Raw genomic sequence first — 42,551 nt, forward strand, 5'->3', positions numbered from 1 at the left:
GGGCATTGGGCATTGGGCATGGGGCATTGGGCATGGGGCGGAGCGAAGCGGAGGGATTGGGCGGAGCGAAGCGGAGGGATTGGGCGGAGCGAAGCGGAGGGATTGGGTATACCTCACAACGCGATCGAACCGCTATCTGTAGATCCGCGCTGCGCCTGAAATGCGGGTAGATTTGCAAAGGTCTTGTCTAGGGGAAGTATGCTTTTTGGCTGACTCCCGATTTTGTAAAGTAATGTTAAGCTGCATGGGGATGCAATCAACCTTTATAGCCTCGCACCTGTGTTTTAGCCCATGTCTTCCGATCGCACATTGCTGATTTCGCGCTGTTTCCTGGCTGGTTTGGGAACGCAGATGTTTTTGCACCACCAGCACCGGATTCCCCGAGATAGTCCCGTGCTGGTGGTGAGCAATCACCGCAGTTTCTTAGATCCTGTGCTGCTGACGGCGGCTTTGAGTCGATCGATCCGGTTTGCTTGTCATCACTACATGGGTCAAGTTCCGGTGATTCGGGAAGTTGTCACGACTTTTGGGGCTTTTCCCTTGGAAGCACCGGAGCAGCGACAGCAGCATTTTTTCTCTCAAGCGACGTCGCTGCTGCAAAGTGGGGAGATGGTGGGGGTATTTCCAGAGGGTGCAGAACCGATGGTGAAGTGTACTCAACCGAATACTGTGGGGAAGTTTCAGCGGGGATTTGCTCATTTGGCTTTGCGGGCTCCGCTGCGCGATTTGGCGGTATTGCCGGTGGCGATTGGTTCGATCGAGGAAAAGTCGGTGCGCTCTGGTGTACCGCTCAAGTTGTTGAGTTTGTTCGATCCTTCCGAACCGCTGTTCGATCGCGCCGGGTGGCATCCTGTGATAGTTTATCAGCGAGTTAATGTTTTAATCGGTCGGCCTTACTGGATTACTGTCGATCGACAGCAGCAATATCGAGGCAAAAAAGCCAAAGCTGTTGTTGCTGAACTCACAGAGCACTGTCAGGGGGAAATTGCACAATTGCTCCAACGAGGGTGTTTGTAACGAAGGAAGTTCGGCAACTCGCAATGTACGGGATGTAACGGATGTAACGGATGTAAGTCCGATGTCCGTCGGAAGAAGGAAGAGGGAAGAAGGAAGAGAGAATAAATTTGTGATTTTTGCTCGCATTTTCCTTGTGTCGCCGTCCTCGGCTGATTCTTAGTCGCTTCCTGGTTTAAGATTCCCGATTCGTCTGATGTCTTAATTGATGATTTTTCTTGCTCTGTGATTATCCCCCTATTTTTGACAGCAATCCCCGACTGATAGAGTTCATACAATTTAATTTCTGATTTTAATCATGCCAAATGCTAGTAACCAGGTTCGTTTTCTAACCCCCAAACCCCCGAAAGCCGATCGCCCTTTATTTATATTTCTACCCGGTATGGATGGTAGCGGTTTGCTGCTGCGGCCGCAAATTTCTAAATTGGCGAATCATTTCGACATTCGCTGCTTAACTTTACCTCCTGATGATATGGCTAGTTGGGAGGTACTTGTCAGCGAAACAATTGCCTTAATCGAAGCAGAAAAGCAAACCGGAAAGCAGCAGCGGCAGGTTTATCTGTGCGGGGAGTCATTTGGGGGCTGTTTAGCGATGAAAATTGTTTTAGAAGCTCCCCAATTGTGCGATCGACTAATTTTAGTGAATCCTGCTTCTTCATTCCGACAACAGCCTTGGGTGCAGTGGGGTTCGCATCTAACTCAGTGGTTGCCGGCGAATCTTTATCCGCTGTCGGTAATCGGTTTGTTGCCGATATTAGCATCTTTAGGAAAGATTGGGCGCGACGACCGGCGGGCTTTGCTAGAAGCGATGCAAGCCGTACCGCAACACACGTCTGTGTGGAGATTGGCGTTAGTGCGATCGTTTGATGTTGATGAAAATCAGTTGCGCGGCATCAAACAGCAGACGTTAGTAATTGCTAGCGGTGCCGATCGGCTGCTACCTTCAATAGCAGAAGCGCAGCTTTTAGTCAAAGTAATTCCCAATGCTGAAATGGTGATGCTGGCTAACAGCGGTCATGCTTGTTTGTTAGAAACAGATGTTGACCTTTTCGCGATTATGCAAGCTCGCAATTTTTCAACAGGTAAGTCATTAGTTAGGAGTCATTAGTTTGGAGTCATTAGTCAGTAGTCATTAGTCATTAGTTTGGAGTCATTAGTCAGTAGTCATTAGTCATTAGTTTGGAGTCAGTAGTCATTAGTCATTAGTCAGTAGTCATTAGTCATTAGTTTGGAGTCATTAGTCATTAGTCGGTAGTCAGCAGTCATTAGTCAATAGTCCTCAGTCATTAGTTGCTTGTCTCCAGGCACTTTTTAGTGACGGTCTGGTTAATTTGGATACGAACTTTATCGATCGCTCAATCTGTAATTTTGCTTCTAGTGACCAATAAATGACAAGTCATAGCTAATGACTAATGACTGTTGAATGTTGACTGTTGACTGTTAGCTGTTAGTTGTTATTGGGAATTGAGAATGGGAAATTGGGAATTCGTAGCAAGTAACCAATAACCAATAACTAATAACCAATTCCCAACAACTACTGACTACTGACTACTGACTACTGACTACCGACTACTGATTACTGACTACTGACTAATTAAGATTCAGCCATTTTTGAGCGTTAAGCCGCTGGACTACGCCAAACACCATGAGGTCGAGAGTAATCTTGCGCTCGTCTATCAAAAAAGGCTCTAAAGTGCTGGTATGGGTATTATTTTCAGCACAGGAAAACGCCCTTTGACTTTGAATATTTTCTTGAGGAAAATACAGGTTAAATTGGCGCTGACCTTCTTGGAATTTACCAATTACCTGCCAGCAATCTCCAGCGGTACTCATACCGGCAATGGGGAGTTTTTGCTTGGTAAAACGCACCTCTAAGTCCTTAACGCCCTGCTTGGTCAAAGCAGTTTGCAAGGCGGGCAAATAATCTTGTTGAATAAATTCCGCAAAGGGCTTGTCTTCAACAGCAGGTGCTTTTTCTTTTTTAGCTTTAGCTGGGGACTTGTCGCCGTCAGCGGCTTTAGCTGGGGGCTTTTTAGCTTTAGCTGCGGGCTTGTCAGTGCTGGGTAAGTCGGTTGTCTCGGGTGCGTCGGAACTTGGGGCGTTCTCGATCGCAGCACTGGGAGTTTCTGATTCGCCAGCGGTAGGGTTTTGCGGTTCTTCTGGCATTAAGGCTTCCTTGTAAAATTGATTGGTAGGAGTTTTGAGTTGAGATCCGGGCGATCGACTCGATCGATCGCACAGATATTTTATCGAAAACCAAGCTTAAAGAATTGTCAGTCAAAAAACTTTGAGATCGAAACACTCGCTGCCGGGTTTTCCTCTTGACAAATTGCAACTCCTGTGCTGAGTCTAAATTTCAGCGACAGCTCGTTCAATCAAACGGCGGGCGAGAGTTTGAACGCCGGTGTGTTCGTAGTAATTGGTAGTCATGTCGAGGAATGCGCCCACATAGTCCACCTTATCGGCAGAAATTTCGACAAAATTCTGCAAGTGGCCGAGTACGTTTTGAGGTGTCAAACCTCGATCGCTGACAAAAGAGCCCATCCAACCGGAAACCGAGTTAAAGCTTTCGCCGATAAAGCCGAGCTGGCCTGCGGGAGAGCCGCCTGGAATCATGCCGCCGATCGACTTAAACACTACATTATCTTGCAAATCTTGCGGGGAGAGGCGTTGAATCCAAGACTGAGTAGCCATAATAAAGTCTGGGCCCAGGGGAATCAAACCGTCGAAACAAACCAAAGCAGCCATCCGCATCAGGGATTCGCCGCCGTAGTCGCCCAGAGCTCCGGCAAAATCGCCGATGCTGTCGCCTGGAATCCCGTTGATTTGGCAAAAAGCGAGCAACTCAGTGACTAACTTCAAAGAAAGGTCGATCGTCTGAGCTTTTTCTGGCTTCGGGGTGAGATTGCCGAGGAAGCCCAAAAACGGGACATTTTCGGATACTTTGTTGGCCATAGCAGCCGCGCCTAGGGCACCGGAGGCACTGTCGATGGTTTGGTAGAGCCAAAGAGCGCGCTGGTAGCCTTGGGACTTATCGTTGTAGAGATAGATGGCCCGATCGCCAATTTGCTGAATCAAATCTTCATCAGTTTCGCCAGTAACAGTGCGAATGGTATTTTCAAAGCCCACTAAATTGTTCCACTCGCCGGGAACCACAAAGTCAAGCGCTCGCAGGGCTTTGACAGTCATGTTGTCTTTGGGCAATTGATCGACTAATTCAAAGACTGTTTTGCTCACAAAAAACTCCTTATAGCTGAACAAGAATCAAAGATATTACTTTTGGCAGATGGCAAGAACTTCACAATTTTGTCTGGGCAGACTTAATTTTGATTGCGCCTGACTAAAGTCGGGCGGGAAGTTCTATCGGAGAGATTGCTATTTAACGCTAGCGAGGCCGGCGAGGTTAAATTTTGACAGCCAAGCTTCGCGATCGCTAGCAGTAAAAGATGGATCGCGGGATTGAACTTTCACCTGATAGCGATTTGCCACCAAAACAGCAGTGATATTAGCACCCTGATTGACAGCAGGATAGCCGCTAATTTGCTTGGTACTTTGCTGGAATTTTGTACCAGCGGAGGGGTTGCCGGCGATATCGTTAATCGAGAGTACCGCGACATTTTTACCGTCTTTGTTGAGCTTAGCTTCAGCAAAACCAGATTTTTCTTGAGCGAAGACGCGATCGAATCCGCCGCCTGAAGAGGGGAAGTATTTATTTAACTTGCCGCCTGCGACTGCGTTCTTGGGAAGGTTTTGACTTTGAGCTATGGATTTGTCAGTAGCCTGCTTGGTATTAGCCGCGGGTTTTTGGGTACTTTCCTTCTGGGCTTGATCCCAGCGCGAAGGGGTTTGGGTTTGACCGCAGGAAGTCACCAGCAGCAGTACCGAGATCAGGAATGGAGCTAAGATTTTGCGCGCGGAGAGAAATTGCATCGCTGTCTCCTGATGAGTAGGTTTCCATAACAATTGTGGCTCAGAATTTGGAAATTTGTCTTTGGCGATCGGGTGATTTGTGCCTGCGGGAAAAAAATATTTGTAAAAAAATCCTCTGCCCGCATGACAGAGGATTTTTTGCAATGGCGAATTCAGATGGAAGAAGACAGAAAGATTGCTCCACACAGTCGAGTCTGGGGGTTGGGGTAAAGAAAGCAAATTTCCTAATTACCAGCAATCTCAAAACAATTTTTTCGGATTTTCCCTAGACTTATGAGAGAGGTTTCAGAGCACTTGTCTGTCAGTCTTCCAACTGAGGTGTTGCTTTGTGGGAAAAGCTCAGGCGTCGCTTTCGATGTGAATAAACAACAAACCCATTACCACAACTGGCATCAGCCAGCAAACAACGGGAATCAAAATCCAAGGCAAGAAAGAGGCAGCGTAGGTACCTGTCATGTCAAATTCTCCAAACTAAAGTTAGCGTGTTTCAACAGGGATATCGAGCAGCGGAGTCTAATTGTTGACTAAACCCCGGAAAATGGCATCAACGCCATTAAAGTTTTCCAGCAAGAAGTAGGCAGCAAAGACGCCGCTCATGCCGCCAATGAAGAAACCAGCGGTCAACTGACTCCATCCTTCAGCATTTCTGAGGGAATCGGGAGTCATGGGATTAGCACTGGGGTAGCTGGTGTTGTCTTGCTTGAAAGAGACCAAACCGTAGGCAGACATACCTAGTGTGCCTAGTAGAACTATGACGAGGGCTGTAATTAGTCCGCCAAGATTAGCTGCTTCAGGATAATCCCGCAGGGGTCCGAAGACGATTTCTGGGCCGACGAGGAAATAGCCGTGTGCCAAACCGATTTCTAGACCTCGAACTAGGGGCGAGAGTCCTTTGCGGTAGGCTGGCAAGTTCCCGATGAATGCTTTGGTGAAATCAGAAGCACTGATGGGAGTTGCTAGATGACCCGTGAAGGGGTCGCCGTTAAAGGGTTTAATAAGCTCTGCATCTCTGGGATCGGCCATATTCTCTTTTTCCTCGCTGTGCGTAAATTTTGAGGCGTTCAAGTCATATTTTACGCAGGGACGGGCTTCCTATTTGCATAAATGCTACCGAGCTTTAGAAAAGTTCACTATTCTTTAGTTTTCAGAAGAATTTTTCTTTTGTCCTCTATACCAGAAAGCGAGTCGATCGGGCGACACTCCCAGGAAATAAGCGATAATTACTATTTGATTGATGGCAGTGGTTTTGAGTACCCCAAGCTGCTGCCAGCGGCGGTCGGAGGTCAGCACGGGCTGGGGTAATAGGGCAATGCGGCCTTGTTTTTTCAACCGGCACACGAATTCAAAGTCTTCCATCAGGGGTAAGTCGGGAAAACCGCCGATTTTGTCAAAGGTAGCTGAATACAGAAAAATGGCTTGATCGCCGTAGGGCATTTGGAAAAAGTTCGATCGACAGTTTACCCCTGTTTCTACCAGCCGCAGACAGAGCCTGCGCCCATCAATTTTGAGTGGAAATGCCCCCCCTAGTATGGACGGTTTAGCTAATGCCATGCGCGCGTCAGAGTCGTAGCCTGGGGGTAAAAGAGTGTCGGCGTGGAGGAACAGCAGGATATCTCCAGTAGCGGAGGCGGCACCTGTATTCATTTGAGTAGCGCGGCCTGGGGCGGTAGAGATAACTCGCACGCCCAAAGATTGGGCTATATCTGCGGTGCCATCGCTGCTGCCGCCGTCGGCGACAATGATTTCAACATTTTTAGCATTTCGGGCGGTGGAGATGACTGGGGCGATCGTAGGTGCTTCGTTTAAGGCTGGAATAATAATAGAAATTTTGAGATTATGATTTTCTGATGGCATACAGAATTAAGCAGCCCGTGACATAGAGGGCGGGTTGTACAAAGCTTATCTGTTATTCAACAGCTTGGGACAGTTTTAGGCTTTACAGATGGGGTCGAAAAACCGGGTTTCTATGAGTTTTGGGTTGAGTAGCCATAAATATAGCCTTTCTGTGCTCTCATATGAGGTACTATCCGGGATAGGGCATTGGGCATAGGGCATTGAGCGGAGCGAAGCGGAGGGATTGGCCCGCGCAGGGCATTGGGCTATCCTCACTTTTTTGATAACCGCTATAGTCAGAAACCGGGTTTCTAGGAGTTGGGCGACGCTTTAGGAGCAATTCAGTCAGAAACCGGGTTTCTACGATTTGGGGGACGATTATCGCAGAGTATCGCCCTCAAATCATGATTCTATTTTGAACTAAAATTTGTTATATTTTGGCTTTTGTCGCGCTTGCGACTATTGTCGCAAGCGCTGTCTAACCACTGCATTTGGTCAGACAAATACAATTACTATATTATGACTTTCTGGTTTCAAAATCAAGTGTTTTTTATTAATTAAACATGAGAATTACTAATGAATTAGATCTGCTCAATCGAGTTTAATTATTTCAACATATTCATATCTAAATCTAGCAAATCCTCCGGTCGATCGATATCTGCAAGAGTGGGAAGATAAGCAATTTTCAGATCGAGGTTTTGGGCGATCGCCCGCGTAGCAGCAAAAACCTCATTAGTTCCCCAGTTAATGCCACCAAATAATTCTGGTACCGATCGCCCCAGCCCGATCAGATAATAACCTCCGTCTTTTGCCGGCCCCAAAACTAAATCGTGCTGGCTCAGTTCGTCAAAAGCTTTTGCCATGATTTCTGGTTTCAGTGCGGGACAATCAGTGCCGATAATTACAGCTTTGTCAACCCCCGAATTAAAGGAGTTTTGAAACGCTGCGGTCATTCTGGCACCTAAATCGCCGTCTGTTTGATTTTGATAAATAACATCGGTTCCCAACCAGTCTTGCATCTGTTGTGGGCTGCCGCCTGTGTAATGAATTTCTACTGATAGTTGGCGGGAGTTTTGGAGAGTGAGCGCGCGGGCGATCGCCTTTTGGGCCATCAAGCGGTGAAGATTGGCAGCACCTGTTTTTCCCAGCACCGCAATCAGTCTAGTTTTGGTTTTTCCGGGTTCGGGATAGCGGGTGAAAATTATTAGTTTTTCTGGAATCATACAATTTTTGATTTTAGCTGATAGTTCTTGCATAAATCTTCGAGAGAGCCGATCAACCGCAGATTTTAAGCAAATAAACACAAATAAACGCAGATAATTTATAGATTGTCTGCGAGTGAGTACAATGCAAGTCTAATATTAGTGGGTTGGGCGCGGTTTAATATTTGTTTGTTGGTGACTTAAGTTAATTGTCGCACCCAATTTACCCTACAATAGGTTAACTGAAAGTTGGTAATTGACGGTTAGCTCATTTCTAGCATTCGCTGGATTGGTTTCAAGGCTGCCCGTTGCAGTTCTTGGGACATGGTAATTTCGGGAGTTTTATTTTTGAGGGATAGGTACAATTTTTCCAAGGTATTTAATCTCATGTGCGGGCATTCGTTGCAAGCACAAGTATTATTATTGTTGCCAGGAGCGGGGATAAATTGTTTGTGTGGTGTTTGCTTTTGCATTTGGTGAATTATTCCCGGTTCAGTCGCGACAATAAATGCTTGGCTGGAACTCGATTGAGTATATTTGAGCAAAGCGGCGGTGGAACCGATATAATTCGCGTGGCGAAGTACGGGAGGTTCGCATTCTGGGTGGGCGATGATTTCGGCTTCGGGATTTTCGATTTTGAGTTGAACTATCTTTTTTTCTGAGAAGTTTTCGTGGACGATGCAGGCTCCTTGCCAGAGTTCCATGTGTCTACCGCTTTGTTCGATGACGTAGCGGCCGAGATTGCGATCGGGCCCAAAGATTATTGGCTGATTTTCAGGAATTTGGTTGACAATTTTGACGGCGTTGGAGCTGGTGCAAATTATGTCGCTCATTGCCTTTATTTGGGCGGTACAGTTAATGTAGGAAATAACTAAGTGTTTTGGGCGATCGGCTTTGAATGCTGCAAAGGCTTCGGGCGGGCAACTGTCGGCGAGGGAACAACCTGCATTTAAGTCTGGCAATAATACTAATTTGTCTGGATTGAGGATTTTGGCGGTTTCTGCCATGAAATGAACTCCGGCAAAAACTATAACATCGGCGCTGGTGTTGGCGGCTTTGCGGGCAAGTTCTAGGGAGTCGCCAATGAAGTCTGCGATGTCTTGGATGTCGGAGTCTTGGTAGTAGTGGGCGAGAATGACGGCGTTTAACTCTTGTTTGAGGGCGTTGATTGCGGCAAACAAGTCGTCGGGCAGTCTGGTTTGGGTAAAGTTGGGAGCAGGTGCGGTGGTAAACACAGTTAGAATCTTGGGTGAATGGTGGCGGCTGGACTCAAATGTATTTTGAATTATAGTTGAATTCACCAAAAACGGTTGCAAGCGGCTGGTTGGGCCAATCTAAAATCTAAAATCTAAAATCTAAAATCTAAAATTGCCTGGGGGAGAGTGCAAAAATTGGTCGCTGTTTCTTATGCTGATAAGAAGGGGCTAGGGCTCGATCGCACATAACAAATCAAATGAATAAAGCTAAATCTATCAAAATTGCGGTGGTGGGGGACGTTCACGATCGCTGGGAAGCAGAAGACGGCGAGGCGCTGAAGCATTTGGGCGTTGACTTGGTGCTGTTTGTGGGGGATTTTGGGAACGAGTCGGTGGATGTGGTGCGGGCGATCGCCCAATTGGACATTCCCAAAGCTGCGGTGTTTGGAAACCACGACGCTTGGTACACAGCAACCGAGTGGGGGCGGAGTCAGTGCCCCTACGATCGCCAGAAAGAAAATTGGGTAAAAAAGCAGTTAGATTTAATGGGAGAAGCCCACGTCGGTTACAGCAAGCGAGATTTTCCCGAATTGGGCGTAACTGTGGTGGGAAGCCGCCCGTTTACTTGGGGGGGTTCGGAGTGGAGGTACAACGATTTTTACTCAGAATGGTTTGGGGTAGAAAGTTTTGAGGAGTCGGCCAAACGCATTGCAGGGGCTGCTGCGGATGCGGATTGCGAAAATGTGATTTTTTTGGGTCACACGGGCCCGACGGGGCTGGGAGAGGCTCCGGGCGACCTCTGCGGGCGAGATTGGAAACCGCTGGGAGGGGATTGGGGAGACCCGGATTTTGCTGAGGCGATCGATCGAACTCGCGGTTCGGGGAAGCACGTACCTCTGGTAACTTTTGGTCATATGCACCACAAACTGCGACACACCAAGCACGAGTTGCGGAAGTCATGTTTCGTGAGTGGGGAGGGTACAGTTTATTTGAATGCCGCCAGCGTACCGCGAATTGTGGAGAGAGAGCGATCGAAACTGCGGAATTTCTCGATCGTGCTGCTGGAAAATGGCACAGTGTCGGAAGCGTCTCTAGTTTGGCTGGGGGAAGATTTCGCAGTGGTTTTAGAACAAATTCTTTACCGGCACACAGAATCGGCAACGGCTTGTAGTTAGCGGCAACTACTGGTATGATGTAGTTTATCTACCGGGAGAGGTGGCAGAGTGGTCGAATGCGCCTGACTTGAAATCAGGTGAACCGCAAGGTTCCGTGGGTTCAAATCCCACCCTCTCCGTTTTTTCAAGGCTTTGAGCCAATTAATATCAAGCTTTAGCAACACTCTAGGCTCCAGCAAAACCCCGGACAAAGGGAGCTGGATAGAAAGTCGATAAGTATAGCCTTTCTGTGCTCTCATATGAGGTACTTTCGGGCATAGGGCATAGGCCAAACCGGGCATAGGCCAAACCGGGCATAGGCCAAACCGGGCATAGGGCATACCTCACTTTTGTGAGAACCGCTATAACAGTTAACAGTCAACAGTCAACAGTCAACAGTCAACAGTGAATTTACTATTCCGATGAAGAGAGGATTTGATATCATAGGAGGTATTGACCGATCGATCGCTCCCTCAATCCTCCAATCTAAAACTTGTTCGCTCCTGAAGTCGAAAAATCTAAAACTTGTACGCTCGCGAAGCCGAAAAATCTAAAATCTAAACTTTTTGATCAAGGCTATTTTTTTAAAGAGGGCATTTTAGTTGGTTGGCTTTGCTAAACTAAACTTGACCGCAGACTAATTTGCTTACTTATATTTTGAGCAAAGCACAATTTAGAGTAAGTAGAAAGGCGTAAATATTTGTAGTTGGGATGAGGCAGGAGTCAGGAGACAGAATGCAGGAGGGATTGGGGTTTTAGCCTCATTTATCTTTCTTAACACAGTTGTGTTTTTCCCCACCGACTTACTTAAATTGAAAATTTTGCAACAAAAATAGATTAATCTATTATAGCCTTTCTGTGCTCTCATATGAGGTACTATCCGGGATAGGGCATTGGCCCGCGCAGGGCATTGGACTATCCTCACCACGCTTGAGAATCGCTATAGTAGTTCTGACAAAAATGAGGTATCAAACCCTCAATCTTAAATCTCAAATCTCAAATCTCAACCTGTATCTGACTTTTTTGATAAAGGCTATATGGGGAGCATCTCACTTTTGCAGCCAAGCTAGAAATTGGAGGTAGGAGGCAGGAGACAGGAGACAGGAGGAAAGAGGAAGAAAGAAGGAGTCAAAAGAAGTCTTTTTACAAATATGAGATGCTCCCGGCTATATGACAGCCCGATCGCAATTATAGCAGTTACGCACTGGGACTAAAAAAACCGAGTTTTTAGAATAATCTACGTCTACAAACGAAGTATTCTCGTGAAAAACCCGGTTTCAGGACACTCGCGCGTCCAAGAGTGAATCGTGCTTTAACGATTACATTTTGCTGATAATTCTTTGCACGATTTCCACACCTGTTACCGCCTGCCAGCCAAACAGCCCCAATAGCGCCACATTTAGAACGATGTGACTGTATCTGGCCAAATCATTGCCTTTTTGCATCAAAGGAGTCAGCGAGGCTGAAATGGCAATTATTGCGGTCATTCCCAAGCCTGCTAGCAAGTGGGCTCCCACAAATAGTTTGCCGTTGTTGATGTAGGTGACAGCCATTCCGCCGATCGCCCCTGTTACCATCAAGGCTAGCAGCAAAGAACCAATTTGGTGATGCTTGATGTTGAATTTGCCCTTAATTAATTCTTTTTTGGCCTCGCCTTCAGCACTTCTGGTACGGCGGATTTGAAGACCGAGATACAAAGCATAAAATGACAGAGCCAGCAATACCCACATTAAAACTGGGTGGAAGAATTGGCTCCAAACTTTCACTGACTCAGGAATTTCGAGGTTCATAGTGTTCTCAGAATTAGCAAAAAAACTTCATAAAAATTAGTATACCAGTAAGTCCCTCTCATGTGATGGTAAAAACATACAGAACGAGATACTATTATGCCTGCCATTAAACAAGACGCTGTATTGATTCAAGCCGCCAAGACTGGCAATATTATTCACGTCCAAGCTTTACTCGCTAAAGGCGTTGACGCTAATGCCAAAGACTCTGAGGGGACAACGGCTTTGATGTTTGCCGCCCAAAAGGGCTATACGGAAATCGTGCGTATTCTACTAAACAATGACGCTAATGTCAACCTCGCGAGCAGGCGTTTTGGGCTGACGGCTTTGATGCTGGCCGCCGCTCACAAACAGGCTGATGTTATGCGGCTGTTGTTGGCTGCGGGGGCTGATGTTGATGCAAAAAATGATGATGGAAGTACGGCTTTGATGGCCGCTTCTCTCAAAGGAGATGTTAATGTTGTGCGGCTTTTGCTTGATGCTAAGGCTGATGTGAATGTCCGAGATATAGATGGAGATTCTGCTCTGAAAATAGCGGCTTTGTCCGGGGACGAAGCTGTTGTGAAAATTTTGGCTGATGCGGGTGCTGTTGCTGACAATTTCATGCTATTTTTAGCTATTAGTCAAGGTAGCGCTGAAATTGTCAGAATTTTGCTCGATCGCGGTGCGGATGTTAATCTTAAAAATCTCAAGAGCAAAACCGCTTTGATGGAGGCTGCAGCTGCGGGAAATTTGGCGGTTGTCGAGGTGCTGTTGGCGGATGGCGCTAATGCGGAAATTCGCGACAAAGACGGCGAAACTGCTTTAACTTTGGCTGCTGATTTCGGCAATATTGATGCGGTGCGAGCTTTGCTGGGTGCGGGTGCTGATGCGAATGTGAAGAATGGAGATGGGGGCACGGCTTTGATGGCGGCTGCTGCTGGGGGAAATTTGCCGATCGCACGTATGTTACTCGATGCTGGCGCGGATATCAACGCTAAGGACAGAGATGATGAAACTGCGTTGAATTTTGCGGTGGTTGAAGGCTGCGAAAATGTGGTGGAATTGCTATTAAACCGAGGTGCTAGTGTCGGTGCCAGAAATCGGTTGGGCGATACGCCTTTGTTGGTGGCTGCAGTGCACGGTAACAGTGCTATCTTAGCGGCTTTGTTGCAAAAAGTCAACTCAAATCAGGCAGATTTTCTGAATGCTAAAAACTTTGGGGAGACGGCTTTGACGCTGGCTGTTTTTGGCGGACATACTGAGACGGTGAAGGTTTTGCTCGACGGGGGTGCAAATCCGAATGTTCCGGCGGATTTGGGGAAAACGGCTTTAATGAAGGCGTGCGATCGCGGTTATTTGGCGATCGTCCAATTATTAGTCGAAAAAGGCGCAGATGTCAACCTGCTGGATGACTCCGGTGCAACGGCTTTAATGTGGGCCGCCCATCGGGGTTATGCTGATGCAGTCAAGATTTTAATCGCTGCTGGTGCAGAACTAAATCACAAAAATCCCGGCAATTATACAGCTTTAATGCTGGCTGAGTTTAAAGGTTATTCGACTGTTGTGAAATTGCTCAAAAATGCCGGAGCACAGGAATAAATATCGCATCATGGGAGATGCAGATGCAGACGGCGGTTGAAACCAGGTTTACAAAAACTTTCGTCCGCCTCCGCCGACTGAAAAAAATGCCGTATCAAGAACAAAACGTAATGTTAACCATCCATTCTTCAACCCCTCTCAGATCGGGTTTTGTTTGTGTAAACCTGGTTTTATATCAAATCCTCTCTTTATCGGAATAGTAATATCGTTTCCGGTTGCATCGGAATGATTTAACCACAGAGAACACAGAGAACACAGAGAGATTAGAGAGAAATGAATAATTCTGATGCTAACAGAATTGATATAAATTCACTGTTAACAGTTAACATCGTGTATGAGTGCAACCAGAATTGATATTAACCGCCGTTTTATCTTTACTTTACGAACCCAGATTAACCCACAAATCTTGTCTCAATCAGCTTTACGCACCCAGCCGTTAATAGTACAGCGACTATCAGCAAAAGCTTTCGAGGGACAGCTAACTGTCAAAACTTCGTGCATATAGCGGCTGAGAAAAAATACGATACTGTTATTCCGAGGTTCTACCGTTCTGAAAGTGTCGGCCGCTACATAAAAATTGTTCTCGACTTTGCTATCATAAATCAGTAATTCGCCACCGGAAAAAGCCTTGGGTTCTCGATAGAAATAGTAAACGTAAGTAAAAAATCTGCTAGCGGTATCGGGCGAGCCGCTGTCGTTGTGAAGTTTATAAAAGTTGTTGTCGTTGTGCGTGGTTAACTGAGATTCTATATCACCAAGCGGAAATGATGGGATATTTAATTTCCGCAGCACGTCGGGGAGAATTCCTTTAATCCGATTTACCATCAGTGTTGAAAATTCGGGGAATGAGTGAAGTACCATAGAACGGCGGTAATCTTCGGCATTTGTGGAGGTGCTGGTACTCACGAATTCTGATTCTTTTGATAACACATATTTGATTAATTTGTTTTTTTCTGCTGGTGTCAAAAAGTTATCTATTTGGGCGTAGCGAGATATTAAGTCGTCATTTACAGGCGCGGCGGCTGGAATTTCGGCTGGAATTTCGGCGGGGATTTCTACGGGAATTTCGGCGGGAGTTGCTAGCTGCTGCGGCTGCATTTGCTGCAAGTAAATTGGGGGCTCGGTGACTAATCCCACTAGGTGATCTGCGGGGAAGCAAAGGCTAGAACGCCCGTCGTCTATGGGGATTTGAAATAATGTGGAAAAGCCTACTGTTGCTTGAGTGCGATCGGCTAATGTTTTGACTAGGTTGTGCAATAATGGTGTGTCGGATTTGAGCGTAATGGTGCACTGATGTCCGCCGGTGAGGAGGATTTTAACTTTTACGTCTTGGGGTTGAATTTGCTGTTGAGTGTAAGTCATAATTTTTTAAGGATGCAACTGGGAAGTCGTTAGGGACATAACATTTTTGATTGGTGTCACAGTCTTTTTGATCCCCCCTAACCCCCCTTAAAAAGGGGGGGACAAGAGTCTAAAGGGATATAACAGTGTTCATTGGTGTCACAGTCTTCTCGATCCCCCCTAGCCCCCCTTAAGAAGGGGGGGACAAGAGTGTCAAAGTCTCCCGTCTTAGTAACGATAAAAGTGTTTTCAAAGTCCCCCTTCTTAAGGGGGATTTAGGGGGATCGGGCCTCGGATACTAAGGAGAGATACAAAGAATTTTAGACTTAAGTTGACACCCGCGAACACTATTATATCCCTACCCTATGATACACAATTGAAAATTGCTAGGTATTATTCCTAATGTAAGAAGTGGCGGATATCGGTGAAAACCATTGTGATTCCGAGTTGGTTGGCTGCTGCGATCGAATCTTTATCGCGCATACTACCTCCCGGTTGGACGATCGCAATTATCCCCGCCTCAGCAGCCGTTTTTACGGAATCGTCGAAGGGGAAGAAGCCGTCGCTAGCCAAAATCGCTCCTTGACTCTTCTCTCCTGCTTGTTCCAATGCTAGTTTAACCGATCCGACGCGGTTCATTTGTCCCGCACCGACACCGATTGTAGTGCGATCGCGCGTCACAACGATCGCATTTGATTTAACGTGTTTCGCGACTTTCCAAGCAAACAGCAATTCTGCCAACTCATCAGCAGTCGGCTGTTTCTCAGTAACTGCGCGCCATTTGCTAGTTTCTTCTACTACATTATCCGAGTCTTGTACCAGCAAACCACCTGCAATAATTTTAACAGTTTGCGGCGGCCCTTGAGTCAAATCTGGCAAAATTAAGACTCGAACTTTCGCCTTTTTCTTGATAATTTCTTCCGCTTCTGGTTCGCACCCCGGCGCAACAATACATTCTAAAAAAGTTTTAGTTAACGCCGTTGCGGTAGCAGCATCAATCGGGCGGTTGAGGGCGACAATTCCACCGAAAGCTGAGACTGAATCGGTGTCGAAAGCTTTTTGATACGCTTCGGAAATAGTTGTTCCCAAGGCTGTACCGCAAGGATTTGTATGCTTGAGAATAGCGGCGGCGGGAGTGTCCGGGAATTCTACAATTAGCCGCCTTGCTGCTTCTAAATCTACTAAATTATTGTAGCTTAATTCTTTGCCTTGCAGGATGGTGCTAGTCGTCCAGCCTGTGGGTGCACTTCCGCTTTGATACCAGGTGGCGGCTTGGTGGGGATTTTCGCCGTAGCGGAGTGTTTGCAGTTCTGTTCCCGATACGTTGAAATCTTCTGGTAGCTTCGATTCTGGCTCGGATTGGCTGCTGAGATAATTGGCGATCGCGCGATCGTAGTTTGCTGTATGTTTGAAGGTTTCCAGCGCGCACTTTTCCCGGAATTTTAAAGAAGCTTCCCCGCCGTTTTCCCGCAGTTCTGCTAAATAAGTATTGTACTGTTCTGGATTGCACAAAACTGTCAAATGAGCGTGGTTTTTAGCTGAAGCTCTCAGCATCGCGGGCCCGCCGATATCGATCTGCTCAATTGCGTCTGCTAGAGTTACTCCCGGTTTAGCAATTGTCTGTTCAAACGGATACAAATTCACTACAACTAAATCGATCGCCCGAATTTGATTTTCGCTTAAATCTGCGATATCTTGCGCTACATCGCGGCGCGCTAAAATGCCTCCGTGGATTCGCGGGTGAAGTGTTTTGACTCGCCCTCCCAAAATTTCGGGGGAACCAGTATATTCTGCAACTTTTGTGACTGGGATTCCTGCTTCTTTGAGGGCGCTTGCTGTCCCGCCGCTGCTAATTATGTCAAATTCAAATTCTTCTACTAGACTGCGCGCTAAGTCGATTAGCCCGGTTTTGTTGGATACGCTCAGAAGTGCTAGACGTGCCATTGGTTTGAAATTGCGATCGCAAAAATAGACAGGTTATATTCTATATCAAATCTGGTGGTAGGGGAATAATTTGGTAGTTTGTGACTGTGATTACATTATCTCAACATGACTTGGCTTGTTATAATTATATTTTTTCTATACAATAAAAAAATTTTCAGTTGATTATATAGCGGTTCTCAAGCGTGGTGAGGTATACCATATGCCCTATGCCGGACAGTACCTCACCTTTCGGAGAAAGGCTATAAATATTTATAACTGGTGCGTCGATCCTGTTATATTGTCCGCTGTCAGCGGGATTGAAGCCATCTTTCCCCTTCACGGCAGTCTCCCGCGCCAGGGCCTATGCTGTTAAAATTACTTATTCCAGTGTAATAGATAATTCGATGGCGATCGCTCTATAATCTTAAGGATATTTTAGGATTAATTATCAAATTCATGTGCTAGCATCGGTTATAAATTGTTCTATCCCTAAATTAGCCAAAAACTTGGGCAAGAGCGACATCTTAATAAAAAAAATAGTAGGTTCAAATATGTTTTTTCAAGAAGCAGATTCAGAAAATCAGCTCAGTAATATTAGTAGGAACCCAAAACAAACTGCTAGCAACATGACCAATAGAATAAACTCTCAAGAAATATCAAAAAAATCAGCAGAAACTTCGACACAGGCCAACTTTTCACAAGCTTACAGTCTGAGTTTGTGTGAAATGCAGCAGATGCAGCGAGCAATGGAACAGCTAAAGCAGGATTTGAAAGCTAGCGAAGGTCGGTTTCGGAATGCGATAGAAAAGAATGCAGACGGCATGGTAATTGTCAACAAACGAGGACTTGTTTCTTTTGTAAACCAGTCAGCAGAAGCGCTGTTTAATTGCACGGCTGAGGAACTTTTAGGTCGAGTGTTTTTTGGTGGTTTGCTAGTAGAAGGTTCTGCTTGCGATCTGGAGATTAACGCAGATATTATTCCCCCAGTTAGAAAAGCAGCTACAGCAGGAATTCGCGTCGTACAAACCGAAGTTAAAGTTATTCGCAAGCAGCAAGAAAATGCTGTGGTAGAAATGCGGTTGGTGGAAACGGAATGGGAAGGAGAAATGGCTTATTTAGCGACGCTGCGGGACATTACCGATCGCAAGCGCGCCGAAGAAATGCTTTGGTTGTACGATCGGGCTATGGCAGCTACCAGTACCGGAATTGTCATCTCTGACGCAACTAACCCAGAACATCCAATTATTTATTGCAATCCCGCATTTGAGAGCATGACAGGTTATCGGCGACAGGAAGTTATCGGGAAAAACTGCCGATTTTTGCAAGGAAGCGATACAGACTCCGATGCGCTAAATACCATCCGCCAAGCATTGAAAACAGAGAACGAATGCAAGGTAAGATTAAAAAATTACCGCCAAGACGGAACCGCTTTTTGGAATGCTTTGTCAATATCTCCAGTGCGCGATAGAACAGGTAAATTAACTCATTTCATCGGCGTACAGAGAGACATAACCGATCGCAAACAAGCCGAAGAAGCATTGCATAATTCCGAAGCACAAAGCAGAGAACAAGCAGCTCAACTAGCAGCAGCACTAGAAGAACTAAAATCCACTCATTCCCAATTAGTGCAGAGCGAAAAAATGTCTAGTTTGGGATTGCTAATTGCCGGAGTCGCTCACGAAATCAACAACCCCGTTAGCTTCATTTACGGCAATCTTGCTTACCTCAAAAATTATACTAGAGACTTGTTTAATTACCTCGAACTTTACCAAAAGCACTATCCCAATCCAGTTGTAGAAATTCAACAGAGAATAGAAGAGGATGAACTAGATTTTTTGGTTGAAGATTTCCCCAAAATCGTATCTTCAATGAGCGTCGGTATCGAGCGGATTGACCAGATTGTCAAGTCGCTGCGGAACTTTTCGCGGCACGACGATTCACAGATGAAACCCGTTAACCTCCATGAAGGTATTGACAGCACGCTGTTAATACTAAATCACCGTTTGAAAGGAAATGGTGAAATACCGTCAATTGCAATTGTCAAAGAATACGGAAACTTACCACCTGTGGAGTGTTTTGGTGGGCCGATAAATCAAGTTTTCATGAATATTCTCAGTAATGCGATCGATGCTTTAGGTGATGGGAATAGTAAGCAAAGTTTTCAAGAAATGCGAGAGAGTCCCAGCCAGATTAAGATTTGCACAGAAGTTAGGGAGAATTTTGTAGAAATCAAAATTGCTGACAACGGGCCGGGAATTGCTGAAGAAGTTAAGCAGCGCATATTCGATACATTTTTTACTACCAAACCCGTTGGTAAAGGCACGGGAATGGGTTTGTCAATTAGCTATCAAATTGTTGTAGAAAGACACAATGGCGAATTATCTTGTACTTCGGAATTGGGCAAGGGCACGGAATTTATTATCAAAATGCCGATCGCACATTAGATGCAGACGGCGGTTGAAACTGCCGTCTGCATCTGGGGAATTAAAAAACCTCCGCACCCTCCAACTTCTTCATAGTTTCAACCTTAGCCCTCGCCGCTTCCCCGCAAGTCTTCGGCGTCGGAAACATCTTCCCAGGATTCGCCAAACCTTTCGGATTAAACACCTGACGCACCCACTGCATCGTCTCCAAATCTACCTCCGAAAACATATCCGGCATAAAACACTTCTTATCAGCACCGATGCCGTGTTCCCCCGAAAGACTGCCGCCGACTTTCACGCACAGCCTGAGAATTTCTCCCCCCAATTCTTCCACCTTTTCCAACGCACCTTTTACCGAGTTATCGTACAAAATCAGCGGGTGCAAATTCCCATCTCCCGCGTGAAATACATTCGCAATCCGATAACCGTATTTCTCGCTCAAACCCTCAATTTCCTTCAAAACATAAGCCATTTGCGTGCGCGGAATTACGCCATCTTGCACGTAATAATCCGGGCTGAGATGACCCGCCGCCGCAAAAGCAGCTTTCCGCCCTTTCCAAATTTTCAGCCGCGTTTCCGGGTCATGGGCAGTAGTGATATTTCGCGCTCCATTCTGCTTGCAAATATCAGCAATTCGCTGTTTATTTGTGGCAACTTCCACTTCTAAACCGTCGATTTCTACGAGCAGAATTGCCGCCGCATCGCGGGGATAACAACCAGTTGCTACTACATCTTCTACAGCATTGATGCTGATATTGTCCATGATTTCCATACCGCCTGGAATAATCCCAGCGCTGATAATATCGGAAACCGATTCGCCCGCTGCTTCGATACTGGCAAAATCCGCCAACAGAACGCAAATCGATTCCGGCGCTTTCAGGATTCGCAAAGTAACTTCCGTGGCGATGCCTAAAGTGCCTTCGGAACCGACAAATATACCTGTTAAATCGTAACCGGGCATTTCGGGAATTTCGCCGCCAACATCGACAATGGAACCGTCGGGAATTACCAATTTTAATCCTAAAACGTGATTGGTTGTAACTCCGTATTTGAGGCAGTGAACGCCGCCAGAATTTTCGGCAACGTTGCCGCCAATCGAACAAACAATTTGACTGGAAGGATCGGGTGCGTAGTAGAAACCTGCGCCGCTAACTGCTTGCGTTACCCAGTTATTAATTACTCCCGGTTGTACGACTACTTGCTGATTTTCTAAGTCTACTTTTAGGATTTTTCGCATCAGGGCTGTGACAATCAGCACGCAGTTTTCTACGGGTAAAGCGCCGCCGGAAAGCCCGGTTCCTGCGCCTCTAGCTACCCAGGGAATGGAATTGCGATCGCATATTTTGACCACATTTGCCACTTCCTCGGTAGTGCGCGGCAACACTACCACAGCGGGGCGCTGGCGGTAGCTGGCGAGCCCGTCGCACTCGTAAACAATCAATTCTTCGCGGCGCTGCACTACCCCGTTTTTACCGACTACAGCCTCAAATTCTTTAATAACGGGTTTCCAGTTGCGTTCGGTTGCTACGGCTATCATTAGTAACTTAATTTTAAGGGTTGCAATACTGACACTGAGCTGGATCGGCAGTCTCTCGACCGTCGGGAAACAGTTCTTCTTTAGTATAACCGCAGTTTTTGCATTGATAAATAGTCGATCGCGCTAGCTGAGTCGGAAAATAGCAAAGTCCGCAGGGCAATCCGATTTTTCTGTCAGTAACTTCAAATCCCGGCCAACCGCACTGCGGGCACAATTGCTGAAATTTTCTAACTAAATCGAGAGTTGCATTTTCGATATTTTTCATCCGAGTGGGATTGTACATCGCCCGCATATCTGTTTCGACGTGAACTCTGCCAGTTGACGATTTTTTCAAGCCTGCTGTCACCGCCTCAAACAACTGCTTTTCGGTAGTTATTCCCTTAACAATGTCTCCCTTCCCTTTAGCAGCATCGCCAACTACAACCACCAGTCCGTGTGCGGGAAATCCAGCTTTTTGAGCAAAATCATCTGCTTCTTCTATAGTGGCAACTAACTGGTGACTGTAATTAGTTTCTACAGACAATGATTCGCCGATAATTTCGAGATTGTTGGCTCGATCTAATAAAATTACGATTTCTCGATTAGCTGGCAGATACGGCATCATTGGGTGAGGGCCGAATGTACCTTCACTCGCAAAGGCCAGAGTTTCGCCCGCAATTTCTAGAGCTTTTTCCGCTTTCTGGCGGGCGGCTTCTATTTGAGTTCCTAAGCGTTTAACTTCTCTAGTAAATGTGCCGAAAATGTCTGTATTAAGCTCTGCAGGCAGTACGAGTTTTACGCCTAATTCTCGTTCCAAAATGGGAGCCATCACCCGTTCTTTTTGGTGCATTGTAGCAAGAACGGCGGTGCGATCGATCAATAAGTGATGTTGGTTCATCTATTTTAAATACTGCAAATAAAACTGATATCACTGCTTGTTTTTATTGCTTGACAAATCAATTACAAAATTTGCTCCATCATCATAAATCCGTTTTCTCGTTTGACCGAGTTTTTGTAAGCTATCTTGAAATTCAAAAGTGTTCAATGCCTGATTTCGGAGCCAAAAACCTAGTGCCTTGACTTCGAGTCTATATTCTAGAGATTTCCTAGGAAAGTTCGCTTCATTAGCGTAAGAATATGCAACATATCTAATCGATTTTGAAACTAGATAATCTGCTAGCGCTTCTTCTCCTTTAAAGGAAGGCATACCGGGCGGAAGGCTAGCCCCGCCTGGGTAGTCTGCAATCCAGATTGTATGTTTCTTAAAATTCATTAAAAAAGGTTTGTCAAGTCTTGTTAAAACTATTTCTCCTTCAGGAACCGAATCTAGCATTTTTGAATATTTTTCTCGCTCGTCTAGTGTCACTAAAGGTACATTTTTTAAACCAGAGGCAATGTTCTCTAAATAATGATTATATTGTCTAAACATTTTGTCGCCCTTACAATTGATCGCTAATAAGAATGACAAAAATAATGCACCAATGAAACGCCTATTTCTTAAGTTTAAGTTTGATATTTTTGGCTCAATATTTTCCCTAACAACCAATATTAATATCAGGAACACAACTAATAGTAGTGAATATGCATAGCGGTCGATATCCGAGCCTCCAGTAGAAATTCCTATGATTGCAACGCCCGTCACATTACTAAGATTAATAGACAGACTTGCTTCCCTAACAATTGGCTTTTTATGGAGACCAACCATAAAAAATCTAATTCTCAATACAGTCAGTAAATAAACAATTGCTAAAATTGCATATAGCTTGAGTCTAAGTGCTGAAAATCGAAAAAGCTCTCCGAAAATCTCATTGCTAGGAAGCTTGACCGAGCCTCCGTATACAGAACCATGAAAACCTCTACCAAATATGGGATATAATAAAGTCCCGGATGACTGATACAGTGAGATCGACCAGGGTAAAATAAACACAGCCAATAAAATACTAGCTAAACAAAATTCGTAGATTGCTTTATGCTTTATTTGGCTGCCAAGGATATAGAAAAAATAACTACAGGTGAAGAAAATAATACACGCAGGAATCAAGGTAGTTTTTAAAGCGCAGATAGCGGCTGCAAGCAATCCTACAATCGCAGCATTACTGTGGATGTTTGTTGCTTTTAGCTTGTCCCAATCAAAAACTCTGAATAAGCTGAAGAAAAGACATACCGGAATTAATATACCAGTTGTATTTGTATGATCTCGGCTAATTAATAAAAATGCGAACACAATCAGTAATGTCGAGCTTTTTGAAAATTTTTTTTGCTGACAGTATCCGATCGTGAGTCCTATCATTACGACTAAGGCGCATCCGGGATCGATCAGATATAAACTTCTTTCATCCAACAGGCTGAGAATGAATGTATGCAAGAATGATTGTCCTCCCAGTGCAGATACCAATCTTCTTTCGCTGAAAGGATCGGAACCAAGAGAACCTATTTGAAGCATTTTATGGGGGAATACAAAATAGGCGTGGTAGTCATCGTGAGGATTAAAATTATACCAGGCCACTGAACCACTGTATTGCACAGCAGCCAGAAGAAAAGCGATAAAAGTCCCGATCGCCAAAAAACTATTTTCTTTAAAAGCATTAATTAACCGATTCAGCTCGTCGGCGATCAAAGTTTTATTTGCCCAGGCATCTATTATTCCGTAAAGTGCGCCCAAGCATATATATATTAAAATAGTTGCTTGCGAAATAGTCCATGTCACATTTAATAAACCACCAAATATAATCGTCCAAGCTATCCCCCAAGCGGCTCTTTGTCCCCAGTCAACTCTGTACTGAGGAAAAAGGATGCGGTTGACTACTCCACCCCAACCAATCAGGGATACAAGAATGAAAATTCCCCAGGCAAAAGAAATAAAATAATAATAATTCATAATTGTTACCTCAGTATCGATTTAGAAGGTTACGATCAGACGCACCCTTTGAATTAAGTTATCAACTCAGCACTCAACGATCAATGTTAAAAGCGATCGCTAGTTGCCCCCAGCGGTTCCCCCACTTTGACCTTGGAGTACAAAAATTACTCCCGTCATAATTAGCCCCACGCCTACCAACCGCAGCGGTGGCAAAGGCTCGTGAAATACAATTTTCCCGCCCAACACAGTAAACAAGTAACTAATTGACAGTAAAGGCGAGACTATGCTAATGTTGGCGCGAGACAAAACTACGATAAAGCCGATCGAAGAAACTGCATACAAACACAGACCTCCAACTATCAAAGGCTGAGTTGCCATTGCGAGCACTTTTTCCACTAAATTAGCAGCGCCAATGGGCCCTAAGATTTTTGCTCCTGCTTTCAGACTAAATTGACCCACCACACTGCACAAAATAGCAGCGAGCAAAACTAGAAAAACGCTTCTACTCATAAATTAACTAACCTAATATTACAAAAAAACGGCAGTTGGGAAAAAAATGAAAAACTTTAATTAAGTTTTGTTGATTTTTATTCACAACTAATAATTTAAGCAGAGATACTGGAAAAGTAAGTATTGTCGATCGCCAGCAATGCCTGGAATAAACCTATGGCCGAACAGACCAACACCAGCGGGGAATACACTCTCGAACTCTCGATACTCATGCCCTGCCTCAACGAAGCAGAAACTTTAGAAATTTGCATCGAGAAGGCTCAGAGGTCACTGCGCGAACTGGATATTGCCGGCGAGGTCATCATAGCAGACAACGGCAGCACTGACGGTTCCCAAGATATCGCCACCAAAATGGGTGCCCGAGTCGTGCCCGTAGCAGCCAAAGGCTACGGCAGCGCCCTGATGGGAGGCATCGTAGCGGCACGCGGAGTTTATATTATCATGGGCGACGCTGACGACAGCTACGACTTTTCTAACCTCGGTGCCTTTGTCGAAAAATTGCGGGGAGGCTGCGATTTAGTCATGGGAAATCGCTTTCAAGGAGGCATCAAACCCGGTGCAATGCCGCCACTGCACAAATATTTAGGAAATCCGGTGTTGACATGGGTTGGGCGGTTATTCTTTGCAAGTCCCGCCGGCGATTTTCACTGCGGATTGCGGGGTTTTAGGAGAGACTCAATTTTGAAACTCGACTTGCAAACAACGGGGATGGAATTTGCTAGCGAAATGGTCGTCAAAGCCTCTCTGTACAAGTTGAAAATCGCTGAAGTCCCAACGGTACTATCTCCCGACGGGCGCAGTCGCCCGCCGCACTTGCGAACTTGGCGAGATGGCTGGCGGCACCTCAGATTTTTGTTGCTTTACAGTCCTCGCTGGCTGTTTTTGTATCCTGGTGTGGCGCTGATGATTTTGGGTATAATTGTTACCATCTGGCTGTTGCCTGGTACTCAAAAGATTGGCAGTATTAACTTTGACGTACATACGCTGCTTTATGGGGCGATCGCAATTATCGTCGGTTTTCAAGCAGTAACTTTCGCTTTCTTCACCAAAGTTTTCGCCATCAGCGAGAAACTGCTGCCCGAAGACCCCAAACTCAACAAAATATTTCGCTACGTTACCTTAGAAACAGGATTGATTGCCGGAGTCACGCTGATATTAATCGGAATAGTTGGCTCGTTTTTGTCATTAACTATCTGGAGCGATACAGCTTTCGGTATTCTAGACCCATCTAAAACTCTGCGTTTAGTTATTCCCTCGCTCACCTGCCTGACCGTCGGTTTGCAGATGGTTCTATCCAGCTTTTTTCTCAGCGTGCTGGGCTTGAAGCGCAGGTAAACTAATTATCACTTAAACACTACAACCTCTGCTCTGAGTACGTCTAAAACCTCAAATCCTATGACAATAAATCAAAAAAACTCCAGCGAGTACGTAGGCCCCAAGCTTGGTGGTTTCGCCACCAAACTATCTTGGTACGCCCGCCAAAAAATGTTTAATTTACTCATGGCATTAGCCAATCCCAGCGACGACACAACCGTGTTGGATGTAGGAGTAACTTCCGACCGGCGCGAAGATTGCAATTTTTTTGAGAAACTCTATCCCTACCCCCACAAAATCACCGCTGTGGGCATGGAAGATGCTGCATTTTTAGAACAAGAATATCCCGGTTTAAAGTATGTCCGTTCTAACGGTTTGACTTTACCATTTCCAGACAAAAGTTTTGATTTAGTCGTGAGTTTTGCCGTCATCGAACACGTCGGCAATCGAACTCAGCAAAAAACTTTTATTCGAGAACTTTGCCGCGTCGGCAAAACCTGCTGCATCACTACTCCTAACCGCTGGTTTCCCGTAGAATTCCACACCGCTGTCCCCCTAATTCACTGGCTTCCCCCCTCTTGGTTTCGAGCTCTTTTGAGATTGCTGGGCAAGAACTTTTTCGCCCAAGAAGAAAACCTCAATCTTTTATCCGAAAAAGATGTATTGCAGATGCTGCCAGCAGAGGCTAAAATTGATACCAAACATTTCCGGCTTCTCGGTTTGATATCCAATTTGCTTTTTTATGTAAAAAATCCCCTGCGATCAAATAAACCGGATTTTTGACCTTTACTGTTGGCTGCAACGAAAGATGTTTGGAAAAAACCAGATTTCTGACTATCTCTGCGTCCAAGACTTTCTACAATTTTGTTTCTAAATCCAGCACAAAATTTTCTCCGTCTTCATACAATTGTTTTCGAGTTTTTGCAAGTTGCCACAGGTTATCCCGAAAGTCGTGAGAAAGTTTTGCTTGCAGTCGAAACCAAGATGACAATCGAGGCCCTGAAGTATCTACAGCAGGATGATTGAGACTCCAAGACGAATAAGCTATGTATCGAATAGATTTTGTGGCTAAATAGTTTGCCAAGGCTTCAGGGCCTTTGAAGGCAGGCATACCGGGTGGCAAACTAGCTCCCCCGGGCCAGTCAGCGAGAAAAATTTGATTGCGTTTAAAGTCGAGAATAAAAGGTGCGTCTAGTCTGGTCAAAACTGTTTCTCCTTGTGGAATAGACTGCTGTAGGGCTGCATATTGCGACTTTTGCTTGGCTGTAGCTAACGATGGATTTGTTAGTCCAAATTGAATGTTTTTTAGATACGCTGAATAAGTTTGTTTGGTGGTATCCCAATCGTAGCTAATTGCCAAACCAGCACAAAATACAGCAACCAGAAAAAAATTGCCTGCTTTGTTTTTATTTGATGGGTCCGTGTCGGTCATTGCTATTGCGAGCAATATTAAAATTGCTGGGAATAGGTGGGAGAAAGAATAGCGAAAAGGGTTGGCATTTTCGGTAAGTACACGGCAACTATTGCCAATCCCGCTGCAATTGTCATAGATAAAGCTGCTTGGCGGTTGGAAAACGATGGTGGAAAAATTTATTTTTAAGTTAAAATTTGGGGATTAACTATCGCCCGAGGAGAGCACCAAAAGGTCGATCGCCCTAACAGCAATATCCTCTGGCGTTCGATCGCGCGAAAAGCTAGCGGGGATCTGGCATTATACTGATTTTCTTCCGATGCTGAGTGTGGCGGGCCAAAGCGATCCGGCAGGCGATGGATAGTTAATCCGCGCGATCGCACTTCGGGAAGAAAAGGGCGATCGCACTTTCTTTGAGCCAAAATCAGTTTGATTGGGTTTGGCTCAAAGAAAGTTGCTATAATTTATCGATAATCCCACAGACTAGGAGATTAATATGCAAGTCAAAGATATGACAGTTGAGCAACTGCGGGACTTGATTCGGCATACCGTTGAACAATGCTTAGAAGAATATTTGGGCGATCCTGATGCAGGTTTAGAAGTTAAGGAAGAAGTCAAGCTGAAATTGTTAGAGTCAATGAAGCGCAAGCAAGCAGGAGAAAGCAGCATCGAAGCGGGGGAAGTTTATCAAAAACTCGGCATGAAGGCGTAATGAGCTATTTGGTTGAGTTGACAGCAGAAGCTCTGGTTAACCAAGAAAGATTGACTCAGCCTGTGCGGGAGCGTATAGGTAATAAAATCAATTGGTTGGCTGAAAATTTTGAACAAATTACTCCTATGCCGTTGTCGGCTAATCTGGCAGGTTTCTTTAAGTTAAGAGTGGGTGATTATAGCAATCCGATCTGAGTCTCACAACACAACGCCCTCTTGTCTTCCTAGACTTGTTGTATAGCAAGGCTTTCAAATTTTACGGATCTAGAAAATCACTTAGGATTGCTATATCGGGTAATTTATTCTTTTGATGATGATTTAAATGTGATTACTATTCACCAGATTGGACACCGGAGAGAAATTTATGATTAACTGAAGTGCGATCGCACTTCGGGAAGAAAAGGGCGTACTTGGGAAGAAACGGGCGATCGCATTTTCCTAGAGCCTAAATTGCTATAATAACAATCAGCCCAAAAATCTCAACATAAAGCCTATGTCTACTTATAGCGAGGTACTAAGTCAGGCTCAAAGTCTCACTCTTGAAGAGCAACAGCAACTTTTAGAATTTTTGTCAGCATTGATTCGTCAGCGGGAAACAACCGAGACTCAGGATAGCAGTCAAAGATTGCCCAGGAAAAATTTAAAGAGATGGCGCGGTTTTTTACCGAAGCGTGTGGATGCTTTGGAATTCCAGTTGCAGCTAAGAGAAGAATGGGATGAGTAATATCTCAATCACTTCGATCGCAGTGCTACGATAAAATCAGCGAAATAAAGTGTAATCTAAGACAGCCTATGTTGACTGTAGAACAGATAGAAAATGCGATTCTCGAACTTCCGCCGAACGAAATTGGAGAGTTGTTAGAGTGGTTTTTGAATTTGGATTACCAACGATGGGATATTCAGCTAGAGAAAGATATTGCTAAGGGTAAACTGGATGCTTTAGCAGGAGAAGCGATCGCCGATTTTGAGAGTGGTAACTATCGAGAGATTTAATGCACTATACTACTCGAAAATTTTGGGACTGTTATAACGCTTTACCCTCAACGGTACAGGCTACAGCAGATCAGTGTTATGAGTTGCTGAGGGTCGATCCGTCTCATCCTTCTTTACATTTTAAGAAAGTTGGTAAGTATTGGTCTGTAAGGGCTGGACAGGCTTATCGGGCGTTGGGTATTGAAATTAAAACAGGTATTTTGTGGTTTTGGATTGGTACTCACGCAGAGTACGATGGGCTGATAGGTAAATAATCCAATAGTGCGATCGGCGTAGCTATCCCGTGGGCGATCGCACTTTGGGAAGATAAGGGCGATCGCGCTTGGGGAAGAAACGGGCGATCGCTTTCGATTTCACCTTCATCCAGAAATATTAAGGGGTCTTGAGCCTGACCGATGGGATACCATAGTTCACTAGCAGGTAGTCTCTATCCACGGCTTCATAATTCCGTAAAATTACTTATTGACAATTAGGTAACTTCAGTGTTACCTTAGTAATTAAAATTAAACCATTAATATGGGTAACTTTGTAGCAATATTTATTGGGGCTTTTATAACCCTAGCAGCCACTTGGCTAGCTGCTTTTCTTTGGGGAGCAATTACTGGGTTTTCTCTAGGTTTTTGGGGGATATGAGCAAAAAACTATCTTATGTTGGAGTAGCTATTGTATGGATTGCTTTATTGTGGTTGCTTCCGCTTGGTCAAGCCCAAGCTGAGCCTAGCATAGTAAGGAAAACAACTGAATCAATAAGAAGTGAAACTAGGTTCCAAGAAACTTTAGGGCCCCGCCAAAGTGAAAAATTATCTACGGGAGTAGACAAAAAAAGTAATGATAAATATCCCAAACTAGAATATTATGATACTCATCTTGAATCTTACGATTCTAATATAGTGAAAGATGGTTATGTTCGAGGTGGAAGATTCGGTTATAAAATAGGAAAAACCTTGAAAGAACGAACAATAGAAAAAAAGTAGTGTAGTTTTATGATATTGACATTCACCCAAGCTGATATTGTTAACATATTTCTATTCTTTTTAGCTTCAATAGGATCTTCTATTTATGTTATCAAAAATCCCAAGGTTAATTTTCTTGATTTTAACAAAGAGCCAAATCTTTTAGATAATTCAGTGAATCAAGAAGAAAACTCTGACCAAGAAAACAGCAGTTCAGAAATTTTAGAAGTTGCAGAAAAGCAACATATTAATACTACTAACCAGTCAGATCAAGAAATATCAAAGATATCACTAGAGACAATTCTTAAAAAGGCATTACCAGTATTTTTCTCTTTCGTGGTAATATATCTCTTGTATAAATTTTTTTCCGCCTATCCTCTAACTGATTTTTTATTCTCTCTCTAAACTCTCTGATTGCCGAGTTCACTAGCTCAACTCCCTGGTCAGCTTAATAATAGGGTTGAAGTTGAGGGTGAGGGTAGTCATAGCAATATTTTATCCTTACTTCAACTACGAAAACATCAATCTACCTTTCGGTTGAGGGACAATTCGCCCTAATTCCTGAACAGTCTCAATCCACTCCTGCATAATCACCTCTACATTTTGCAGTGCTGCTTGATAAGTTTCACCATCAGCAGCACATCCGGGCAATTCAGGCACTTCTGCAATAAATGCCTGGTCTTCCTCTACAATTGTTAATTTGGATAAGGGATAATTATTTTACCGCTAACAGCTAAGTTATCATAGCTACTGGCTTAATCTGGAATTCCCCACTCACCTATATCAACTTCTTCGCCAGTTTCTTTTGCTCGTAAAAGAGCAGTTTGAATCTCATCGCCTAACTGCGAAAACTTGACTGTTTGACGACGGGTGGGTTCCCATCGAGGCATATTGAAGAAAGGTCTACTTACATTTTCTTCTTCTACCGTTTTAATTACTGTTTCTTTGCCATCCCATTCATAAGTTATATGGAAAGTAGTTACAAGTGTTTGACCCGCGTAGCTATGATGTTTTTCCTTAACTATATACATAATCCCCTCACAACCTTACTTGATTTTTTTATGAACCTCTCAAACTTTATGAATTTGATTATTACAATTATAGCATTCATTTTGGTTGGCAATAAATACTTTGTAAATATGATAATTTAACTAATTTTTGAGCTTTTAAATTCTGCCTCATTGCTTGGCATCAATTAGTAGAGAGGTTTTATACAACGTCTTTACTAATTGATGCCTACTACAATCCTATTCTACCCCCTCAATCCGATCTTCCACCTCCTGATACAACTCGCGCAAGCGATCCAAATTACTCTCCGAAGTCTCCCAATAACCCCGGCCATTCACCTCAAGCAAAGTGCTGACAATCTTGCGGAACGAATGAGGATTCAGATTCAGCAAACGCTTCTGCATCTCCGCATCTTCGATAAAAGTGGTGTTGACATCCTCATACACCCAATTATCCACCGCGCCCGCAGTCGCACTCCATCCAGTCGTATTCACCAGACGCTTAGAAATCTCCCGCACGCCCTCATATCCGTGCGATAACATCCCCTCGTACCACTTCGGATTCAGCAGCTTAGTCCGCGAATCTAAACGCACGGTTTCTGATAGCGTCCGCACCTGCGCGTTGGCTGTTGTCGTATCAGCAACAAAGGATGTTGGTTGCTTCCCGTCGGCCCGCAAACTGCCGATCAATTTAGTCGGATCGGAATCGAAATAGTGCGACACGTCGGTTAGCGAAATCTCCGCAGAATCTAAGTTTTGGAAGGTGACATCAGCAGTTTTTAAGGATGACTCAAAAATCTGCCTGTCTTGTTCCATAGTTCCCGGATTGTCGGAAGAAAAGGCGAAGGATTTGCGGGTTAAATACATTTCCTGCAACTCGGCTTCGCTTTCCCAAGTGCTGTTTTCTACCGCCAAGTTGATGTTAGATGAATAGGAACCAGAAGCATTGGAAAACACGCGGGTTGCTGCTTGGCGCAAATTGATTCCCATTTCTTCCGCTTGCTTCAAGGCGTGTTTGCGGACGAAGTTCATCTCTAACGGTTCGTCGGCTTCCGCTGCCATTTTCACGGCTTTATCTAACAAATTCATTTGGTTGATGAACAAGTCGCGGAATACGCCAGAACAGTTAATTACTACGTCGATTCGAGGCCGTCCCAACTCTTCTAAAGACAGCAATTCCAGTTTGTTTACCCGGCCCAAAGCATCGGGTACTGGCTTGACTCCCACCATCCACATTACTTGGGCGAGGGATTCGCCGTAAGTCTTGATGTTGTCGGTTCCCCAGAGCACAACGGCGATGGTTTCGGGATAGTTTCCGCCGTTATCGGTGCGCTGTCTTTCTAATAGTCTGTCAACGACAACTTTAGCAGACTTCACCGCACCCGTCGTCGGGATTGACTGCGGATCTAAAGCGTGCATATTCTTGCCAGTCGGCAAAACATCCGGGTTGCGAATCGGATCGCCGCCGGGCCCGGGGATAATGTATTCGCCTTCTAGGGCGCGCAACAAAGCGCCTAATTCGTTGTCGGCACAAACTTGCTGCAAGCAGAATTCCAGATACTCAAACAGCGGTTTAATCGGTTCTGGATCGACTTTTTTGTAACCGGCTGCGTGCAAGGCATCAATCCAAGGTGTTTTCTTGCCCATGTTGAAGAAATTCAACTTGGAAACTAGGGAAACTCGGCCTTCAGCGTCGGTTTGTTCCTTCACCAAAGCGCTGACTGCATCCCGACAGGCTAGGGTGATGTTTTGCAGCAATTCGACATCAACTAAAATGCCTTTGTCGCTGTTAGTGTAAACTTCTTCGATATCGCGTCCCAGACTGTTAGCGATAATTCGCGGTAAGCTGATCAAGTTGTCTTCTTCGCGATCTAAATTGGCGATATTTACTAAAGTTGCGATCGCCTCTTCGGCAGTTGGCGGCTTACCGATAATATGCAAACCGCAAGGTAACAACCGCGATTCAATCTCCATCAACTTGCGGTAAACCAAGCCAACTAAATTGTCCCGTTCCTGGGCAGTCATCCCCGCAGCAACCCCTCTTTCCTGTTCGGGAGGTAGGTCAATATCTTTGTCTAAATTGACCAAACGGCATTTTTCGACGATCGCATCCACAATCGGCACACCGCGCCCAGTCTCTTTCAAAGTTTGATAGGAAGCAATTAACTCGCTGAGTTCCTGCAAACCTTTGTACAACCCAGCATTTTCAGCCGGAGGAGTCAGATAACTGATTGTTTCAGCATAACTGCGGCGCTTAGCAATTGTTGCCTCACTAGGATTATTAGCAGCGTAATAATAGAGGTTAGGAATCTTGCCGATCAAACTGTCAGGATAACAATCGACAGACATTCCCATCTGCTTACCGGGCATGAATTCTAGGGAACCGTGAGTGCCGAAGTGCAGCACCGCATCCGCACCCCAAATGCGCTCCAAATATGTGTAGTAAGCAGCAAAACCGTGGTGCGGGCTGGCGGAACGAGAGAATAACAACCGCATCGGATCGCCTTCGTATCCAAAAGTAGGTTGCACTCCGATAAACACATTGCCAAAATGTTTGCCGTAAATTAGCAAATTTTGTCCGTCGCTGTTCAAATGTCCCGGAGGCGGGCCCCAATTTTCTTGCAATCGTTCCGAGTAAGGAGTGAATTCTTCATACTCAGCTACGGACATCCGGTGAGCAATATTTAACTCAGGACTTTGGTATTGGGCTGTGGCGTCGTGGATGACTTCTTGCATCAGCTTTTCGGCAGATTCCGGCAGTTCTGGCAAGTCGTAACCGTTGCCTTTTAGGGCTTTCAATACTTCGTAAATTGAGCCGAAAACGTCGAGGTAAGCGGCTGTTCCGACGTTGCCTTTATCGGGAGGAAAACTGAAAACTGTGATCGCAACTTTCTTATCTAATTTTGGTTTGCGGCGCAGCATTGCCCATTTCATGGCACGCTGGGAAATTGCTTCGATTCGGTCTTGTAGGGCGATCGCCTTGCCAGTTGCGCCATCTCTTCCCGACAAAATAATCGGTTCGATCGCACCATCCAACTCAGGAATGGCAACCTGCAAAGCAACTTGAATCGGGTGCAAGCCCAAATCGCTATTTTCCCACTCTTCCGTCGTTTGGAAAACCAGCGGCAAAGCCACCATATAAGGGCAATTGAGCTTTTTCAAAGTATCGATAGCCTTTGGGTGATCTTGTTTCGCCGGGCCACCTACCAAAGCAAAACCAGTCAGAGAAACTACCGCATCAACTATCGGCAGAGGTGTAACACCTTTGGCCCCGACTTCCAAGAAAAAAGTCTCAACTGGTTTAGAGAAGTCCAAACCGCCGGCAAAAATCGGCAAAACCCGCGCCCCCATTGCCTCAAATTCCTGCACGATTGCGACGTAGTGCGCGTCATCTCCGGTAACTAAGTGAGTGCGCTGCAACACTAAACCGATGCAGAGTGCGAGGGGGTCTTTGAGGTCTGCGGAAATATCTGTGCGGGCATTATACCAGTTCAGATATCCTTTGACATCCTCAAACATTCCTGGTGCCAAGGGATGCCAAATCCCCATATCTGGGTAGACAACCGGTTCTTGAAAACTTAGCTGTTCCTGGCCTTTGAAGACATATTTATGGGACAGCATCAGCAGGAAGTTTTCCAAGTTTTCTTGGGAACCGCCCAGCCAATACTGGAAACTCAGCATAAAGTTGCGGGCATCTTGGGCTTTGTCGATCGGCAAATATTTCAGCACTTTCGGCAAAGTTTGCAGCAGTTTCAGCATTCCGTCTTGGAAGGAACTCCCGGATTTTTCCTTCCGTTTTTTCATGAATTCGCCGATCGCGCTTTTGCTTTGTCCCAACTGCGCCATCGAGAAACTGCCCATTTTATTCAGGCGCATCACCCCCGGCATCGACGGGAAGACAACGGCGACATCCAAGCTGTCGCGCAGCGGTTCTACAGCCGCTACCACTTTTTCGGCCAAATCTTCGATAAAAATTAGAGAAGCAATAAATACGTTGGCATCGGCCACATCCCGCTTGAAGGCCTCGTAATTTTCCGGGCTGCGGAGTTCCTCGATCAGGTAGCCGCTGATTTCTATTGCCAGATTCGGATTTTTGTTATTTATCGCTCGAACCGCTGCCGACAGGGCGCTTTGATACTGCGGTTCTAGTACGACATAGACCACCTTCATGAGCGATCGCCCCTGCAAGTTTTCCGGCACGACGTGGCGAATGGTGGGCTTGACGTGAGTGAACATCCGGTTAGGCTCCTTTAAGATGCTGTTTTCGGCAATCGGGAATTTTTTTATCCCATAAGCATTTTTACCAGAAAACGCTTGCCATTGGGCGATTTGAGCCTGCACATGACACAATTCGACAAATTTATTACGATTTTTCGTTACATTATTTGACAAATTCCTTGAGCAAACACTCCAAATTTTATTTGTAAATCTTTACTTGACAAAAGAATCTATATATGTATTCATAAAATATGATAACAAAATAAACGATCGACCAATCTTTGATAAAAACGCTCCTGACCAAGGTTCCAAAGTTTGTAGAACTAATTAAACTGGCGATCGAGCAATTAATCAAATGCAGAAAAAAATCAGTTCCGAATCTGCAATTTTCCGTTCTGATGAGTTCCGCATGAGAAAATTTATATATTGGTCGGGAACTTAAAACAGTTTCATAAATTCAGTATTGTATAAGTTCCCGATCCGCGATCGATCGCTGGCGAAATTAATTGCTTTTGATTGTCAGGCTCATCAAAACCCTAGGGGGAAAACATGGCTAACTACGCAATTTTCGACGAACAATACTACCTAGCCCAATATCCTTGGGTCAAACCCGCCATTGATGCAGGAATCATCAAATCCGGCAAAGAACACTTTGAAAAATACGGTCAAGCCGGCGGCTTAACTAAAATATCGCGGTATTTTGACGAAGATACTTACCTCGCCGCCAACCCAGACCTTCAACCCTTCGTCCGCACAGTCAATCCCAACGCGCCTTTTGCCACAGGCTTAGATCACTTTATTCAGTTCGGCTACGATGAAGGACAGCGCCGGGCCTCGGTATCTCCCGAATACAACGAAAGCTTTTATTTAGCAAACAACTCTGAACTGCAACCGTTTATTCAGAACGGAACTTTCAAATCTGGGTATCAGCATTTCATTCAATTTGGCGCAAAAGAAGGTCGTTTTGGAACTTCATTTTTTGAACCGGAATACTTAAAAGAAAACCCCGATATCGTGCCGTTTGTCAACTCAGGCGCATTGAAAACCGGTCGCGAACACTTCTTCAATTTCGGGAAAAACGAGCCCAGCCGCTCTGCGACTTTTGTCGGCAGCCGCAGCAACGATGTCATCACTGGTGCGGGTGGGGGAAATGCGGAACTTATCGGAGTAGAAGTAGGTATCGATCGCAATGGCAACCGGCAGTATGAAAGCTTTGGCACCAATGAATTCGATGTGCTGACCGGCAGTCCGGGCATTGATACATTCGTCCTCGGAGTTCCAGCAGCAGCCCAGAATCCCTCCGCGACACCGCTGTATACGGGTAACGGTCAAGCTACAATTCGGAACTTCGACATAGAAAACGATTTGATCCAACTGCAAGGAAATTCTTTAAACGACGGCTACACCCTGAATCCCGTTGGCAACAATTTGTCAATCCAGCGTTTTGGAGATGTGCTCGGCGTGATTGAAGGAGGTGCAACTTTGGGTTTGACTTTCCAAGAATCTAACGGTAACGGTACTTTCTTGATTGGATAGTCAGTAGTCATTGGTCATTGGTCATTGGTCATTGGTCATTAGTCAGTAGTCAGTAGTCATTAGTCAGTAGGGGCAGTTCCCCGTGCAGGCAGTCTTAGTAGTGATTAGTGATTAGTCATCAGTCATCAGTCATCAGTCACTAGCTAATGCTGTTGATTGATGACTTTTGATTTTTTGGGCAATTGTGCCGTAAAATATTTTGCTCGATCGCACTTTACATTCTTACTTAAAAAAGCAAAAATTAATTACGATATCTTTGACGAACAATACTACCTCTCGCAATATCCGTGGCTGAAACCAGCCATTGATGCAGGAATCGTCAAATCTGGAAGAGAACACTTTTAAAAATTTGGTCAAGCCGCCTGCCTCACAAAAATATCGCGGTACTTTGACGAAGATAGTTACCTTTACGGAAATCCAGATATTGCTCCCATTGGTTCGCAAATCGAGATTTAGCTATCCAAACGAACGGCTTCCCGATCTTTGCAAATGGTGTTCCCACAACCAGTCGCTTTGACACGATCGCTGTTATTGAAGGCGGCGCAAATGTCAAGTTGAATGTATTACCACAACTTAATGGTTCTCTACTTCTACTTGGGTAGAAATCTCGAAGCTATTGGGGATTTGGCTGATTGTTGCTGGGGAGTGCGATCGCTAATTGAGCTTTAATGAGATTAGACACTGAAAAAAAAATCACCCGATCGGGTGATTTTCTCGATTCCAGATGATTGATAAATTGCACAAACAGCAAATTAAGTCCGCAGAATAAAAACATGGCTAACTACGCAATTTTTGACGAAAAATACTACCTTTCGCAGTATCCTTGGGTCAAACCAGCGATCGACGCAGGAGTTATCAAATCTGGAGAAGAACACTTTGAAAAATACGGTCAAGCCGGCGGCTTAACTAAAGTATCGCGGTATTTTGACGAAGCTACCTACCTGGCTGGCAACCCCGACATCGCTGCCTTAGTCCGCACCCCCAACAACCCAAACGCTCCTTTTGCGACCGGGCTAGACCACTTTATCCAATACGGTTACGAAGAAGGTCGCACTCGCGTATCGCCTGAGTATGACGAAGCGTTTTATATCGCAAATAACCGACAGTTGCAGCCGTTTATTCAGAATGGAACTTTTAAAAACGGCTACCAGCATTTCATTCAATTCGGCATCAAAGACGGTCAGTTTGGGACTTCTTTTTTTGAAACAGAATACTTACAAAAAAATCCCGATGTTCGGCCGTTTGTCGAATCGGGAGCATTGAAAACTGGTCGGGAACACTACTTCAATTTCGGCAAAAACGATCCAAGCCGCTCTGCGACTTTTATCGGAAGTTCCGGGAATGACATGATTGCCGGTGCTGGGGTGGGAAATACCGAATTAATTGGAGTTGAAGTAGGTTATGTTGCAAACAGTAATGGCTTTACCATTCCCGGCAGAAATTATGAAAGTGACGGCAGCAATGAATTCGATACTCTCACTGGCGGTAGCGGCCGCGATAAATTCATGCTCGGAGACGTTTTAGTAGGTCCTGGTGGTAAGGGATACAGTTCCCCAACAAAGTTATATATCGGGCCGGGTTTTGCTACAATTCGGAACTTTACCCAAGGTCAGGATAGCATTCAGCTAGCAACAAGCGATATCCTACCTTCCTTAGATAACTTCTTGATATTTCCCATCAACAACAATCGAGATTTAGCTATCCAAACGAACGGCTTGTCTGTCTCCTTTCCAGACGGAAGTTCGGGAATTAGTAGATTTGACACGATCGCTGTTATTGAAGGTGGCGGAAATCTCAAGTTGAATCTATTACCAGAAAATAGAGATAATCCACCTTTAGGCTCTAGAGTTAATCTACCTTTACTTGGTTAGAAATCTCGAAGCTATTGGGGATTTGGCTGATTGTTGCTGGGGAGTGCGATCGCTAATTGAGCTTTAATGAGATTAGACACTTGAAAAAAAAATCACCCGATCGGGTGATATTTTCAGTTCCAGATGATTGATAAATTGCACAAACAGCCAATTAAAGCCGCAGAATAAAAACATGGCTAACTACGCAATTTTTGACGAACAATACTACCTTTCACAGTATCCGTGGCTGAAATCAGCCATTGATGCAGGAGTTATCAACTCCGGGAAAGAGCACTTTGAAAAATACGGTCAAGCTGGTGGGCTCACCGCAGTATCGCGTTACTTTGATGAAGAAACCTATCTAGCTCAAAATCCAGATATTGCTCCCCTTGTCCGTACCGCAAACAATCCAAACGCACCTTTTGCCTCTGGTTTAGACCACTTTATCCAGTTTGGTTACGAAGAAGGTCGCACCCAAGTATCGCCTGACTACGACGAAGCGATTTATTTAAAACGATACCCTGTACTTGTGCCGTTTGTACAGAACGGCACTTTCAAATCAGGATTAGATCATTTTGTCCAATTCGGAGCAAAACAAGACCTTTACGCGAACACCTTTTTTGAACCAGAATACTTACTAAAAAACCCCGATATAGCAGCAGCAGTCAAGGAGGGAGTTTTTAAAACAGGCGGAGAACACTACCGAAAATTTGGACAATTTGAGCAAACGCGATCGGCTACATTTGTCGGCACTAAAGAATCTGACATTGTGACGGGATTTGGTGTAGGACAAGTTGAAATCATTGGTATTCAAGTATCTTTGAATGCAGCGGGCGATCGAGTTTATGAAAAACCTTCCCAGCTTCCCTCCCCCCCTGTAAATGACACCCTAATTGGCGGTCAAGGTACTGATACTTTCGTGCTCGGTGTTGGGGATTTTGCCGATGTGAATGGGGGGCGTTTTTACGGCGGGTTACTCAACAGCAACTACGCTACGATTAAAAACTTTAACCCGCAAGCCGATAATATCGGCCTAGCAGGAGAGCGAGGCAACTATCTATTTAACAATACTCCTAATGGAGATTTTAGGATTAGCGTGGGGCCGATTAGGGCTGTTGCACCGGTAGCTATAGTCGAGGGCGGTGCAAATATGCCGTTTCTAGTAAATCGGGGGCGCGATCTCTTAATTTTTGATAAAGTTTCTGTATTCAATAACTTTTTGGAAGCTGGATATTTAGCAAGCAATCCCGATGTTGCTGCGGCGGTTAAAGCAGGAACTTTTGCTTCAGGTCTCGACCAGTATACAAAAGTTGGGCAATTTGAAACCAATCGATCGGCAACTTTTGTCGGGACTTCGGGGAATGATGTTGTGACTGGTTTTGGTAAGGGAAAAACCACAATTATTGGAGTTGATTTTGATGCCAGTTATTTCAGCGACGGTAGCAACGAATTTGATACCTTGATTGGTAGCGAAGGTGCTGATACTTTTATTTTGGCTTATGATAATAATAATTCGGGTTCTCCTGGTAGTGGCTTAAGCAACACGACTCAAGAATTGTACACAGGCCCGGGGGAGGCTCGGATTCGCGGCTTCAACTCCAGTCAGGGAGATGCACTTCAGCTATCAGGCACACTCAGTGACTATCAAATATCTTCAGTGGGTGGAGATTTAGTTATCTCAAAAGCAGGAGATAGAATTGCAATTCTTGAGGGAGGTGCTGGATTAAATTTGAAACAACAGACATTTCCTAGAACCGAATTTGGGCCTAGTCCTTTCCTGCTAGGTTAGAAAGCAATTAATACCAACGAGAAACCCGATCGCTCAAAACAACCGGGTTTCTCAATAATTAAGCCCGATCGCACTTTGCTATTGCGGCAACTCGCCAAAGCGATCGCGATATTGAGCCACCAACTCTTCAGCCGTCAAATACCTAGTACCTCCTTCGTCAAACCAATACAAAACTTCCAACTGTCGCTCCCCATCGCTGTACCGACCTCGACCAATTCCTAAACCCACTTCCGGCATCCAGAAAGGTTCACCAATTTGCTGTTCGTACTCGCCATTTACCAAACGATAAACTTCAAACGGTTGATGTTGGTCTCGCCGCCAGTAGTAGGGATTGTAAATCACATAGTACAGCACGCCCAACCGCGCGTAAATCTCAATTTTTTTATCGTATTCACCGCCATAAGTTTGAGAAACAATCTCTAGGGCAAAAATCGGGGGAATATTATTTTCTTCCCAAAGGACGTAACTGAGGCGCAAAGCATCGCCTTTGAACCTTTCAACACCCAAACTCAAGAAGCCGTCAGGAACAATTGGAACCAGATGACTTACTCCCGTCGTGTGATAAACTGCCATATCCACGCCAAAAAACCAGTCGTTCCGCTGCCGCCAGTGAAATTTGAGCAAGAATAAAAGTAAGTTGGGAAGGAAGTTTTGATTTTCGTTATCCACAGGAGTATCATCCGAAGAAGGAAGCTCGGCGCCGGTTGGCAAACGCATTTCTCGATCGAATAGTACCATGATAGAAAAATGGCAAATTTATTAATTAATTGTATCATCTAGAAACCGGATTTCTCCAACTTAATGTCGGCAGGGGTCGCCCGTTATAACGGTACTCCGTTTAACGGGTGGGGAATGCCTACCAACAAAAAACTGAGCGATAGCGAAACGTCATTATTCTGGGGTTGTTTGTTGCTCAACATACTTTCTTAACTGCTCAATTGTCATACCGCCACAGCTAGTCACAAAATACGAACCCGTCCAGAAAACAGGTTTAGTATAGACTTGTTTTAATTCTACTGCAAACTCTTTTCTCAGTAGCCTACTAGAAACAGTTTTGTGTCATGCAGACGGTAAGTGTATAATAAATCTCATGATACTCACCTATTGCTACAGAATCAAGCCTAGTGCCGAACAGGAAGCCGTTATGCTCTATACCTTGGAGTTACTAAGACGGCACTGGAATTATGCGCTAGGTCAACGTCTAGATTGGCTGCGGCGTACCCGTTGTCAAATAGACCGATGTAGCTGTCGGAGCGAACCGATAGGAGATATTCCAGAAAAAGTAGATTATTACACCCAGCAATCAGCACTTAAAGAAACGAAGCTCCTTTACCCCGAATACAAGAAAATTTGGGCAGAGTCTCAACAAGTTAACTTGCAGAGACTGGTTCATGCTTGGGAACGCTGGTTAATTCCAGATAAATCAGGCAAGCGTGGCGGACGACCTCGGTTTAAAAAAGCTGGAGAGTTACGCTCATTTGTCTATCCACGAATCAATTGTTCTAAGGCAGGAGCGTATCTAAGTAATGGAGTATTGAAGCTATCAAAGATAGGTGAGATGCCAGTTGTGATGCACCGCCCTATCCCTAATGGTTTTATTCTGAAGACTTGTACGATTATTCGCAAGGCAGATGGTTGGTATTGTTGTATTCAGGTGCAGGATTCTACAGTACCGTCGCCGTTACCAGTAGAAGAAATTAAGTCGGTCACGGCAATTGATGTGGGCTGCGAAAAATTTCTGACTACCGCACAGGGACAAGCCGTAGCAGTTCCTCGGTTTTATCGTTCATCACAAAATAGATTAGCCAGAGCGCAACGCAAATTAGCGCGTCAAGAAAAAGGTTCTAAAAATTGGGAGAAACAGAAAAATAGAATTGCACTATTACATTTGAAGGTGGCTAGATGCCGCAAAGAGTTTCATTATCACGTCGCACATTGGCTGTGCCAAACTTATGATTTAATTTCATTTGAAAATCTTAATATCAAAGGCTTAGCCCGTACCAGATTAGCGAAATCAATCCTAGATTGTGCCTGGGGCGCGTTCCTACAAATTCTGCAAGCAGTGGCGGTTAAACGCGGCAAGCAAACAGTAGAAGTGTCGGCTCGTGGCAGTAGTATTGAGTGTTCTAGTTGCGGTAGGAGAGTTGAAAAGACCCTGAAAGATAGAGTGCATGAGTGTCCTAGTTGTCGTTTAACCATTGACAGAGATTGGAACTCAGCACTTGTATTATTAGCTCGTGGACTTGGGGCGGTTGGACTACCGCTTCCTGGCTGTGGAGGCTTAGGGGATGCCCAGCCGTCGATGCAGCAATTTCTGATTGTGAAATTGGAAGCTCCCGTTATAGTCGGTACTCCGACTTAACGGTGAGAGTTGTCACTTAACCCGGCTTCTAAGTCTTTAATATATATCTTGGAAAAGTCAAATTCACCCCCCGCAAGTCCCCCCTTCTGCGGGGGGAAACAAGAAATAATCTTGCCCCCTCCCCGCGAGTTCGGGGA

The 42,551-nt window shown here is 45.0% G+C and carries 41 protein-coding genes, 1 tRNA gene and 2 pseudogenes; 22 read left to right on the forward strand and 22 right to left on the reverse strand.

Features of this window, described 5'->3' with window-relative positions; all coding sequences use genetic code 11:
* Positions 1-291 precede the first annotated feature (291 nt).
* The 3 genes from IQ263_RS14880 (at position 292) to IQ263_RS14890 (ending at position 2,122) form a co-directional block, all read left to right on the forward strand.
* Positions 292-1,017, forward strand: coding sequence for a lysophospholipid acyltransferase family protein (locus IQ263_RS14880; protein WP_194068104.1), 726 nt, complete (start codon positions 292-294; stop codon positions 1,015-1,017).
* Positions 986-1,177, forward strand: a complete 192-nt coding sequence (locus tag IQ263_RS14885; protein ID WP_194068105.1) for a hypothetical protein — start codon at positions 986-988, stop codon at positions 1,175-1,177. The genes IQ263_RS14880 and IQ263_RS14885 overlap by 32 nt, the downstream gene beginning before the upstream one ends.
* Positions 1,178-1,312: 135 nt before the next feature.
* A complete protein-coding gene (locus IQ263_RS14890) occupies positions 1,313-2,122 on the forward strand; it encodes an alpha/beta fold hydrolase (protein WP_194068106.1) in 810 nt (269 codons plus the stop codon).
* Between the two features lie 482 nt (positions 2,123-2,604).
* Here IQ263_RS14890 and IQ263_RS14895 read toward each other — a convergent pair whose 3' ends face one another.
* The 8 genes from IQ263_RS14895 to nadA form a co-directional block, all read right to left on the reverse strand.
* Entirely contained in the window at positions 2,605-3,180 is a 576-nt protein-coding gene (locus IQ263_RS14895; protein WP_194068107.1) for a DUF2996 domain-containing protein, read from the reverse strand.
* Between the two features lie 183 nt (positions 3,181-3,363).
* A complete protein-coding gene (locus tag IQ263_RS14900) occupies positions 3,364-4,251 on the reverse strand; it encodes a hypothetical protein (protein WP_194068108.1) in 888 nt (295 codons plus the stop codon).
* Positions 4,252-4,389: 138 nt separating this feature from the next.
* Complete coding sequence (locus IQ263_RS14905; protein ID WP_194068109.1) at positions 4,390-4,944, reverse strand: hypothetical protein; 555 nt, start codon at positions 4,942-4,944, stop codon at positions 4,390-4,392.
* 339 nt (positions 4,945-5,283) lie between these two features.
* The gene (locus IQ263_RS14910) at positions 5,284-5,400 is read right to left on the reverse strand and encodes a photosystem I reaction center subunit VIII (RefSeq protein WP_194063327.1); all 117 of its coding nucleotides are present in this window, start codon (positions 5,398-5,400) and stop codon (positions 5,284-5,286) included.
* A gap of 57 nt (positions 5,401-5,457) precedes the next feature.
* Positions 5,458-5,967 carry a photosystem I reaction center protein subunit XI gene (locus IQ263_RS14915; protein ID WP_194012096.1) on the reverse strand — a complete coding sequence of 170 codons (510 nt, stop codon included), beginning with the start codon at positions 5,965-5,967 and terminating at the stop codon, positions 5,458-5,460.
* Positions 5,968-6,081: 114 nt separating this feature from the next.
* On the reverse strand, positions 6,082-6,798 hold the full coding sequence (locus IQ263_RS14920; protein ID WP_194068110.1) for a TIGR04283 family arsenosugar biosynthesis glycosyltransferase: 717 nt from the start codon (positions 6,796-6,798) through the stop codon (positions 6,082-6,084).
* 584 nt (positions 6,799-7,382) lie between these two features.
* The gene (locus IQ263_RS14925; protein WP_194068111.1) at positions 7,383-8,000 is read right to left on the reverse strand and encodes a TIGR04282 family arsenosugar biosynthesis glycosyltransferase; all 618 of its coding nucleotides are present in this window, start codon (positions 7,998-8,000) and stop codon (positions 7,383-7,385) included.
* Between the two features lie 242 nt (positions 8,001-8,242).
* Positions 8,243-9,214, reverse strand: a complete 972-nt coding sequence (gene nadA, locus IQ263_RS14930; protein ID WP_194068139.1) for a quinolinate synthase NadA — start codon at positions 9,212-9,214, stop codon at positions 8,243-8,245.
* A 218-nt stretch (positions 9,215-9,432) separates the two neighbouring features.
* Here nadA and IQ263_RS14935 point away from each other — a divergent pair, with 218 nt between their 5' ends.
* Positions 9,433-10,350: a TIGR04168 family protein gene (locus tag IQ263_RS14935; RefSeq protein ID WP_194068112.1), complete on the forward strand. Its 918-nt coding sequence runs from the start codon at positions 9,433-9,435 to the stop codon at positions 10,348-10,350.
* A gap of 34 nt (positions 10,351-10,384) precedes the next feature.
* Positions 10,385-10,469, forward strand: a tRNA-Ser gene (locus IQ263_RS14940).
* A gap of 1,179 nt (positions 10,470-11,648) precedes the next feature.
* Here the strand turns inward: IQ263_RS14940 and IQ263_RS14945 are convergent.
* Positions 11,649-12,119: a DUF4079 domain-containing protein gene (locus IQ263_RS14945; RefSeq protein WP_194068113.1), complete on the reverse strand. Its 471-nt coding sequence runs from the start codon at positions 12,117-12,119 to the stop codon at positions 11,649-11,651.
* 96 nt (positions 12,120-12,215) lie between these two features.
* On the opposite strand from IQ263_RS14945, the gene IQ263_RS14950 reads away from it, so the two are divergent.
* Positions 12,216-13,697, forward strand: coding sequence for an ankyrin repeat domain-containing protein (locus tag IQ263_RS14950; protein ID WP_194068114.1), 1,482 nt, complete (start codon positions 12,216-12,218; stop codon positions 13,695-13,697).
* Positions 13,698-14,108: 411 nt separating this feature from the next.
* On the opposite strand, the gene IQ263_RS14955 is transcribed toward IQ263_RS14950, so the two are convergent.
* Together IQ263_RS14955 and purH are read right to left on the reverse strand one after the other, a co-directional pair.
* Positions 14,109-15,059: a 2OG-Fe(II) oxygenase gene (locus IQ263_RS14955; RefSeq protein WP_194068115.1), complete on the reverse strand. Its 951-nt coding sequence runs from the start codon at positions 15,057-15,059 to the stop codon at positions 14,109-14,111.
* 378 nt (positions 15,060-15,437) lie between these two features.
* Positions 15,438-16,982, reverse strand: coding sequence for a bifunctional phosphoribosylaminoimidazolecarboxamide formyltransferase/IMP cyclohydrolase (gene purH / locus IQ263_RS14960; RefSeq protein ID WP_194068116.1), 1,545 nt, complete (start codon positions 16,980-16,982; stop codon positions 15,438-15,440).
* A gap of 605 nt (positions 16,983-17,587) precedes the next feature.
* Here purH and IQ263_RS14965 point away from each other — a divergent pair.
* Positions 17,588-19,405 carry a hybrid sensor histidine kinase/response regulator gene (locus IQ263_RS14965; protein ID WP_228050071.1) on the forward strand — a complete coding sequence of 606 codons (1,818 nt, stop codon included), beginning with the start codon at positions 17,588-17,590 and terminating at the stop codon, positions 19,403-19,405.
* Positions 19,406-19,445: 40 nt separating this feature from the next.
* Here the strand turns inward: IQ263_RS14965 and glcD are convergent, their stop codons facing one another.
* From glcD to IQ263_RS14985, 4 genes are all read right to left on the reverse strand, one after another.
* Entirely contained in the window at positions 19,446-20,921 is a 1,476-nt protein-coding gene (gene glcD, locus IQ263_RS14970) for a glycolate oxidase subunit GlcD (protein ID WP_194068118.1), read from the reverse strand.
* A gap of 13 nt (positions 20,922-20,934) precedes the next feature.
* Complete coding sequence (locus IQ263_RS14975; protein ID WP_194068119.1) at positions 20,935-21,798, reverse strand: DUF6671 family protein; 864 nt, start codon at positions 21,796-21,798, stop codon at positions 20,935-20,937.
* Positions 21,799-21,828: 30 nt separating this feature from the next.
* Positions 21,829-23,778, reverse strand: a complete 1,950-nt coding sequence (locus tag IQ263_RS14980) for a hypothetical protein (RefSeq protein WP_194068120.1) — start codon at positions 23,776-23,778, stop codon at positions 21,829-21,831.
* Between the two features lie 99 nt (positions 23,779-23,877).
* Complete coding sequence (locus IQ263_RS14985) at positions 23,878-24,270, reverse strand: DMT family transporter (RefSeq protein ID WP_194068121.1); 393 nt, start codon at positions 24,268-24,270, stop codon at positions 23,878-23,880.
* A 156-nt stretch (positions 24,271-24,426) separates the two neighbouring features.
* Here IQ263_RS14985 and IQ263_RS14990 point away from each other — a divergent pair, with 156 nt between their 5' ends.
* Positions 24,427-25,605: a glycosyltransferase family 2 protein gene (locus tag IQ263_RS14990; RefSeq protein WP_194068122.1), complete on the forward strand. Its 1,179-nt coding sequence runs from the start codon at positions 24,427-24,429 to the stop codon at positions 25,603-25,605.
* A 60-nt stretch (positions 25,606-25,665) separates the two neighbouring features.
* Positions 25,666-26,367: a class I SAM-dependent methyltransferase gene (locus IQ263_RS14995; RefSeq protein ID WP_194068123.1), complete on the forward strand. Its 702-nt coding sequence runs from the start codon at positions 25,666-25,668 to the stop codon at positions 26,365-26,367.
* 73 nt (positions 26,368-26,440) lie between these two features.
* Here the strand turns inward: IQ263_RS14995 and IQ263_RS15000 are convergent, their stop codons facing one another.
* On the reverse strand, positions 26,441-27,016 hold the full coding sequence (locus IQ263_RS15000) for a hypothetical protein (protein WP_194068124.1): 576 nt from the start codon (positions 27,014-27,016) through the stop codon (positions 26,441-26,443).
* 36 nt (positions 27,017-27,052) lie between these two features.
* Between IQ263_RS15000 and IQ263_RS29350 the strand changes: the two genes are divergently transcribed.
* Positions 27,053-27,184 carry a hypothetical protein gene (locus tag IQ263_RS29350; protein WP_255515886.1) on the forward strand — a complete coding sequence of 44 codons (132 nt, stop codon included), beginning with the start codon at positions 27,053-27,055 and terminating at the stop codon, positions 27,182-27,184.
* On the opposite strand, the gene IQ263_RS15005 is transcribed toward IQ263_RS29350, so the two are convergent.
* A complete protein-coding gene (locus IQ263_RS15005) occupies positions 27,181-27,417 on the reverse strand; it encodes a hypothetical protein (RefSeq protein WP_194068125.1) in 237 nt (78 codons plus the stop codon). The two genes, IQ263_RS29350 and IQ263_RS15005, sit on opposite strands and share 4 nt — an antisense overlap.
* A 74-nt stretch (positions 27,418-27,491) precedes the next feature.
* Here IQ263_RS15005 and IQ263_RS15010 point away from each other — a divergent pair, with 74 nt between their 5' ends.
* The 7 genes from IQ263_RS15010 (at position 27,492) to IQ263_RS15040 (ending at position 30,057) form a co-directional block, all read left to right on the forward strand.
* Positions 27,492-27,707 (forward strand): hypothetical protein, encoded by a 216-nt coding sequence (locus tag IQ263_RS15010; protein ID WP_194068126.1) that lies wholly within the window; start codon positions 27,492-27,494, stop codon positions 27,705-27,707.
* On the forward strand, positions 27,707-27,901 hold the full coding sequence (locus IQ263_RS15015) for a type II toxin-antitoxin system RelE family toxin (protein ID WP_194068127.1): 195 nt from the start codon (positions 27,707-27,709) through the stop codon (positions 27,899-27,901). The genes IQ263_RS15010 and IQ263_RS15015 overlap by 1 nt, the downstream gene beginning before the upstream one ends.
* Before the next feature lie 298 nt (positions 27,902-28,199).
* Complete coding sequence (locus IQ263_RS15020) at positions 28,200-28,430, forward strand: hypothetical protein (protein WP_194068128.1); 231 nt, start codon at positions 28,200-28,202, stop codon at positions 28,428-28,430.
* Positions 28,431-28,498: 68 nt separating this feature from the next.
* The gene (locus tag IQ263_RS15025; protein WP_193972564.1) at positions 28,499-28,699 is read left to right on the forward strand and encodes a hypothetical protein; all 201 of its coding nucleotides are present in this window, start codon (positions 28,499-28,501) and stop codon (positions 28,697-28,699) included.
* Positions 28,699-28,953 (forward strand): hypothetical protein, encoded by a 255-nt coding sequence (locus IQ263_RS15030; RefSeq protein WP_194068129.1) that lies wholly within the window; start codon positions 28,699-28,701, stop codon positions 28,951-28,953. Before IQ263_RS15025 ends, IQ263_RS15030 begins: the two co-directional genes overlap by 1 nt.
* Positions 28,954-29,328: 375 nt before the next feature.
* A complete protein-coding gene (locus IQ263_RS15035) occupies positions 29,329-29,673 on the forward strand; it encodes a hypothetical protein (protein ID WP_194068130.1) in 345 nt (114 codons plus the stop codon).
* Between the two features lie 15 nt (positions 29,674-29,688).
* Positions 29,689-30,057: a hypothetical protein gene (locus IQ263_RS15040; protein ID WP_228050072.1), complete on the forward strand. Its 369-nt coding sequence runs from the start codon at positions 29,689-29,691 to the stop codon at positions 30,055-30,057.
* 105 nt (positions 30,058-30,162) lie between these two features.
* Here IQ263_RS15040 and IQ263_RS15045 read toward each other — a convergent pair whose 3' ends face one another.
* The 3 genes from IQ263_RS15045 to IQ263_RS15055 form a co-directional block, all read right to left on the reverse strand.
* Positions 30,163-30,312, reverse strand: a complete 150-nt coding sequence (locus IQ263_RS15045) for a type II toxin-antitoxin system HicB family antitoxin (RefSeq protein WP_333114694.1) — start codon at positions 30,310-30,312, stop codon at positions 30,163-30,165.
* Between the two features lie 95 nt (positions 30,313-30,407).
* A complete protein-coding gene (locus IQ263_RS15050) occupies positions 30,408-30,683 on the reverse strand; it encodes a hypothetical protein (RefSeq protein WP_194068132.1) in 276 nt (91 codons plus the stop codon).
* A gap of 216 nt (positions 30,684-30,899) precedes the next feature.
* A complete protein-coding gene (locus tag IQ263_RS15055) occupies positions 30,900-34,895 on the reverse strand; it encodes a magnesium chelatase subunit H (protein WP_194068141.1) in 3,996 nt (1,331 codons plus the stop codon).
* Between the two features lie 531 nt (positions 34,896-35,426).
* Between IQ263_RS15055 and IQ263_RS15060 the strand changes: the two genes are divergently transcribed.
* The 4 genes and pseudogenes from IQ263_RS15060 to IQ263_RS29850 all read left to right on the forward strand — a co-directional run bounded on the left by IQ263_RS15060 (position 35,427) and on the right by IQ263_RS29850 (position 40,052).
* Positions 35,427-36,413 (forward strand): calcium-binding protein, encoded by a 987-nt coding sequence (locus IQ263_RS15060; RefSeq protein WP_194068133.1) that lies wholly within the window; start codon positions 35,427-35,429, stop codon positions 36,411-36,413.
* Positions 36,414-36,653: 240 nt separating this feature from the next.
* Positions 36,654-36,845 (forward strand): annotated as a pseudogene (locus IQ263_RS15065) (calcium-binding protein); the annotation flags it as partial.
* A 341-nt stretch (positions 36,846-37,186) separates the two neighbouring features.
* The gene (locus tag IQ263_RS15075; RefSeq protein ID WP_194068135.1) at positions 37,187-38,284 is read left to right on the forward strand and encodes a calcium-binding protein; all 1,098 of its coding nucleotides are present in this window, start codon (positions 37,187-37,189) and stop codon (positions 38,282-38,284) included.
* Between the two features lie 172 nt (positions 38,285-38,456).
* Positions 38,457-40,052 (forward strand): hypothetical protein, encoded by a 1,596-nt coding sequence (locus IQ263_RS29850; RefSeq protein ID WP_194068136.1) that lies wholly within the window; start codon positions 38,457-38,459, stop codon positions 40,050-40,052.
* A 78-nt stretch (positions 40,053-40,130) separates the two neighbouring features.
* On the opposite strand, the gene IQ263_RS15085 is transcribed toward IQ263_RS29850, so the two are convergent.
* Both IQ263_RS15085 and IQ263_RS15090 read right to left on the reverse strand, forming a co-directional pair.
* Positions 40,131-40,790, reverse strand: coding sequence for a Uma2 family endonuclease (locus IQ263_RS15085; RefSeq protein WP_194068137.1), 660 nt, complete (start codon positions 40,788-40,790; stop codon positions 40,131-40,133).
* Positions 40,791-40,943: 153 nt separating this feature from the next.
* A pseudogene (locus IQ263_RS15090) lies at positions 40,944-41,108 on the reverse strand (IS200/IS605 family transposase); the annotation flags it as partial.
* A gap of 34 nt (positions 41,109-41,142) precedes the next feature.
* Here IQ263_RS15090 and IQ263_RS15095 point away from each other — a divergent pair.
* Positions 41,143-42,414 carry an RNA-guided endonuclease InsQ/TnpB family protein gene (locus IQ263_RS15095; protein WP_194068138.1) on the forward strand — a complete coding sequence of 424 codons (1,272 nt, stop codon included), beginning with the start codon at positions 41,143-41,145 and terminating at the stop codon, positions 42,412-42,414.
* Positions 42,415-42,551: the final 137 nt, after the last annotated feature.

It is taken from the genome of Tychonema sp. LEGE 06208, from assembly GCF_015207505.1.
Classification (GTDB): domain Bacteria; phylum Cyanobacteriota; class Cyanobacteriia; order Cyanobacteriales; family Microcoleaceae; genus Microcoleus.

Excerpts from the sequence above, each read along its gene's own strand:
- IQ263_RS14880 (WP_194068104.1), top strand. The coding sequence starts at position 292 with ATGTCTTCCGATCGCACATTGCTGATTTCGCGCTGTTTCCTGGCTGGT.
- IQ263_RS14890 (WP_194068106.1), top strand. The coding sequence starts at position 1,313 with ATGCCAAATGCTAGTAACCAGGTTCGTTTTCTAACCCCCAAACCCCCG.
- IQ263_RS14895 (WP_194068107.1), bottom strand. The coding sequence starts at position 3,180 with ATGCCAGAAGAACCGCAAAACCCTACCGCTGGCGAATCAGAAACTCCC.
- IQ263_RS14905 (WP_194068109.1), bottom strand. The coding sequence starts at position 4,944 with ATGCAATTTCTCTCCGCGCGCAAAATCTTAGCTCCATTCCTGATCTCG.
- IQ263_RS14910 (WP_194063327.1), bottom strand. The coding sequence starts at position 5,400 with ATGACAGGTACCTACGCTGCCTCTTTCTTGCCTTGGATTTTGATTCCC.
- IQ263_RS14915 (WP_194012096.1), bottom strand. The coding sequence starts at position 5,967 with ATGGCCGATCCCAGAGATGCAGAGCTTATTAAACCCTTTAACGGCGAC.
- IQ263_RS14920 (WP_194068110.1), bottom strand. The coding sequence starts at position 6,798 with ATGCCATCAGAAAATCATAATCTCAAAATTTCTATTATTATTCCAGCC.
- IQ263_RS14925 (WP_194068111.1), bottom strand. The coding sequence starts at position 8,000 with ATGATTCCAGAAAAACTAATAATTTTCACCCGCTATCCCGAACCCGGA.
- IQ263_RS14935 (WP_194068112.1), top strand. The coding sequence starts at position 9,433 with ATGAATAAAGCTAAATCTATCAAAATTGCGGTGGTGGGGGACGTTCAC.
- IQ263_RS14945 (WP_194068113.1), bottom strand. The coding sequence starts at position 12,119 with ATGAACCTCGAAATTCCTGAGTCAGTGAAAGTTTGGAGCCAATTCTTC.
- IQ263_RS14950 (WP_194068114.1), top strand. The coding sequence starts at position 12,216 with ATGCCTGCCATTAAACAAGACGCTGTATTGATTCAAGCCGCCAAGACT.
- IQ263_RS14955 (WP_194068115.1), bottom strand. The coding sequence starts at position 15,059 with ATGACTTACACTCAACAGCAAATTCAACCCCAAGACGTAAAAGTTAAA.
- purH (WP_194068116.1), bottom strand. The coding sequence starts at position 16,982 with ATGGCACGTCTAGCACTTCTGAGCGTATCCAACAAAACCGGGCTAATC.
- IQ263_RS14965 (WP_228050071.1), top strand. The coding sequence starts at position 17,588 with ATGACCAATAGAATAAACTCTCAAGAAATATCAAAAAAATCAGCAGAA.
- glcD (WP_194068118.1), bottom strand. The coding sequence starts at position 20,921 with ATGATAGCCGTAGCAACCGAACGCAACTGGAAACCCGTTATTAAAGAA.
- IQ263_RS14975 (WP_194068119.1), bottom strand. The coding sequence starts at position 21,798 with ATGAACCAACATCACTTATTGATCGATCGCACCGCCGTTCTTGCTACA.
- IQ263_RS14980 (WP_194068120.1), bottom strand. The coding sequence starts at position 23,778 with ATGAATTATTATTATTTTATTTCTTTTGCCTGGGGAATTTTCATTCTT.
- IQ263_RS14985 (WP_194068121.1), bottom strand. The coding sequence starts at position 24,270 with ATGAGTAGAAGCGTTTTTCTAGTTTTGCTCGCTGCTATTTTGTGCAGT.
- IQ263_RS14990 (WP_194068122.1), top strand. The coding sequence starts at position 24,427 with ATGGCCGAACAGACCAACACCAGCGGGGAATACACTCTCGAACTCTCG.
- IQ263_RS14995 (WP_194068123.1), top strand. The coding sequence starts at position 25,666 with ATGACAATAAATCAAAAAAACTCCAGCGAGTACGTAGGCCCCAAGCTT.
- IQ263_RS15000 (WP_194068124.1), bottom strand. The coding sequence starts at position 27,016 with ATGACCGACACGGACCCATCAAATAAAAACAAAGCAGGCAATTTTTTT.
- IQ263_RS15010 (WP_194068126.1), top strand. The coding sequence starts at position 27,492 with ATGCAAGTCAAAGATATGACAGTTGAGCAACTGCGGGACTTGATTCGG.
- IQ263_RS15015 (WP_194068127.1), top strand. The coding sequence starts at position 27,707 with ATGAGCTATTTGGTTGAGTTGACAGCAGAAGCTCTGGTTAACCAAGAA.
- IQ263_RS15020 (WP_194068128.1), top strand. The coding sequence starts at position 28,200 with ATGTCTACTTATAGCGAGGTACTAAGTCAGGCTCAAAGTCTCACTCTT.
- IQ263_RS15025 (WP_193972564.1), top strand. The coding sequence starts at position 28,499 with ATGTTGACTGTAGAACAGATAGAAAATGCGATTCTCGAACTTCCGCCG.
- IQ263_RS15030 (WP_194068129.1), top strand. The coding sequence starts at position 28,699 with ATGCACTATACTACTCGAAAATTTTGGGACTGTTATAACGCTTTACCC.
- IQ263_RS15035 (WP_194068130.1), top strand. The coding sequence starts at position 29,329 with ATGAGCAAAAAACTATCTTATGTTGGAGTAGCTATTGTATGGATTGCT.
- IQ263_RS15050 (WP_194068132.1), bottom strand. The coding sequence starts at position 30,683 with ATGTATATAGTTAAGGAAAAACATCATAGCTACGCGGGTCAAACACTT.
- IQ263_RS15055 (WP_194068141.1), bottom strand. The coding sequence starts at position 34,895 with ATGTTCACTCACGTCAAGCCCACCATTCGCCACGTCGTGCCGGAAAAC.
- IQ263_RS15060 (WP_194068133.1), top strand. The coding sequence starts at position 35,427 with ATGGCTAACTACGCAATTTTCGACGAACAATACTACCTAGCCCAATAT.
- IQ263_RS15075 (WP_194068135.1), top strand. The coding sequence starts at position 37,187 with ATGGCTAACTACGCAATTTTTGACGAAAAATACTACCTTTCGCAGTAT.
- IQ263_RS29850 (WP_194068136.1), top strand. The coding sequence starts at position 38,457 with ATGGCTAACTACGCAATTTTTGACGAACAATACTACCTTTCACAGTAT.
- IQ263_RS15085 (WP_194068137.1), bottom strand. The coding sequence starts at position 40,790 with ATGGTACTATTCGATCGAGAAATGCGTTTGCCAACCGGCGCCGAGCTT.
- IQ263_RS15095 (WP_194068138.1), top strand. The coding sequence starts at position 41,143 with ATGATACTCACCTATTGCTACAGAATCAAGCCTAGTGCCGAACAGGAA.